The sequence below is a fragment of the Verrucosispora sp. FIM060022 genome, from assembly GCF_003977705.1.
GTDB lineage: Bacteria > Actinomycetota > Actinomycetes > Mycobacteriales > Micromonosporaceae > Micromonospora > Micromonospora gifhornensis.
This window is the reverse complement of record NZ_RQIV01000008.1, coordinates 1-57089: the sequence shown is the minus strand read 5'-3', so window position 1 is coordinate 57089 and position 57089 is coordinate 1. Positions and strand designations below refer to the sequence as shown.

The 57089-nt window shown below is 71.6% G+C and carries 56 protein-coding genes, 1 rRNA gene and 1 riboswitch (1 of these 58 running past the window's edge); of the genes, 41 read left to right on the top strand and 16 right to left on the bottom strand.

Going from position 1 to position 57089, the window contains the following annotated elements:
• The 4 genes in view from EG812_RS20845 to EG812_RS20830 are tightly spaced (at most 59 nt apart) and all read left to right on the top strand, a layout consistent with a single transcriptional unit that may run on beyond the window.
• Positions 1-1222, top strand: partial view of a cytochrome P450 gene (locus tag EG812_RS20845; protein WP_013732788.1) — the 3' portion only. It extends 47 nt beyond the left edge of the window; the window shows 1222 of its 1269 coding nt (coding positions 48-1269); the start codon falls outside the window, past its left edge; it ends in the stop codon at positions 1220-1222.
• A 43-nt stretch (positions 1223-1265) separates the two neighbouring features.
• Positions 1266-1826 carry a peptide deformylase gene (def, locus tag EG812_RS20840; RefSeq protein ID WP_013732789.1) on the top strand — a complete coding sequence of 187 codons (561 nt, stop codon included), beginning with the start codon at positions 1266-1268 and terminating at the stop codon, positions 1824-1826.
• Between the two features lie 5 nt (positions 1827-1831).
• A complete protein-coding gene (fmt, locus tag EG812_RS20835; RefSeq protein ID WP_013732790.1) occupies positions 1832-2758 on the top strand; it encodes a methionyl-tRNA formyltransferase in 927 nt (308 codons plus the stop codon).
• Positions 2759-2817: 59 nt separating this feature from the next.
• On the top strand, positions 2818-4170 hold the full coding sequence (locus EG812_RS20830) for an RsmB/NOP family class I SAM-dependent RNA methyltransferase (protein WP_126712532.1): 1353 nt from the start codon (positions 2818-2820) through the stop codon (positions 4168-4170).
• A 21-nt stretch (positions 4171-4191) separates the two neighbouring features.
• Here the strand turns inward: EG812_RS20830 and EG812_RS20825 are convergent, their stop codons facing one another.
• Together EG812_RS20825 and EG812_RS20820 are read right to left on the bottom strand one after the other, a co-directional pair.
• Entirely contained in the window at positions 4192-5076 is an 885-nt protein-coding gene (locus EG812_RS20825) for a septum formation family protein (RefSeq protein WP_102658447.1), read from the bottom strand.
• Between the two features lie 73 nt (positions 5077-5149).
• Positions 5150-6037, bottom strand: coding sequence for a septum formation family protein (locus tag EG812_RS20820; RefSeq protein ID WP_013732793.1), 888 nt, complete (start codon positions 6035-6037; stop codon positions 5150-5152).
• Between the two features lie 249 nt (positions 6038-6286).
• Between EG812_RS20820 and rpe the strand changes: the two genes are divergently transcribed.
• The 6 genes from rpe (at position 6287) to ribH (ending at position 11913) form a co-directional block, all read left to right on the top strand.
• Positions 6287-6967 (top strand): ribulose-phosphate 3-epimerase, encoded by a 681-nt coding sequence (gene rpe, locus EG812_RS20815; RefSeq protein WP_013732794.1) that lies wholly within the window; start codon positions 6287-6289, stop codon positions 6965-6967.
• A 1-nt stretch (position 6968) separates the two neighbouring features.
• Complete coding sequence (locus EG812_RS20810) at positions 6969-7949, top strand: GGDEF domain-containing response regulator (protein ID WP_013732795.1); 981 nt, start codon at positions 6969-6971, stop codon at positions 7947-7949.
• 58 nt (positions 7950-8007) lie between these two features.
• A riboswitch (FMN riboswitch) is annotated at positions 8008-8180 on the top strand.
• A gap of 140 nt (positions 8181-8320) precedes the next feature.
• Positions 8321-9382, top strand: coding sequence for a bifunctional diaminohydroxyphosphoribosylaminopyrimidine deaminase/5-amino-6-(5-phosphoribosylamino)uracil reductase RibD (gene ribD, locus EG812_RS20805; protein WP_126712531.1), 1062 nt, complete (start codon positions 8321-8323; stop codon positions 9380-9382).
• 2 nt (positions 9383-9384) lie between these two features.
• A complete protein-coding gene (locus EG812_RS20800) occupies positions 9385-10014 on the top strand; it encodes a riboflavin synthase (RefSeq protein WP_013732797.1) in 630 nt (209 codons plus the stop codon).
• A gap of 112 nt (positions 10015-10126) precedes the next feature.
• Positions 10127-11407, top strand: coding sequence for a bifunctional 3,4-dihydroxy-2-butanone-4-phosphate synthase/GTP cyclohydrolase II (locus EG812_RS20795; protein ID WP_126712530.1), 1281 nt, complete (start codon positions 10127-10129; stop codon positions 11405-11407).
• A 5-nt stretch (positions 11408-11412) separates the two neighbouring features.
• A complete protein-coding gene (ribH, locus tag EG812_RS20790; RefSeq protein ID WP_043720344.1) occupies positions 11413-11913 on the top strand; it encodes a 6,7-dimethyl-8-ribityllumazine synthase in 501 nt (166 codons plus the stop codon).
• Positions 11914-11977: 64 nt separating this feature from the next.
• Here the strand turns inward: ribH and EG812_RS20785 are convergent, their stop codons facing one another.
• From EG812_RS20785 to EG812_RS20770, 4 genes are all read right to left on the bottom strand, one after another.
• Positions 11978-13969 carry an acyl-CoA dehydrogenase family protein gene (locus EG812_RS20785; protein WP_126712529.1) on the bottom strand — a complete coding sequence of 664 codons (1992 nt, stop codon included), beginning with the start codon at positions 13967-13969 and terminating at the stop codon, positions 11978-11980.
• 132 nt (positions 13970-14101) lie between these two features.
• A complete protein-coding gene (locus EG812_RS20780; RefSeq protein ID WP_126712528.1) occupies positions 14102-14845 on the bottom strand; it encodes an amino acid ABC transporter ATP-binding protein in 744 nt (247 codons plus the stop codon).
• A gap of 2 nt (positions 14846-14847) precedes the next feature.
• Complete coding sequence (locus EG812_RS20775) at positions 14848-15693, bottom strand: amino acid ABC transporter permease (protein WP_126712527.1); 846 nt, start codon at positions 15691-15693, stop codon at positions 14848-14850.
• Positions 15690-16556: an ABC transporter substrate-binding protein gene (locus tag EG812_RS20770; protein ID WP_013732804.1), complete on the bottom strand. Its 867-nt coding sequence runs from the start codon at positions 16554-16556 to the stop codon at positions 15690-15692. Before EG812_RS20770 ends, EG812_RS20775 begins: the two co-directional genes overlap by 4 nt.
• Positions 16557-16696: 140 nt before the next feature.
• On the opposite strand from EG812_RS20770, the gene EG812_RS20765 reads away from it, so the two are divergent.
• The 9 genes from EG812_RS20765 to pheT all read left to right on the top strand — a co-directional run bounded on the left by EG812_RS20765 (position 16697) and on the right by pheT (position 24922).
• Positions 16697-16960, top strand: coding sequence for a phosphoribosyl-ATP diphosphatase (locus tag EG812_RS20765; RefSeq protein WP_013732805.1), 264 nt, complete (start codon positions 16697-16699; stop codon positions 16958-16960).
• Positions 16961-17004: 44 nt separating this feature from the next.
• Entirely contained in the window at positions 17005-17850 is an 846-nt protein-coding gene (hisG, locus tag EG812_RS20760) for an ATP phosphoribosyltransferase (RefSeq protein ID WP_126712526.1), read from the top strand.
• A gap of 140 nt (positions 17851-17990) precedes the next feature.
• The gene (locus EG812_RS20755; protein WP_013732807.1) at positions 17991-18464 is read left to right on the top strand and encodes a PH domain-containing protein; all 474 of its coding nucleotides are present in this window, start codon (positions 17991-17993) and stop codon (positions 18462-18464) included.
• Between the two features lie 382 nt (positions 18465-18846).
• Complete coding sequence (gene infC, locus EG812_RS20750; protein WP_013732808.1) at positions 18847-19509, top strand: translation initiation factor IF-3; 663 nt, start codon at positions 18847-18849, stop codon at positions 19507-19509.
• A gap of 20 nt (positions 19510-19529) precedes the next feature.
• Positions 19530-19724 (top strand): 50S ribosomal protein L35, encoded by a 195-nt coding sequence (gene rpmI, locus EG812_RS20745; RefSeq protein ID WP_013732809.1) that lies wholly within the window; start codon positions 19530-19532, stop codon positions 19722-19724.
• Positions 19725-19756: 32 nt separating this feature from the next.
• Positions 19757-20149 (top strand): 50S ribosomal protein L20, encoded by a 393-nt coding sequence (gene rplT / locus EG812_RS20740; RefSeq protein WP_013732810.1) that lies wholly within the window; start codon positions 19757-19759, stop codon positions 20147-20149.
• A 69-nt stretch (positions 20150-20218) separates the two neighbouring features.
• Positions 20219-21016: a TrmH family RNA methyltransferase gene (locus tag EG812_RS20735; RefSeq protein WP_126712525.1), complete on the top strand. Its 798-nt coding sequence runs from the start codon at positions 20219-20221 to the stop codon at positions 21014-21016.
• A gap of 223 nt (positions 21017-21239) precedes the next feature.
• Positions 21240-22307 carry a phenylalanine--tRNA ligase subunit alpha gene (pheS, locus tag EG812_RS20730; RefSeq protein WP_013732812.1) on the top strand — a complete coding sequence of 356 codons (1068 nt, stop codon included), beginning with the start codon at positions 21240-21242 and terminating at the stop codon, positions 22305-22307.
• A gap of 38 nt (positions 22308-22345) precedes the next feature.
• Positions 22346-24922: a phenylalanine--tRNA ligase subunit beta gene (gene pheT / locus EG812_RS20725; RefSeq protein WP_126712524.1), complete on the top strand. Its 2577-nt coding sequence runs from the start codon at positions 22346-22348 to the stop codon at positions 24920-24922.
• A gap of 52 nt (positions 24923-24974) precedes the next feature.
• Here the strand turns inward: pheT and EG812_RS20720 are convergent, their stop codons facing one another.
• A complete protein-coding gene (locus EG812_RS20720) occupies positions 24975-25685 on the bottom strand; it encodes a Crp/Fnr family transcriptional regulator (RefSeq protein WP_043723704.1) in 711 nt (236 codons plus the stop codon).
• Positions 25686-25986: 301 nt separating this feature from the next.
• Here EG812_RS20720 and EG812_RS20715 point away from each other — a divergent pair, with 301 nt between their 5' ends.
• The 13 genes from EG812_RS20715 (at position 25987) to argH (ending at position 40666) form a co-directional block, all read left to right on the top strand.
• On the top strand, positions 25987-26853 hold the full coding sequence (locus tag EG812_RS20715) for a hypothetical protein (protein ID WP_126712523.1): 867 nt from the start codon (positions 25987-25989) through the stop codon (positions 26851-26853).
• The gene (locus EG812_RS20710; RefSeq protein ID WP_126712522.1) at positions 26850-29186 is read left to right on the top strand and encodes a hypothetical protein; all 2337 of its coding nucleotides are present in this window, start codon (positions 26850-26852) and stop codon (positions 29184-29186) included. Before EG812_RS20715 ends, EG812_RS20710 begins: the two co-directional genes overlap by 4 nt.
• Positions 29186-30004 carry a hypothetical protein gene (locus tag EG812_RS20705; protein WP_126712521.1) on the top strand — a complete coding sequence of 273 codons (819 nt, stop codon included), beginning with the start codon at positions 29186-29188 and terminating at the stop codon, positions 30002-30004. The genes EG812_RS20710 and EG812_RS20705 overlap by 1 nt, the downstream gene beginning before the upstream one ends.
• Before the next feature lie 182 nt (positions 30005-30186).
• Entirely contained in the window at positions 30187-31389 is a 1203-nt protein-coding gene (locus tag EG812_RS20700; RefSeq protein ID WP_126712520.1) for a nucleotide sugar dehydrogenase, read from the top strand.
• Complete coding sequence (locus tag EG812_RS20695; protein ID WP_013732819.1) at positions 31386-32165, top strand: glycosyltransferase family 2 protein; 780 nt, start codon at positions 31386-31388, stop codon at positions 32163-32165. The genes EG812_RS20700 and EG812_RS20695 overlap by 4 nt, the downstream gene beginning before the upstream one ends.
• Before the next feature lie 8 nt (positions 32166-32173).
• A complete protein-coding gene (locus EG812_RS20690; protein ID WP_126712519.1) occupies positions 32174-33199 on the top strand; it encodes an NAD-dependent epimerase/dehydratase family protein in 1026 nt (341 codons plus the stop codon).
• Positions 33200-33346: 147 nt separating this feature from the next.
• Positions 33347-34348, top strand: coding sequence for an N-acetyl-gamma-glutamyl-phosphate reductase (gene argC / locus EG812_RS20685; protein WP_126712518.1), 1002 nt, complete (start codon positions 33347-33349; stop codon positions 34346-34348).
• Positions 34345-35517: a bifunctional glutamate N-acetyltransferase/amino-acid acetyltransferase ArgJ gene (gene argJ, locus EG812_RS20680; protein WP_126712517.1), complete on the top strand. Its 1173-nt coding sequence runs from the start codon at positions 34345-34347 to the stop codon at positions 35515-35517. The genes argC and argJ overlap by 4 nt, the downstream gene beginning before the upstream one ends.
• Before the next feature lie 2 nt (positions 35518-35519).
• A complete protein-coding gene (argB, locus tag EG812_RS20675) occupies positions 35520-36455 on the top strand; it encodes an acetylglutamate kinase (protein WP_126712613.1) in 936 nt (311 codons plus the stop codon).
• Positions 36452-37717 carry an acetylornithine transaminase gene (locus tag EG812_RS20670; RefSeq protein WP_126712516.1) on the top strand — a complete coding sequence of 422 codons (1266 nt, stop codon included), beginning with the start codon at positions 36452-36454 and terminating at the stop codon, positions 37715-37717. The genes argB and EG812_RS20670 overlap by 4 nt, the downstream gene beginning before the upstream one ends.
• Positions 37714-38634, top strand: coding sequence for an ornithine carbamoyltransferase (gene argF, locus EG812_RS20665; protein WP_126712515.1), 921 nt, complete (start codon positions 37714-37716; stop codon positions 38632-38634). Before EG812_RS20670 ends, argF begins: the two co-directional genes overlap by 4 nt.
• A 6-nt stretch (positions 38635-38640) precedes the next feature.
• Positions 38641-39156: an arginine repressor gene (locus tag EG812_RS20660; protein ID WP_013732826.1), complete on the top strand. Its 516-nt coding sequence runs from the start codon at positions 38641-38643 to the stop codon at positions 39154-39156.
• A gap of 46 nt (positions 39157-39202) precedes the next feature.
• Positions 39203-40666 (top strand): argininosuccinate lyase, encoded by a 1464-nt coding sequence (gene argH / locus EG812_RS20655; protein WP_126712612.1) that lies wholly within the window; start codon positions 39203-39205, stop codon positions 40664-40666.
• Between the two features lie 121 nt (positions 40667-40787).
• On the opposite strand, the gene EG812_RS20650 is transcribed toward argH, so the two are convergent.
• The gene (locus EG812_RS20650; protein ID WP_126712514.1) at positions 40788-41204 is read right to left on the bottom strand and encodes a DNA-binding protein; all 417 of its coding nucleotides are present in this window, start codon (positions 41202-41204) and stop codon (positions 40788-40790) included.
• 76 nt (positions 41205-41280) lie between these two features.
• Positions 41281-41994 (bottom strand): alpha/beta fold hydrolase, encoded by a 714-nt coding sequence (locus EG812_RS20645; protein WP_126712513.1) that lies wholly within the window; start codon positions 41992-41994, stop codon positions 41281-41283.
• A gap of 181 nt (positions 41995-42175) precedes the next feature.
• Between EG812_RS20645 and EG812_RS20640 the strand changes: the two genes are divergently transcribed.
• The 4 genes from EG812_RS20640 to EG812_RS20625 all read left to right on the top strand — a co-directional run bounded on the left by EG812_RS20640 (position 42176) and on the right by EG812_RS20625 (position 45159).
• On the top strand, positions 42176-42793 hold the full coding sequence (locus EG812_RS20640; RefSeq protein WP_126712512.1) for a DNA-3-methyladenine glycosylase: 618 nt from the start codon (positions 42176-42178) through the stop codon (positions 42791-42793).
• 90 nt (positions 42794-42883) lie between these two features.
• Positions 42884-43252, top strand: coding sequence for a DUF805 domain-containing protein (locus EG812_RS20635; protein WP_126712511.1), 369 nt, complete (start codon positions 42884-42886; stop codon positions 43250-43252).
• A 171-nt stretch (positions 43253-43423) separates the two neighbouring features.
• Positions 43424-44539 (top strand): LLM class flavin-dependent oxidoreductase, encoded by a 1116-nt coding sequence (locus EG812_RS20630; RefSeq protein ID WP_013732832.1) that lies wholly within the window; start codon positions 43424-43426, stop codon positions 44537-44539.
• Positions 44536-45159, top strand: coding sequence for an FMN reductase (locus tag EG812_RS20625; RefSeq protein ID WP_126712510.1), 624 nt, complete (start codon positions 44536-44538; stop codon positions 45157-45159). Before EG812_RS20630 ends, EG812_RS20625 begins: the two co-directional genes overlap by 4 nt.
• Positions 45160-45222: 63 nt before the next feature.
• Here the strand turns inward: EG812_RS20625 and EG812_RS20620 are convergent, their stop codons facing one another.
• From EG812_RS20620 to EG812_RS20610, 3 genes are all read right to left on the bottom strand, one after another.
• A complete protein-coding gene (locus EG812_RS20620) occupies positions 45223-46062 on the bottom strand; it encodes a universal stress protein (protein ID WP_126712509.1) in 840 nt (279 codons plus the stop codon).
• 160 nt (positions 46063-46222) lie between these two features.
• Positions 46223-47116 carry a universal stress protein gene (locus EG812_RS20615; protein ID WP_126712508.1) on the bottom strand — a complete coding sequence of 298 codons (894 nt, stop codon included), beginning with the start codon at positions 47114-47116 and terminating at the stop codon, positions 46223-46225.
• 19 nt (positions 47117-47135) lie between these two features.
• Complete coding sequence (locus tag EG812_RS20610) at positions 47136-49727, bottom strand: cation-translocating P-type ATPase (RefSeq protein WP_126712507.1); 2592 nt, start codon at positions 49725-49727, stop codon at positions 47136-47138.
• A gap of 179 nt (positions 49728-49906) precedes the next feature.
• Here EG812_RS20610 and EG812_RS20605 point away from each other — a divergent pair, with 179 nt between their 5' ends.
• From EG812_RS20605 to EG812_RS20595, 3 genes are all read left to right on the top strand, one after another.
• A complete protein-coding gene (locus EG812_RS20605; protein ID WP_126712506.1) occupies positions 49907-50386 on the top strand; it encodes a GNAT family N-acetyltransferase in 480 nt (159 codons plus the stop codon).
• A 72-nt stretch (positions 50387-50458) separates the two neighbouring features.
• On the top strand, positions 50459-51076 hold the full coding sequence (locus tag EG812_RS20600; RefSeq protein WP_126712505.1) for a hypothetical protein: 618 nt from the start codon (positions 50459-50461) through the stop codon (positions 51074-51076).
• 102 nt (positions 51077-51178) lie between these two features.
• Entirely contained in the window at positions 51179-52573 is a 1395-nt protein-coding gene (locus tag EG812_RS20595; RefSeq protein WP_126712504.1) for a hemolysin family protein, read from the top strand.
• On the opposite strand, the gene EG812_RS20590 is transcribed toward EG812_RS20595, so the two are convergent.
• From EG812_RS20590 to EG812_RS20575, 4 genes are all read right to left on the bottom strand, one after another.
• The gene (locus tag EG812_RS20590; RefSeq protein WP_013732840.1) at positions 52521-52829 is read right to left on the bottom strand and encodes a PRC-barrel domain-containing protein; all 309 of its coding nucleotides are present in this window, start codon (positions 52827-52829) and stop codon (positions 52521-52523) included. The genes EG812_RS20595 and EG812_RS20590 overlap by 53 nt on opposite strands.
• Entirely contained in the window at positions 52816-53196 is a 381-nt protein-coding gene (locus EG812_RS20585) for a hypothetical protein (protein WP_126712503.1), read from the bottom strand. Before EG812_RS20585 ends, EG812_RS20590 begins: the two co-directional genes overlap by 14 nt.
• The gene (locus EG812_RS20580; RefSeq protein ID WP_013732842.1) at positions 53193-54419 is read right to left on the bottom strand and encodes an NRAMP family divalent metal transporter; all 1227 of its coding nucleotides are present in this window, start codon (positions 54417-54419) and stop codon (positions 53193-53195) included. The genes EG812_RS20585 and EG812_RS20580 overlap by 4 nt, the downstream gene beginning before the upstream one ends.
• A gap of 129 nt (positions 54420-54548) precedes the next feature.
• Positions 54549-54941, bottom strand: a complete 393-nt coding sequence (locus tag EG812_RS20575; RefSeq protein WP_013732843.1) for a PaaI family thioesterase — start codon at positions 54939-54941, stop codon at positions 54549-54551.
• Positions 54942-55038: 97 nt separating this feature from the next.
• On the opposite strand from EG812_RS20575, the gene tyrS reads away from it, so the two are divergent.
• A complete protein-coding gene (tyrS, locus tag EG812_RS20570; RefSeq protein WP_126712611.1) occupies positions 55039-56340 on the top strand; it encodes a tyrosine--tRNA ligase in 1302 nt (433 codons plus the stop codon).
• Between the two features lie 645 nt (positions 56341-56985).
• Positions 56986-57089 (top strand): 16S ribosomal RNA (locus EG812_RS20565); the annotation flags it as partial.

Sequence of the window (57089 nt, the reverse complement as noted above, 5' to 3'; positions counted from 1 at the left end):
CCTCGACCCCTATCCGGCGTACGAGCGGCTGCGTGCCCACGGGCCGGTGGTCCAGACCGGTCCGGGCGTGTACGCGGTCACCGGCTATCCCGAGGTCGACGAACTCCTGCGGGACCCCCGGATGCGGGTCTCCGACGACAAGTGGCGCGACATGATGCTGCCGCAGTGGCGCGACAGCCCGGCCCTGTCCACGATCGCCCGGTCGATGCTGGAGACCAACCCGCCGGATCACAGCCGGATGCGCCGACTCGCCGCCGGGGCCTTCACCCCACGCCGGATCGCGGCCATGCGGGACGTGGTGGCCGCCCAGGCCGACGAGTTGATCGAGGCGATGGCGTCGGCCGGCCGTGGCGGCCGACCCGTCGACTTCATGGCCGACTTCGCCTATCCGCTGCCGGTGGCGGTGATCTGCGCGCTGCTCGGGGTACCCGCCGCCGACCGTCCGCTGTTCCGGCGGTGGGCGGCCGATCTGACCGGCGTCCTGGAACCCGAGATCACCTGGGACGAACTGGTGGTCGCCGACGCGGGTGCCACCGAGCTGGTCGGCTACTTCACCGAGCTGGTGGCGGCGCGTCGACGCAGGCCGGCCGACGACCTGACCACCGCTCTGGTGCAGGCGCACGACGCCGGTGACCGGCTCACCGGCGACGAGCTGCTGGCCAACCTCGTGGTTCTGCTCGTCGCGGGCTTCGAGACCACCACCAATTTGCTGGGCAACGGTCTGGCGGTGCTGCTGGCCCATCGCGGCGCCGCCGACGTGCTGCGACGCCACCCGGAGCACGCCCCGGCGTACGTCGACGAACTGCTCCGCTACGACTCGCCCGTGCAACTGACCAGCCGTACCAGCAGCGAGACGCTGCGCGCCGGTGGGGTGGAGCTGCCGGCCGGCAGTTGGGTGCTGCTGCTGCTCGGGGCGGCCAACCGCGATGCCCGGCGCTACCCCGACCCGGCCCGCTTCGACCCGTGGCGGGCGCTGCTGAGCCCGTTGTCCTTCGGGGCCGGCCCGCACTACTGTCTGGGGGCCGGGTTGGCCCGGTTGGAGGGGCAGGTTGCCTTCACCCGGCTGCTGCGCCGGCTGCCCGCGCTGGCGTTGTCGGGTACGCCCCGGCGCCGGTCGCGGCTGACCCTGCGCGGGTACGAGACGCTGCCGGTCACCGTGGGTGAGCTGGCCCCGGTCGCCGATCATGGTGCGCCGGTCGGGGCGACCCCGGACACTCCGTAGACTGGTACGGCACCACCGCCCGCCCGTTAAGGAGTCAACCCGCGTGACCGTCCAGCCCATCCGTCTGTTCGGCGATCCGGTGCTGCGCACGCCGGCCGATCCGGTTGTCGATTTCGACGTGGAGCTGCGCAAGCTCATCGCCGACCTGACCGACACCATGCGTGACAGCGCCGGGGCGGGGCTCGCCGCGCCACAGCTCGGTGTGGGCCTGCGGGTGTTCACCTTCGACGTCGATGACGTGGTGGGTCACCTGGTGAACCCGGTGCTGGAGTTTCCCGACGCCGAGGAGCAGGACGGCCCGGAGGGCTGCCTGTCCATCCCCGGGATGTACTTCGACACCAAGCGCCGGCAGAACGTGATCGCCAAGGGCTTCAACGGCTACGGCGACCCGCTGCAGATCGTCGGCACCGGCCTGATGGCCCGCTGCGTGCAGCACGAGACCGACCACCTCGACGGTGTGCTGTTCATCGACCGGCTGGACCCGGCCGGTCGCAAGGAGGCGATGAAGGCGATCCGCCAGGCCGAGTGGTACGACGACGGCGCCCCGCCCACGGTCAAGGTGAGCCCGCACGCCGCCGGCAGCCCCTTCGGTCTGGGGCGGTGACCGGGATGCGTGTGATCTTCGCCGGAACCCCGGCCGTGGCCGTACCCGCCCTCGCCGCCGTCGCCGAGTCCCGGCACGAGCTGATCGCCGTGGTGACCCGCCCCGACGCGCCGGCCGGTCGCGGCCGTGGCCTGGTTCGTTCCCCCGTGGGTGCCTGGGCCGACGAGCACGGCGTCGAGGTGCTCACCCCGGCCCGTCCGCGTGAGCCGGAGTTCCTGGAGCGGCTGCGCGACCTCGCCCCGGACTGCGTGCCGGTGGTGGCCTACGGCGCGCTGGTGCCGCCGGCCGCGCTGGAGATTCCCCGACTGGGCTGGGTGAACCTGCACTTTTCGCTGCTGCCCGCCTGGCGCGGTGCCGCACCCGTGCAGCACGCGGTGCTGCACGGCGACGAACTCACCGGTGCCAGCGTCTTCCAGTTGGAGGAAGGGCTGGACACCGGTCCGGTCTACGGCACGCTGACCGACGAGATCCGGCCCGCTGACACCTCCGGTGACCTGCTGGAGCGCCTGGCGCAGTCCGGCGCCGGGCTGCTGGTGGCGGTGCTGGACGCGTTGGCCGACGGCACCGCCCGCGCCGAGCCGCAGCCCGCCGACGGGGTGACCCTGGCACCGAAGCTGACCGTGGAGGATGCTCGGGTCCGCTGGTCCGACCCCGCCTTCGCGGTCGACCGTCGGATCCGTGCCTGCACCCCCGCGCCCGGGCCGTGGACGACGTTCCGGGGCGAGCGGGTGAAGTTGGGACCGGTCGTCGCGGCACCGGACGCCGACGCCCTCAAGCCCGGGGAGCTGAAGGTGGAGAAGTCGCGGGTGCTGGTCGGCACGGCCACCGTCCCGGTTCGCCTCGGCGAGGTGCGGGCGGCAGGCAAGCGGGCCATGCCGGCGACCGACTGGGCGCGCGGCGTTCGGGTCAGTGCTGGGGAGGAACTGGCGTGAGGGACACCGCGCCCCGCGGGGGAACGGACCGTCGGGGCGCACGCCCTGCGCGTCCGACGGTGGACCGCCCCCGGTACGCCGCGTACCAGGCCGTGGCCGCGGTCAACCGGGACGACGCGTACGCCAATCTGGTGCTGCCGTCGATCCTGCGCGAGGAGGGGCTGTTCGGGCGCGATGCCGCCTTCGCCACCGAGCTGACCTACGGCACGCTGCGGCACTCCGGCACCCTCGACGCGATTCTCACCTCGGCCGCCGGTCGGGACGTGCAGCGCATCGACCCGCCGGTCCGCGACGCGCTGCGCATCGGCGCGTACCAGCTGCTGCACACCCGGGTGCCGGCGCACGCGGCGGTCTCCTCGACCGTCGACCTGGTCCGGATGGTCGGTCAGGGCGCCACCGGTTTCGCCAACGCGGTGCTGCGCGAGGTCGCCGCGTGTGACCTGGACACGTGGGTGTCCCGCCTCGCCCCGTCGATGGAGACCGACCCGATCGGTCACCTGGCTCTCGCCCACAGTCATCCACAGTGGATCGTCCGGGCGTTCTCCGAGGCGCTCGACGGCGACCTCGGCGAGACCACCCGGCTGCTGATCGAGGACAACGAACGCCCACCGGTGCACCTGTGCGCCCGCCCGGGTCTCGCCGACCCGGTCGAGCTCGCCGACGCCTCCGGTGGCGCGCCCGGCGCCTTCTCGCCGTACGCCGTCTATCTCGGTGGCGGTGCACCCGGCGACGTGGCGGCGGTGGCCGACGGGCGCGCCCACGTCCAGGACGAGGGTTCCCAGCTCGTCGCCAACGCTCTGGCGGTGGCGCCGATCGACGGCCCGGACGGCCGCTGGCTCGACCTGTGCGCCGGGCCGGGCGGCAAGGCGGGGCTGCTCGGCGCGCTCGCCGCGCAACGCGACGCGCGAGTGACCGCGGTGGAGGTGGCCGAGCATCGGGCGCGCCTGGTCGAGGGTGCCACCCGTGGCCTGCCGGTGACCGTGTTGCACACCGACGGGCGGCTGGTCGGTGCCGAGCCGAAGCTGCCCGAGGGGCACTTCGACCGGGTGCTGGTCGACGCCCCGTGCACCGGTCTGGGTTCGCTGCGTCGCCGTCCGGAGTCGCGGTGGCGGCGTCAGCCCTCGGACCTGCCGGCGTTGACCCGGTTGCAGCGCGAGTTGCTCACCGCAGGGCTCCGTGCGGTCCGCCCGGGTGGCGTGGTGGCCTACGTGACCTGTTCCCCGCACACCGTGGAAACTCATGTGACGGTCACCGAGGCGGCCCGCCGATCCGGCGCCTCGGTGGACTTCGTCGACGCCCGGCCGTTGTTGCCGGCGGGCATGCCGGGGCTGGGGGACGGGCCGACGGTGCAGCTGTGGCCGCATCGGCACGGCACCGACGCGATGTTCCTCGCCGTGCTGCGCCGCAGCTGAGGCCGAGCCCGGCCGGTCGCCTCAGGTGATCGGCAGGGCTCGGCTGCCGGCGCCCTTCATCGAACGGGTGAGGACGCGCTCGCCGCTCCACAGGAAGCACTGCACGCCCCGGTTGCCGCTGTGCCACCCGGTCTCGCTGGGGTGGTAGAAGATGGTGCCGACGCGGTACTGGACGTTGTCGTCGTCCGGCACCTTGGCGAACTTCGCGACCAGGCTGCGGCAGTTGCGATGGGTCCGCTCGGCGTTGTCCAGGAAAGCCCGATAGCTGCTGTTCGGCGCCTTCCAGACGCCGACGAACTCGGCCCGGTGCCGCGCCGTGCACTTCACGGCGACCATCTCGGTGACCTCGTCGTCGCTGGTCTTGGCGTCGAAGCAACCATGCCGCAGCGGCGACGGCCCGGCCAGGGCCCCGGACAGGCTGGCTGTGCGTTCTACCGGGATCGGGGCGTCCAGGCCACGGTCTTCGGTCACGTCGCAGCGGAACCAGCGTGCTCCGCCGGTCCATGCCGCCGGTGCGGGGAAGACGACGCTCATCCCGATCCGGCCGCTCCGCCAGTCGGCCCCCAGGGCCGTACGCACCTCACGGTCGCACTCGGCGAAGGCGGTACGCATCGGGTCGCTGTCGTATCCCGGTGGCGTCGGTGTGTCGGCCGAGGGCAGCGTACCGACGTGCAGGGTCTCGGCCCGGTGCGGCTGATCGCAGTCCACCGGGGCGTACGCGCGGACATAGCCGATCGCCTCCGGCTGGGCGTGACACGTCGGCGACTCAGGGGTGAACACGGCGGGCGCGGCCATCGGTGCCCAGTCGTCGCTGAGGTCGCCGTCGATCCCGGCCGGCTTCGTGCAGCCGGCCAGCGCCAGCGTCACCACCGTGCCCAGCGCGATTCCGGTCAGCCATCGTCGCATCCCCGTCGGCCCTCCCGCCGTCCGCGCTCGCCCCGCCCGCCGGCTCGCGCAGCGGCAGCATACGGCACGGTGATCAGGTCACGGGGAGTCCCTGCGGGCCGACCCCCCGCATCGAACCGGTGAGCTTGCGATCATCGCTCCACAACAGACAGCGCACCCCCCGGTCGCCCTCCTCCCACTCGCGCTGCGACGGCGGGTAGAAGATCGAGCCGGCGCGGTAGGGCAGGTCGGAGTTGTTGGGTACGTCCGCGTACTCGGCGATCAGCGACATGCAACGGCGGTGTGCCTGGCCGGCCGAGTTGGTGAACTCCTCCCAGGTCATGTCCTGCTCGGTGTACACCCCGACGAACTCGGCGCCGTGCGGTTCGGTGCACAGCACCGGCGCCATGTAGTTCAGGCTGTTGCCGATGAGCTTGGGGTCGAAGCAGCGGTGCACCAGCGGTGAGTCGCCGATCAGCGCCCCGCGCAGGCTGCCGGTGCGGTTGACCGGCCGGGTGTTGTCGATGCTGTCGGTCTCACTCAGGTCGCAGCGGAACCAGCGCGCGCCGCCGTTCCAGGCCGACACCGACGGCAGGGCGATGTTCAGGGTCAGGCGGGCGACGTGCCAGTCGCCGCCGAGCACCAGCCGGGCCCGCTGGTCGCACTCGGCCCGCGCGGTGCGCAGCGCCGCGGAACCGGGCTCGGGTCGAGGACCGTTGGCCGCCCGTCCGGTGAACGCGCCGACGTGCACCGCCTCGGCCAGATGGTTGCGCGCGCAGTCGACCGTCTCGTAGGTGCTCGCCTGCACGATCGCGGTGACCCGCGGCAGGCAGGCGTCGGTGGCCGGGACGAACATCGTCGGCACGCGCAGCGCGGGCCAGTCGTCGGTGAGGTCGCCGTCCGTCGCGCCCTGCCGTACACAGCCACTCAGTGCAATCGCAGCCGCGCTCGCCAACGCCAGCGCTGCGAACCACCGTCGCATCGTCCGCCCTTTCCGGGAGTCGGTGCCCGGCTGTCGGCTCCCGTGCCAACCGGCCTGCACGTTACCGTCACCGTCCCGGATGGAGTGTCGCCGCGATTTCCCCGTCTGGCCAGTCGGGACCACCTGCACACCGTGCCATCGCCTCCGGCGGGTGCCATTCTGCACCATTGGTCACCTCTGGGTCACGCGGTGTCCGTCAGATGGTGCCGTGCTGCCGGTGGTCGGTGGCCGCCTTCGTACACTGGCCGCGTGACCGTACCGCCGCTGATCGTCGCGCCGAGCATCCTCGCCGCTGATTTCGCCCGCCTCGCCGAAGAGGTCCGTGCCGTCGAGAACGCCGCGGACTGGTTGCACGTCGATGTGATGGACAACCACTTCGTGCCGAACCTGACCATCGGGTTGCCGGTCGTGCAGAGCCTGCGCGCCGCCACCGAACTCCCCTTCGACGTCCACCTGATGATCGAGGATCCGCAGCGGTGGGCGCCCGGCTACGCCGACGCCGGCGCCTACAACGTCACCTTCCACGCCGAGGCGTGTGACGATCCGGTGGCGCTGGCCAAGGACCTGCGTGCCGCCGGCGCCAAGGCGGGGCTGGCGATCGACCGGGACACCCCGATCGAGCCGTACCTGGACCTGCTGCCGAACTTCGACACGCTGCTGGTGATGACCATCAAGGCCGGGTTCGGTGGTCAGCGGTTCATCCCGCAGCTGCTGGACAAGGTCCGCGCCGTCCGCCGGCACCGGGACGCCGGCCATCTGGAACTGCGCATCGAGGTCGACGGGGGGATCGCCGCCGACACCATCGAGCAGGCCGCGGCGGCCGGTGCCGACGCGTTCGTCGCGGGCACCGCGGTCTACGGCGCCGACGATCCGGCCGAGGCGGTACGCCGGCTGCGGCAGTTGGCGGAGCGCGCGGCCGACGGGCAGTGAGGTGGAGGCCGCCGGTGACCGCAGGGACGTGATCCTCGTCGTCGACGACGACGAGGACATCGCCCGTTTCGTCGAGTTCAACCTGCGGCTGCACGGTTTCGACGTCATGCTGGCCAGCGACGGTCAGGAGGCGTTGGAGCTGATCGAACGTCAGCGTCCGGATCTCGCCGTGGTGGACCTGATGATGCCTCGCATCGACGGTCTGGAGCTGACCCGGCGGCTGCGGGCCGACCCGATGACCGCGGTCCTGCCGGTGATCATGTTGACCGCCAAGGGGATGACCCAGGACAAGGTCAACGGGCTCAGCGCGGGCGCGGACGACTATCTGGTCAAGCCCTTCGACACACTGGAACTGCTGGCCCGGGTCACCTCGACGTTGCGCCGCAACAAGGAGTTCCGCGAGGTCTCCCCGCTGACCGGGCTGCCGGGCAACAGCCGCATCCGCCGGGAGATCGCCGACCGGGTCCGCAGCGGCACCGACTACGCGGTCGGGTACATCGACATCGACCGGTTCAAGAGCGTCAACGACCGGTACGGGTTCGTCCGCGGCGACGACTTCATCGCCGCGTTGGCCCGGACCCTGCACCAGGCGGTGGTCTCGGTGGCGCCGCCGCCGGCCTTCCTCGGTCACGTCGGCGGTGACGACTTCGTGTTCGTCTGTACCCCGGATCAGGTTCTGGCGTTGACGTCCCGAGTTTCCGCAGATTTCGAGAAGGCGGCGGACGCGCTGTACGACCCCACGGACCGCGAACGGGGGTATGTGGAGCTGAAGGACCGGCGCGGAAACATGCGAAAAGCGGCTTTGGTGACGCTGTCCATCGGGGTCTGCGTTTCCGACGCCGACAAGCGTCTGACCAGCCCACTTGAGGCGATGACCATCGCCTCGGAGATGAAGAGCGTGGCCAAGAGCCAGCCCGGTTCGTACGTGGCGGTGGATCGTCGGCGCGGCGTCTCCGATCCGAATCAGCGTCATGTGAAGTAGCTCGCCGCTCTGGCCAAACCACCCACTCGCCGTGTAAGACTTTCCCTCAGTACCCACCACGCGCTGGCGGGACTCGGTGTAATTCCGAACCGGCGGTGATCCACGGTCCGACCGTGGTAAGCCCGCGACCCGGGAGCGGTTCGTCCGCCCGGTGGACCTGGTGAGAATCCGGGGCCGACGGTTGGGTGCGGCCCGTCCGCGCCCAGACAGTCCGGATGGGAGACAGCGCGCGGATCGGAAGGGGTCGGTGCTCGCCGTGTCGTGGCGTGCGCACCCTCCCTGCCGGGGCGGCTGTGCCGTTCCCGGATTCCGCCCGCATGCCTGTCGCCTCCCCGCCCGCGCCCGGACAGCGAGAGGGCAGGGGCCAGGCGATGGCGAGCGTCTCCGTGGACGAGGCGATGCGTCGCGCGATCGAACTCGCGGCGCGCGGGCTCGGCACGACCAGTCCCAATCCGGTGGTCGGGTGTGTGCTGCTCGACGCCGACGGCGAGGTGGTCGGCGAGGGCTTCCACGCGTACGCCGGTGGGCCGCATGCCGAGATCGTCGCGCTGGCCCAGGCCGGGCACCGGGCGAAGGGCGGCACCGCGGTGGTCACCCTGGAGCCCTGCGATCACACCGGGCGTACCGGCCCGTGCAGCGACGCCCTGGTGCAGGCGCAGGTGGCGCGCGTGGTGATCGCGGTGCCGGACCCCACCCCGGTGGCCGCCGGGGGTGCGGCGACGCTGCGGGCCGCCGGCATCCGGGTCGACCTGGGGGTACGCGCCACCGAAGCGGAGAACGGCAACGTCGCCTGGCTGACCGCGATGCGCCGGGGCTGGCCGTACGTGATCTGGAAGTACGCGGCGACGCTTGACGGCCGCTCCGCGGCGGCCGACGGCACCAGCATGTGGATCACGTCCGAGGCGGCCCGGATGGACGTGCACGCGCTGCGCGCGACAGTCGACGCGGTGATCGTCGGGGTGGGCACGGTCCTCGCCGACGACCCTCGACTGACCGTGCGCAACCTGCGTGACGGCAGCCTGGCCATCCGGCAACCGTTGCGTGTGGTGGTCGACTCGGCCGGGCGTACCCCGCTCGACGCCCAGATTCGCGATGCCGCCGCCCGCACCTGGATCGCCACCGCGGCCGAGGTGGGCGCCGGCCCGGACGGCGGGGTGGACCTGTACGCGCTGCTGGCCGCCCTGCACGCCAAGGGAGTACGGGCCGTGCTGCTGGAGGGCGGGCCGAAGCTGGCCGGGGCGTTCCTCGCCGCCGGCCTGGTCGACCGGGTGGTCGGCTACCTCGCCCCCCGGCTGCTCGGCGCGGGCCCGGCGGCCCTGGTCGACGCCGGTGTGACCACCATCGCCGAGGCCATCGACCTGGAGATCACCGACGTTACGCAGATCGGTCCCGATCTACGTATCACCGCGCTGCCCCGCAAGAGGGAGGGCTAGGCATGTTCACCGGCATCGTCGAGGAGTTGGGTGAGGTCGTCGGGGTGACCCCGACGGCGCAGGACTCCGTCCTGGTCGCGGTCCGTGGCCCGCTGGTCACCTCCGACGCCCGGCACGGCGACTCGATCGCGGTCAACGGCGTCTGCCTGACCGTCGTCGACGTCGACGGCGGGGTGTTCACCGCCGACGTGATGGGCGAGACGCTGCGCCGCTCGGCGCTGGGCACGTTGCGTGCCGGGGACCCGGTCAACCTGGAGCGCGCCGCCGCGCTGGGCAGCCGCCTCGGTGGGCACCTGGTGCAGGGGCACGTCGACGGCGTCGGTGAGGTGCTCGCGCGGGAACCCGCGCCGCGGTGGGAGACCGTCCGGTTCCGGCTGCCGGTGGCGCTGTCGCGGTACGTGGTGGAGAAGGGCTCGATCACCATCGACGGGGTCTCGCTGACCGTGGCCGAGGTCGGCGACGACTGGTTCAGCGTCGGCCTGATCCCGACCACCCTGGCACTGACCACCCTCGGCACCCGAGCCGTCGGCGACCCGGTCAACCTGGAGATGGACGTGCTGGCCAAGTACGTCGAGCGGCTGCTCGGCGCCCGCCCGGCCGACGCGCCCGTGCCCGGCCCGGTGGCGTCGTGACCGGCGCGTGCGGCCGGTCGCTCACCGCCGAGGTCAGCCGGTGGCGCACCGCGCGGACCACCACCACCGCGACGTCCGTCCCGATTCCATCCACCTACGCGGAGGCCGTCGCATGACCGAGCACAGCGAGCCGGGACCCTTCACCGACATCGAACAGGCGCTCGCGGAGATCGCCGCCGGCCGGCCGGTCGTCGTGGTCGACGACCCCGACCGGGAGAACGAGGGCGATCTGATCTTCGCCGCCGAACTGGCCACCCCGGAACTGCTGGCGTTCACCGTGCGGCACACCTCGGGCTTCATCTGCGTACCGCTCACCGAAGCCGAGTGCGAGCGGCTCGACCTGCCGCCCATGCACCACACCAACCAGGACCGCCGGCAGACGGCGTACACGGTGACGGTGGACGCCCGGGAGGGGGTGAGCACCGGCATCTCGGCGGCCGACCGGGCGCACACCATCCGGCTGCTCGCCGACCCGTCGACCGGGCCCGCCGACCTGGCCCGGCCCGGGCACGTGGTGCCGCTGCGGGCCCGCCCGGGCGGGGTGCTGCGGCGGGCCGGACACACCGAGGCGGCCGTCGACCTGGCCCGGCTGGCCGGTCTGCGACCCGCCGGGGTGCTCTGCGAACTGGTCAACGACGACGGCAGCATGATGCGCCTGCCGGACCTGGAGAAGTTCTGCGCCGAGCATTCGCTGGCCCTGATCACCATCGCCGACCTGATCGCGTACCGGCGTCGTATCGAGAAGCAGGTCGAACTGGTCGCCGACGCCCGGATGCCCACCGAGCACGGGGTGTTCCGGGCGCTGGGCTACCGCAGCGAGACCGACTCGGCCGAGCATGTGGCCCTGGTGATGGGGGACATCGGTGACGGCCGGGACGTGCTGGTCCGGGTGCACTCCGAGTGCCTGACCGGAGATGCCTTCGCCTCGGTGCGCTGCGACTGCGGTCCCCAGCTCAACGCCGCCCTGGACCGGGTGGCGAAGGAGGGGCGGGGCGTGGTGCTCTACGTACGCGGCCACGAGGGGCGGGGCATCGGGCTGCTGCACAAGCTTCAGGCGTACCAGTTGCAGGACCAGGGCCGCGACACGGTCGACGCGAACCTCGACCTCGGTCTGCCCGCCGACGCGCGGGACTACGGCACCGGCGCGCAGATCCTCTACGACATCGGGGTGCGCTCGATGCGGCTGCTCACCAACAACCCCGCCAAGCGGGCCGGGTTGGAGGGCTACGGGCTCACCGTCACCGGCCGGGAGAGCCTGCCGGTGCGCACCCACCCGGAGAACGTGCGCTACCTGCGGACCAAGCGGGACCGGATGGGGCACCTGCTCGACGTGGACGAGACCGCCGAGGCCCCGATGGGTCGTCCGGTGGCCGGCAACGAGATCGGAGCGTAGGACAGATGGCAGGTTTCGGTGAGCCGGGGACGACCCCGGTCGACGCGTCGGGAATGACCGTGGGCGTGGTCGCCGCACGCTGGCACGGTGAGCTGACCGACCACATGCTCGACCGGGCGGTGGCCGCCGCGCAGGCGTGCGGGGCGCAGGCCGTGGTGGCCCGGGTGGCCGGCTCGGTGGAACTGCCGGTGGTGGCCCAGGCCCTGGCCCGCCGCTGCGACGTGGTGGTCGCCCTCGGCGTGGTGGTACGCGGCGCCACCGCCCACTTCGACTACGTCTGCCGGTCGGTGACCGACGGGCTGACCCGGGTCGCGCTCGACGAGGGCAAGCCGGTGGCGCACGGGGTGCTCACCGTCGACACCCTCGACCAGGCCCGCGACCGGGCCGGGCTGCCCGGCTCCGCGGAGGACAAGGGCTGGTCCGCCACCGTCGCCGCGCTGGACGCCGCCCTGGCCATCCGTGGCGTCAGCACCGGCGGCAACCAGCGCGTCGGCTTCGGCGTCTGAGGGCGTACGCCACCCCGACGCCGACCGCCACCCCGGCGGGTCCCGCCGCCGACCGGCGGTCCGGTTACGCCGGGACGGTCTGCGGGTCACCGGCGGCGTCGTGGGCGGCCATGGCCTCCTGCCGGTCGGCCTCCTCGCGCAGGATGGCGCAGTGCAGCCACGACTGCGGGATGCCGAACCCGTCCACCAGCGTGCCCATCTGCGGGCGTAGCTCCTTGAGCAGGTTGTTCACCACGGCGGTGATCACTTTGGCGCGGGCCGGGGTGAGCCGGCCGTGCTCCAGGAACCAGCCCTTGTGGGCCTCGATGACGCTGAGCGCGTACAGGTCGCAGACCCGGGACAGCAGCGCCTTGACCGCCGGATCCGAGGTGGCCTCGATACCGGCGACGAACGCCTCCAGGGTGACCCGGTCGACGTGCGCGGCGGCGACGGCCAGGACGTGGTCCTGCACGTCGTTGAAGATGTCGAAGGGCCGGTCCTTCTTGGTGCTGGCGCCGTTGCGCAGCCGCCGGACCGCACCGTCGAGCAGGTGTCGTTCACGGTCCTCGAAGGCCTTCAGCTGCCAGCCGCGGTCGGTGACCGCGACCTCCTCGTCGCGGCCGGGCACGGCGCTGACCAGCCGTTCGATGAGCGACCGTGCGGCGGTACGCTCCAACACCATCTCGCGGACCTGTTCGGCGACGAACGAGGCCCGCCCCCAGCCGTCCAGCGAACCGAACTCGTCCCGGTAGCCGGTGAGCAGCCCCTTGGCCACCAGCTGCAACAGCACCGTGTTGTCGCCCTCGAAGGTGGTGAAGACGTCGGTGTCGGCCTTCAGGCCGGGCAGCCGGTTCTCGGCCAGGTAGCCGGCCCCGCCGCACGCCTCGCGGCACATCTGGATGGTGCGGGTGGCGTGCCAGGTCTGCGCGGCCTTCAGACCGGCGGCCCGCGACTCCAGCTCCCGCTGCCGATGCTCGTCGACCGGGCCGTCGCCGCCCTGCACCTGGTCGATCGCGGCGACCAGCTCGGCCTGGGCGAAGTGCAGGGCGTACGTGGTGGCCAGCGCGGGCAGCAGCTTGCGCTGGTGGGCCAGGTAGTCGTTGAGCAGCACCTCGCGTTCGGCGTCGGGGCTGCTGAACTGGCGGCGGATGTCGCCGTAGCGCACCGCGACGGTCAGCGCCACCTTGGTGGCCGCCGCCGCGGCGCCACCCACGCTCGCCCGCCCCCGGACCAGGGTGCCGAGCATGGTGAAGAAGCGTCGGGAGTCGTTGGAGATCGGGCTGGAGTAGGTGCCGTCGGCGGCCACCTGGCCGTACCGGTCCAGCAGCATGTCCCGGGGCACGGTGACGTGGTCGAAGCTGAGCCGCCCGTTGTCCACGCCGAGCAGGCCGGCCTTGGGCCCGGCGTCGCCGATGGTCACCCCGGGCATCGGGTTGCCCTGCGCGTCGCGGATCGGGACCAGCCAGGCGTGTACGCCGTGCCGCTGCCCGTTGGTGATCAGCTGGGCGAAGACGACAGCCATCCGGCCGTCGCGGGCCGCGTTGCCGATGTAGTCCTTGCGGGCCGCCTGATGCGGAGTGTGCAGGTCGAAGGTCTGCGTGGCCGGGTCGTACGTGCAGGTGGTGCGCAGCTGCTGCACGTCCGAGCCGTGCCCGGTCTCGGTCATCGCGAAGCAGCCGAGGATGTCACCGGCGACGATGTCGCGCAGGTAGGCGTCGTGGTGCCGCCGGGTGCCCAGCGACAGCACGGCGCCGCCGAACAGGCCCCACTGCACGCCCGCCTTGACCATCAGGGACAGGTCGACCTGGGCCAGCATCTCGGTGGCCACGATCGAGGCGCCGATGTCGGACCGGCCGCCGTACTCGGCGGGGAAGGCCGCGGGCATGCCCATCGTGACCGGCAGCCGGGGCAGCAGCCCGGTGATCCGCTCCCGTGCCTGGTCGCCGGTTTCCCCGTACACCGGCAGGAAGCTGTCGTCGAGTTCGGTGCGGTGGGCCTCGCGGACCTCGGCCCACGGTCCGTCCAGCACCTCTTGCAGGCGGGCGACGTCGACGGGTACGGACGGCTGACTGGACATGGCTGCTACCTCTGGCGACATCGTCATGGGTGCGTTTTGTACCCAATCGAGCTTACCGACCCACCACATTGTGGCCTCGATCATGGCGTAATCGGTGCCGGTAACCGCTCATCCCGCCCTCGACCGGGTCGGTCAGAGGCGGCGGGCCTCGATGATGCGGGCCAGGAACTGGCGGGTACGCGGGTGGACGGGATCGGCGAGCACCTGGCTGGGCGGGCCGGACTCGATGACCCGGCCGGCGTCGAGGAAGCAGACCTGGTCGGCCACGTCGCGGGCGAAGCCCATCTCGTGGGTGGCCAGGATCATCGTCATGCCCTCGGTCTTGAGGTCGCGGATCATCGTCAGCACCTCACCGACCAGCTCCGGGTCCAGTGCCGAGGTGACCTCGTCGAGCAGCAGCAGCCGGGGCGAGTTGGCAAGCGCCCGCACGATCGCCACCCGCTGCTGCTGGCCGCCGGAGAGCCGGTCCGGGTACGCGTCGGCCTTCGCCCCCAACCCCACCCGCTCCAGCAGCTCCCGGGCCCGGGCCTCCGCCTCGGCCCGCGCCCGACGGTGCACCCGGCGGGGTGCGAGGGTGATGTTGTCCAGCACGCTCAGGTGCGGGAAGAGGTTGTACGACTGGAACACCATGCCGATGCGGCGGCGTACCTTGTCGGGGTCGACGCCGGGGGCGGTGATGTCCTCGCCGTCCAGCTCGATCGTCCCGTCGTGCAGGTCCTCCAGCAGGTTGATGCAGCGCAGCAGGGTCGACTTGCCCGACCCGGAGGACCCGATCAGGGCCACCACCTGGTGTTCGGTCACGGTCAGGTCGAGGCCGTCGAGGACCACCTGGTCGCCGAAGACCTTGCGCAGCCCGCGGCACCGCAACACGTCCATGCTCAGCCTCCGGACTGGCGTCGGGCCGCCCGCAGGGTGACCCGGTCGGTGACGGCGATCAGCGGAATGGCCAGCAGCACGAAGAGCACCCCGGCCACGATGTACGGCGTGTAGTTGAAGCTCTGCGCGGTGGCGATCTGCGCGGCCCGGACCGCGTCGATCGGGCCGGCCAGGGAGACCAGGCCGACGTCCTTCTGCAACGCCACCACGTCGTTGAGCAGCGGCGGCGCCACCCGCCGGACGGCCTGCGGCAGCACCACGTGCCGCATGGTCTGCCGGTAGGTCAGGCCCAGCGACCGGGCCGCCGCGAGCTGGCTGGGATGCACCGACTCGATGCCGGCGCGGAACACCTCGGCCAGGTATCCGCTGTAGGTGAGCACCAGCGCGAGCCCGCCCAGCACCAGCACCGGCGGCATGCCCTGCAACCGCAGGCCCGGCACGCCGAGGGTGAGCAGGTAGAGCACGATGATCAGCGGCAGGCCCCGGAAGGCGTACGTGTAGCTGGTGGCCAGCGCCCGGATCGGGAAGAAGACCGGCCCGCGCAGGGTACGCAGGATCGCGATCACCAGCCCGAGCAGCAACGCGCCGATGGCGCAGCAGACCAGCAACCGCAGGTTGAGCCAGAGCCCGGTCAGCACCGCCGGCAGCGCGTCCCGGGCGATCTGCGGGTCGAAGAACGAGGCGCGTACGCGGTCCCAGCCGGGCGCCCCGGTCACCGCGAACGCCAGCAGCGTGCCGACCGCCGCCGTGGAGGCGGCGGCGATCAGCACGCTCAGTACGGTCTGCCTGCGGCGGTACTCCTCTCGGGCCCGCTGGGCGGGGGAGGGGACGTACGAGGTAGTGCTCACGTGAGTTCAGGGGCTCCCGCGACCTGGGCCAGCCACTGCTGCTCCAACTGCTTCAACACGCCGTCGGCGGTGAGCTGCCCGACCGCGTTGCTGACGCAACCGGTCAGCGGGGAGTCCTTGTCCAGCAGCAGCCCGAACGCCTCCGGCGTGCCCACCTGCGGCAACTGGCCGACGATCACCGCGTCGTCGATCTCCGCGGCGGTGATGTAGAAGGCGGTGGGCAGGTCGACGACCAGGCCGTCGAGCTGACCGTTCTGCAGGGCCTTCTTGGCGTCGTCGTTGCTGTTGTAGACCTGCGGCTTCGTCGTCGGCTTCACCACGTCGGTGATCGCCTGGTAGCTGGTCGTACCGACCTGGGCGCCGAGCTTGGCCTCGCGCAGGTCCGCCAGGCTGGTCTTACCGGCGATCTTGGACGACTTCAGGGCGATGACGGTCTGCCGCACCAGGTAATAGGGCGCGGTGAAGTCGACGGCCTTCTTGCGCTCCTCGGTGATCGAGAACTGGTTGATGTCGAAGTCGAAGGACTTCGGTCCGGGGGCGATCGCCGAGTCGAACTTGACCCGGGTCCAGACGACCTCGTCGCGGGTGTAGCCGAGCTTCTCCGCCACCGCGTAGGCCACCGCGGACTCGTAGCCCTGGCCGTTCTCGGGCTTGTCGTCGACGAACCACGGCTGGTAGGCCGGCTGGTCGGTGGCGATGGTGAGCTTGCCGGGGGTCTGGGTGGGCAGGTTCTCCTTCGCGCACGAGGCGGCGTCGGAGGTCGAGGGCGGGGGAGCGGGCTCGTTCTGCGGCGCGCAGGCGGTGACGGCGAAAAGGACCGCGCCGGCCGTGGCTAGCGTACGGATGCGTGGGGTGCTGACCATGGCCGACAGCGTACGACCACCATCGGCGGCTGCCGTAGAGCTGTCCCACCATGGTGGTAGGGAATACAGGGTCCCGCTCACCGGTCACCACCGGACCCGGTGCATGCCACGACCCGGGGCAACTGGGAGAATCCGGTTCCGTGAAGACGTTCGAGGAGTTGTTCGCCGAGCTGCAGGCCAAGGCCGCCGCCGGCACCCCCGGCTCGGGCACGGTCGCCGCGCTGGAGAAGGGGGTGCACTTCATCGGCAAGAAGGTGGTCGAGGAGGCCGCCGAGTCGTGGATGGCCGCCGAGCACGAGGGGCCCGAACGCACCGCCGAGGAGATCTCCCAGCTGCTCTACCAGGTGCAGGTGTTGATGCTCGCCAGCGGACTGGAGCTCAAGGACGTCTACCGACATCTCTGAGTGCCCGCCGTCGACTCTTGACCCGATCGAAGGAGCACTCCGTCATGCTGCGTGTCGCCGTACCCAACAAGGGCGCCCTGGCCTCCTCGGCCGCCGAGATGCTGCGCGAGGCGGGCTACCGCCAGCGCACCGACCCGAAGGACCTGGTCTGCCGGGACGAGGCAAACGACATCGAATTCTTCTACCTGCGACCGAAGGACATCGCCACCTACGTCGGCTCCGGTGACCTGGACGTCGGGATCACCGGCCGGGACCTGCTGATCGACTCCGGCGCGCCGGCCGAGGAGGTCGTCGACCTGAACTTCGGCCGGGCCACGTTCCGGTTCGCCGCTCGCCCCGACGACGTCCACGACGTCCAGGAGCTGGGTGGGCACCGTATCGCCACCGCGTACCCGGGGTTGGTCGAGCGTCACCTCGCCGAGTTGGGCGTCAAGGCCGAGGTGATCCGCCTCGACGGCGCGGTGGAGAACGCCATCCGCCTGGGCGTGGCCGACGTGGTCGCCGACGTGGTCGAGACCGGCGCCACGCTGCGCCAGGCCGGCCTGGTGGTCTTCGGCGAGCCGCTGCTGCGCTCCTCGGCGGTGCTGGTCCGCCGGGCCGGCGCGACCGCGCACCCGCAGGCGGAGCAGTTGCTGCGCCGGCTGCACGGGGTGCTGGTGGCCCGCCGGTACGTCATGCTCGCCTACGACGTGCCGGCCGGCCTGCTGGACCGGGCCAGCTCGCTGACCCCGGGCATCGAGTCACCGACCGTCTCGCCGCTGCACCGTGAGGGCTGGGTGGCGGTGCAGGCCATGGTGCTCCGCGACGACGTGCACCGGATCATGGACGAGCTCTACGAGCTCGGGGCCCGGGCGATCCTGGTCACCAACATCCACGCCTGCCGGTTGTGACCGGTGCGGCGGACGGTGTCGCTGCGTGTGGCACCGTCCGCCGGGCCGGGGGCGGATGGCAGACTGGTGCCATGAGTCAGCGGGACGCAGCTCAGCGGGGCGCAGCGCAGCCGGGTGCCGACACGGCCGACCGTGGGCCGGTGACCGGCGGCGAGCCGGTGCGGCTGCGGCCCCGGCGCATCCGGGTGGTCTGCTGGGTGTCGGCGGTCGTGGTGGTGGTGTTGTTCGCGGTGATCGCCACCACGCTGACCGGGCCGACCGGCAACGGTTACGGCACCTTCCAGCGCGGCGACCAGTTCGCCATGATCGGGCTCGGCGTGCTCTTCGCCCTCGGTGCCCTGCTGTTCACCCGTCCCCGGGTGGAGGCGGACGCGCGGGGGGTGCGGGTCCGCAACATCATCGGCTCGTACGAGCTGCCCTGGGAGGTCGTCCGGGGGATCCGGTTCGACCGCGGCGCGCCGTGGGCCGCCCTGGAGTTGTACGACGACGATCTGCTGCCGGTGGTGGCGCTGCAGGCCGCCGACAAGCAGCATGCGGTCGACGGGGTGCGTGCCCTGCGCCGGCTGCACCAGGCGCACCTGGCCGCCCTTGCCGAGCGCACCCCCGGCCCCTGACCTGCCTGCCGCCCGGCGGCGGACAGCGTCGGCACCACCGGTCCGTGTGACAGCGCAGGCGACACGGTGGGTCGGTTTGAGGCCTCGGTGACCGGGGTGTAGTGTGGTCAAGTCGACCAGGCTGTCCGTGTGAGCGGGCGGCCACGAAAGTGGGGCGCCTGCTCCCACCCGAGTTCGCCAACTGCGGCGGCCGGGTCCGGTCACCGGTTCCGGGCACGTCCCGGCTCCGGATGCGCGATCCTGTGATCGTGCCGACCGGTCGAGCGGGCCCTGGCATGCGCCGGGGCCTTCTGCTTTCCGCGCCGGTTCCCGACGGGAGCCGCACGGGTCGGCCACCGATGAAGAACCGACTCGAGGAGGCCCCATCAGCGTCGAACCACGCGTGAACGAGCAGATCCGGGCACGTGAGGTCCGACTGGTCGGCCCCGAGGGTGAGCAGGTGGGCATCGTCCCGCTGGAGCGCGCCCTTCAGCTGGCCGCGGACGTCGATCTGGACCTGGTCGAGGTTGCGCCGATGGCGCGCCCGCCGGTGTGCAAGCTCATGGACTTCGGCAAGTTCAAGTACGAGAGCGCACTGAAGGCGCGCGAAGCGCGGCGTAACCAGCAGCAGACCGTCATCAAGGAGATGAAGCTCCGACCGAAGATCGATCCGCACGACTACGAGACCAAGAAGGGTCACGTGGTGCGGTTCCTCAAGGCCGGAGACAAGGTCAAGGTGACGATCATGTTCCGCGGTCGCGAGCAGAGTCGCCCGGAGCTGGGTTACCGGCTCCTGCGTCGGCTCGAGTCGGAGATCACGGAACTGGGATATGTCGAGTCCGCTCCTAAGCAGGACGGCCGAAACATGATCATGGTTCTCGCTCCGCACCGGGCCGTGAAGGCCTCCGCGGTCGCCGCCACGGCGTCGCGTGGCGGACCTCGGGAGCGGACCGCGGAGGATTCCGCGGCGGCTACCGAGCCCGCAGCGGCTACCGAGTCCGTGACGGCCGGTGAGAGCGCAGCAGCCGGTGAGACCGGCGGGACCGCTGACACCAGCGGCCAGTAACAGGGGAGAAGACGTTCCACATGCCGAAGATGAAGAGCCACACGGGGACGGGTAAGCGGGTCCGCGTAACCGGCAAGGGCAAGATCATGAAGCAGCAGGCCGGTCTGCGCCACAACCTGGAGAAGAAGCCCTCCACCCGTACCCGGCGGCTGACGGGCGTGGTCGAGGCCGCCAAGTCCGACGTCAAGCGCCTCAAGAAGCTGCTCGGCCGCTGACGCGCGCCACCTGAGCCCAAGAAGGAGTTGAGATGGCACGCGTCAAGCGGGCTGTGAACGCCCAGAAGAAGCGCCGTACCCTGCTGGAGACCGCGAGTGGTTACCGCGGTCAGCGCTCCCGGCTGTACCGCAAGGCCAAGGAGCAGGTGCTGCACTCGATGCAGTACGCCTACCGGGACCGTCGTGACCGCAAGGGCGACTTCCGGCAGTTGTGGATCCAGCGGATCAACGCGGGTGCCCGCGCCAACGGCATGACCTACAACCGGCTGATCCAGGGCCTGCGCCTGGCCGGCATCGAGGTCGACCGCAAGATCCTGGCCGACATGGCCGTCAACGACGCCGCCGCCTTCGCGGCGATCGTCGAGCTGGCCCGGGCCGCGGTGCAGGCCGAGGGCACCGGCGGCGCGGCGGCCCAGGCCGCCTGATCCCCGCACAACGCAGCGAGGCGTCCCTCGACAACGGGGGGCGCCTCGCGCGTGTGTGGTGAGGACACCATGCCCTTCACGCCGCGTACACCCCGGGTGGTCGCCGCCCGCCGGTTGCAACGCCGCCGCGACCGCGAGGCCACCGGCCGGTTCCTCGCCGAGGGACCGCAGGCGGTCCGCGAGGCCCTGGCCCGCTCCCGGACGGTGCTCGAACTGTTCGGTACGCCCACCGCGCTCGACCGCCACGCCGACCTGGCGGCAGCCGCCGCCGGCGCCGACGTACCCGTCTCCGAGGTGACCGACGAGGCGCTCGCGGCGCTCGCCGAGACCGTCGCCCCGCAGGGCCTGGTCGCCGTCTGCCAGCACCTCGACGTGCCGCTGGCGACCGCGCTGTCCCGCGGTCCGCGGCTGGTCGCGGTGCTCGCGGGCATCCGGGACCCGGGCAACGCCGGCACCGTGTTGCGGACCGCCGACGCGGCCGGTGCCGCGGCGGTGGTCTTCGCCGGGGAGGCGGTCGACCCGTACAACGGCAAGTGCGTCCGGTCTTCGGCGGGCAGCCTGTTCCACGTCGACGTGGTACGCGAACGCGACCCGGCGGCGGTGGTCGACGCCGCCCGCGCCGCCGGTCTGGTGGTGCTCGCCGCGACCGGCTACGGCGAAGCGGATCTCGACGACCTGGCCGACGCCGGCCGACTCGCCGCCCCCACCGCCTGGCTGTTCGGGTCCGAGGCGCACGGCCTGCCCGACGAGCTGATCGCCGCCGCCGACGCCCGGGTCCGGGTCCCGCTGCACGGGCGGGCCGAGAGCCTCAACCTGGCTGCGGCCGCGGCGGTCTGCCTGTACGCTTCGGCGAGAGCCCAGCGCTGACATGAGATCACGCGCAGGAACATGTGCAGAGCACGAGGAGAGCGGCCGGTGATGGTGGACGCACCACGGCGTACGTTTAGCCAGCCCGCCGGTGTCGGCGGGCGGCGAGCCTGACCTGCTCTCCGCACCACTCCCACCGGCGGGCTGCGGCGCAGCCGCGCGTCCGTAGACTCGCTTCGCCGCCTGTGAGGGCCGGCGCCGCCGTGAGGAGTGCCCGTACGCCATGACCTACCGCAACGATCCGTACGACCCGAAGCAGGTCGCCCTGCTCGACCCGGCCGCCCTGGCCGAGGCCGTGACCGAGGCCGAGAAGGCGTTCGCCGCCGCCGGTGACCCCGACGCGCTGGCCGCGGTCCGCCCGGCGCACCTCGGCGACCGGGCCCCGGTCTCGCTGGCCCGTCGGGAGATCGGCGCGCTGCCGCCCGCCGCCAAGGCCGACGCCGGCAAGCGGGTCAACGAGGCCCGTCGCAGCATCGAGCAGGCCTACGCCGCCCGGTCCGAGGTGCTCGACCGCGAGCAGGCGCAGCGGGTCCTGGTCGCCGAGCGCGTCGATGTGACGCTGCCCTACGACCGGCGCCCGCGTGGCTCCCGGCACCCGGTCAGCGTGCTGATGGAACAGATCAGCGACCTGTTCATCGGGATGGGCTACGAGGTGGCCGAGGGCCCCGAGGTCGAGTTGGAGTGGACCAACTTCGACGCGCTCAACATTCCCGTCGACCACCCGGCCCGGGGCCTGATGGACACCTTCCACATCGCACCCGAGCAGTCCGGGCTGGTGCTGCGTACCCACACCTCACCGGTGCAGGCGCGCACGATGCTGACCCGCCAGCCGCCGATCTACGTGGTGGTGCCCGGCCGGGTCTACCGCACCGACGAGTTGGACGCCACCCACTCGCCGGTGTTCCACCAGGTCGAGGGCCTGGTGGTGGACAAGGGCATCACCATGGCCCACCTGCGCGGCACGCTCGACCACTTCGCCCGCGCCATGTTCGGCGAGGGCGCGAAGACCCGGTTCCGGCCGCACTACTTCCCGTTCACCGAGCCGTCGGCGGAGTTCGACGTGTGGTTCCCGGAGCACCGCAAGGGCCCACAGTGGGTCGAGTGGGGTGGCTGCGGCATGGTCAACCCGCGGGTGCTGCGCGCCTGCGGCATCGACCCGGAGGTCTACTCCGGGTTCGCCTTCGGCATGGGCATCGACCGCACCGTGATGTTCCGACACGGGGTGGGCGACATGCGGGACATGGTCGAGGGCGACGTCCGGTTCACCCGGGCGTTCGGCCACGGGGCGTAGTGCGGGCGCGCGAGTAACGGAGACGGTGGTAACGAGTCATGCGAGTTTCTGTCAGTTGGTTGCGGGAGTACGTCGACCTGCCGGACCTGCCCGCCGCCGACCTGGAGCGGGCCCTGGTCGACCTCGGCATCGAGGTCGAGTCCATCGTGGACCTGTCGACCACGGTCACCGGGCAGTTGGTGGTCGGTGAGGTCCTGGAGATCGAGGAGTTGACCGGCTTCAAGAAGCCGATCCGGTTCTGCCGGGTGAACGTGGGCGCCGCCAACGGCACCGGTGAACCGCAGGAGATCGTCTGCGGGGCGCGCAACTTCGCCCCCGGCGACCGGGTCGTGGTGATCCTGCCCGGCGGGGTGCTGCCGGGCGGCTTCGCCATCGGGGCCCGCAAGACGTACGGGCGCAACTCCCACGGCATGATCTGCTCCGCCAAGGAGCTGGGTCTGGGCGACGACCACTCCGGCATCCTGGTGCTGCCTGAACACGTCGCCGCCAAGCCCGGCGACGACGCCCGTCCCGTGGTCGGGCTCGACGACATCGTCGTCGAGGTGGAGATCACCCCGGACCGGGGCTACCAGATGTCCCTGCGCGGGCTCGCCCGCGAACTGGCGCACGCTCTCGGCGTCGGTTTCCAGGACCCGGGTCGGGTGCCGGCCACGCCGGGCACCGCCCAACCGGCGTACCCGGTCGAGGTACGCGACCCGGTCGGCTGTGACCGGTTCGCGGCCCGGATGGTGCGCGGCGTCGACCCGACGGCGCAGACCCCGCAGTGGATGCAGCGGCGGCTCACCGTCGCCGGCATCCGCAGCATCTCGCTGCCCGTCGACATCACCAACTACGTGATGCTCGAACTCGGGCAGCCGATGCACGCCTTCGACGCCGACCGTCTCGCCGGCCCGCTGGTGGTCCGTCGGGCGGTACCGGGGGAGAAGCTGACCACGCTCGACGGGGTGACCCGCGCCCTCGCCCCGGAAGACATGGTCATCTGCGACGCCGGCCTGTCCAACCCGGTCGCGGGCGACGGTGACGGGGTGCCGATCTCGCTCGCCGCCGTGATGGGTGGCGAGACCAGTGAGGTGCTGCCCAGCACCGTCAACGTGCTGTTCGAGGCCGCGCACTGGGACCCGGCGATGGTGGGGCGTACCGCGCGTCGGCACAAGCTGTTCAGTGAGGCGGCGAAGCGGTGGGAGCGGGGCGTCGACCCGGCCCTGCCGCTGGTCGCCCTGGACCGGGCGGTCGCCCTGCTCACCGAGCACGCGGGCGGCACCGCCGGCGACGAGGTGCTGGACATCGACCACGTCGTGGCGCGTACCCCGGTGACGCTGCCGGTCGACCTGCCCAGCCGGCGAGTGGGTGTGGCGTATCCGCCGGCACGGGTGGTCGCCCTGCTGGAACAGGTCGGCTGCACCGTGGCGCGGGGTACCGACCGGCTCGCCGAGGATCCGGGCGAGGTGGGTGTCGCCGCAGGTGACGCCGACGTCCTCAGCGTCACCCCGCCGACCTGGCGGCCCGACCTGACCGACCCGGCCGACCTGGTGGAGGAGGTGGTCCGCCTGGACGGGTACGACAAGGTGCCGTCGCTGCTGCCCACCGCACCGCCCGGCCGGGGGCTGACCTGGCAGCAGCGGCGTAACCGGGCGGTGTCCCGGGCGCTGGCCGAGCGTGGCTACGTCGAGGTGCTGGCGCACCCGTTCGTCGCCACCGACCTCGCCGACCAGTTCGCCCTGCCCGCCGACGACCCGCGTCGCCAGGCGGTACGGGTGGCCAACCCGCTCTCCGACGAGGAGCCGCTGCTGCGGACCACGCTGCTCGGCCCGCTGCTCGGCATCGTCCGCCGCAACCTCGGTCGTGGCCTGCGGGACCTGGCGCTCTACGAGATCGGTGTGGTCTTCCAGCCGCGCCCGGGCGCCGGCAGCCCGCCGGCCATGGGGGTGGACCGGCGACCCACCGACGCCGAGTTCGCCGCCGCCGACGCGGTGGTCCCGCACCAGCCCCGGCACGTCGCCGTCGTGCTGACCGGCGACATCGAGCCGGCCGGCTGGTGGGGTGCCGGGCGACCGGCCACCTGGGCGGACGCCGTGGAGGCGGGCCGTGACGTCCTCGCCGCCGCCGGCATCCCGGCCGACCGGATCGAGGTACGGGCCGCCGAGTACGCCCCCTGGCACCCCGGCCGCTGCGCGCAGCTGCTGGTCGACGGGACGGTCGTCGGTCACGCCGGGGAACTGCACCCGGCGGTGCTGGCCACACTGGAGCTGCCTCGGCGTACCAGTGCCATGGAACTGGACCTGGACGCGTTGCCGGCGGCGCCGGTGCTGCCCGCGCCCGGAGTCTCCGGCTTCCCGCCGGCCCTGATCGACGTGGCATTGGTGGTCGACGAGGCGGTCCCCGCCCAGGACGTCCAGCAGGCCCTCACCGAGGGCGCCGGTGAACTGCTGGAGGCGGTGCGCCTGTTCGACGTGTACGCCTCGGAGCAGCTCGGTGCCGGCCGCAAGTCGCTGGCCTACAAGCTCACCTTCCGGGCACCCGACCGCACCCTCACCGTCGAGGAGGCCGTGGCCGCCCGCGACGCCGCGGTGGCCCGCGCCACCGAACGCGTCGGCGCCACTCTCCGCGGCGCCTGAGATGTAAGGAAGGGCCCCTTCTTAACGCCTCGTGCATAGGAAGGGGCCCTTCTTAACATTCGTCGGCTTGGAGTTGCCCGACCTGTTGAAGGCCGGGCAGATTCCGGACGGTCATCCGGCGGTAGTCGGTGTCGACCAGCCCGTCGGTGCGCAGCTCCCGGAGGATCTTCTGGACCGAGGTCTCGGAGGCGCCGCAGATGGAGGCCAGTTCCGGTTGGGTGAGTCGGACGTCGATGACGACGCCGTCGGGTGTCTGGCGGCCGTGGGTACGTGACAGTTCGGCGATCACCCGGGCGACCCTTATCTTGACCGGGTACGAGGAGAAGTCGATCCGTCGGCGGTTCGACCAGCGCAACCGGTCGGAGACCATGGCGGCGAGTTCGAGCGCAGCGTCCGGATTGGTTCTGAGGAACGCGCGGAACCGCTCCGAGGGGATCACGCTGTAGCGGGCGGCGCTGCAGGTGGTGACAGTCGCGGAGCGTGGCCGGTCGTTGAGTGCCGACATCTCGCCGACCAGGTCACCGCCGACCCGCAGGGACAACAGCGCCGTGCGGCCGTCGGGCAGGGCGGCGGTGACCTTCGTCAGGCCCTCTTCGATCAGCACCAGGTGTGATTGCTGCTGTCCTTCGTGGATCAGGATCTGACCGGCCGGCACCTGGCGACGTACGCCGAGCTCCAACAGGGCGGAGCGTACGGGTGGGCCGAGCCGTTGCAGAAATGTGCCGTAGGGCCACTGCGAGTTCTGGGTAGGTTCGCGCCGCATCCAGGCTCCCACTCCGCTCAAGCGACGACAGCGTCCGCAGCGTAACCGTCCGGCCGCGATACGTCTCACCCGTCGTGCCAGCACCACACCGAGCAGGTAGGCGAGCAACAGCCCGAGTGTGAGGTGCAGATCCAGGCCCAGCTCCAACAGTACGTCGATCGGGACGCTCCACATGCCACAAGTGCACCCTGGACAGTCGCCCAAAATACCCGTGTCGTGCGGGATGACTGCTGACGGACATTGCCACTGAAGCCGTACTTCTACGGGGTCTCTGGACGTCGCCGCCAGTTGGATGTCGCTCGTGCCCGGCCTCACGGACCGGGGTGAGGAGGGTGACGAGATGCAACATCCGGAGCGGCGGTTGTTGGTCTGCGTGGACATGGAGCGCTACAGCCGGCGCGGCAACGTCCAGCAGTACGAAGCGCAGCAGGACTTCCATCGGCTGCTGCGTGAGGCAGCCGACGGGGTGGGCATGGATCGTGTCGGCTGGGCGACGCAGCAGGCGGGAGACGGCGAACTGGCCGTCCTGCCCCGCGAGATTCCCGAGGCGAGGGTGATCGGACGGTTCCTGCCGGAACTGAACCGGCGACTGCGGCAGTACAACGCCAGCCGTCTCCCGGTGGCCCGTATCCGGCTACGTGTGGCGGTACATCAGGGCATGGTGCACCTGGACGGGGCCAACGGTTTTCCCGGCCAGGCGGTCGTCATGGTCAGTCGGCTCTGCGACGCGACACCGGTGCGCCGAGCGTTGGCGGCCTTCCCGGACGCCGGAGTTGCCCTGGTGGTCTCCTCCGACATCTACCGGGACGTGGTGACCGAGTACCCGGAGGAGATTCGGCCGGACCGGTTCCGGCGCATCGAGGTGGTCCAGCCAGAGAAGGGGTTCTCTGAGCCGGCGTGGCTCTGTGTTCTCGACGAGGATGTAACCTCCTGGCGGGACGAGGCGTCGCCCGGCCAGCAGCCGTCGTCGCTGGACGAGGCGGTGAAACCGGGCGAGGCGGCGCAGCCGAGCGGGGAGAGCGGAACCGGGCGCGGTGGTGAGCCGCCGACCGGTGGCATCCGTACCGGCAACATCCGGGTCAACGGCCAGAACGCCGTGGGACCGGGTGCGATGGCGATCGGATCCATCGGTCGTGACGCCATCCTGCGCCCGGACGTGGACCGATGAACGACCGATATCCGGAGCCGGTGGCCGGGGACCCGCCGGGGCGCACCGACCCTGCCACGTTCGGCGAGGCGGGCGGATCCCGGCCGGGCCAGTCCGAAGCAGGGGCGGCCGAAGTCGGACCAGATGCCGGCGGCGATTCGGGTCCGGGACGTCCCGGTGATCCGGCCAGTGGTGCCGCTGACGGATCGGCACCGGACACGGACGCCGACCCAGCTCCGAACGACGAGTCGGACGACGACGATGAGGAGGACCGTGAGGATGCGCTCGACTCCGGTGATGTGCTGCGCCGGCTGGCCGGTCTGTTCGGTGACGCGGGGATCGATGCCGGCAACATGTACGTCCGGGGCCAGAACGCGACCGGGCACGGTGCCCTCGCCATCGGTACGGTCAACGTCACTGCGGCGTCCGACTCGGTGGACGGCCGTCGGGTCTGGTCGGAGACGCTCAGTGAGACGACGGTGCTGGACCTGGTGCGGGGTTACGCGCCGGCCGGCAGCGATCAGCAACTCGATCACCATCTGAAGCAGCGCCATCTGGTGTGCCTGTCCGGACCGTCGGGCAGCGGAAGACTCACCTCAGCGCTGGTCGCCTCGGCTCGCCGACACGGTGTCGGCGGGGTGAACATCCTCGGGGTCGAGCAGCTCACCGATGTGTTCCGGACGAAGCTGGGTCAGCGCCGGGGCAGCGGCTACGTGCTGCGGCTGACCGATGAGATGGTCGGTGCGCTGGACGGCTACACCCTGATGGGGCTCGCCGAGCGGGCTGCGGCCAATGCCATGACACTGCTGCTGGTCGGCGATTTCTCCCGGCGTGTCCAGGACCTCGCCGGGCACGTCGTCGAGCACCGTCCGGCACCTGCGGCCGAGGTGTTCCGGGCCGCACTACGGCGGGAGTTGGCCGGGCGCTGTGTGGGCTTCTGCGCCGGCCACTGTGTCGGCGAGTGCGTGGATCAGTACGTCGACGAGGAATGCCTCCGGCATCAACTGCTCTCGGTGTACCTGGCCGGAGCACCTCGGCCCCGCGAGGTGGTCCCCGTCGTGGCGGCGCTCGCGCAGACGGTGCCGCGCGCCAGGGCACTGACGGACCGGCTGGCGCAACTGCTGCCCCGACAGCTTCGTGAGCGTGCCTCCCAGATCCTCGACGTGCCGGCCGACGCCGGTGCCTCGGTGGGCTGGTCCGCTGAGCAGGTACGGGCCTTCCGGCTGGCCTGCGTGGTTCTCGCCGGACTGTCGACGGTCGAGATCCGCCTCGCGGCTGAACGCTTGGTGTCCGGCCCGGAAGGGCTACAGTCGGCCACGGTACGTCTGCGCGGCGTCACCCTCGACGAGGTGCTCGGACCGATGCTGCGCGGCGCCATCGTGATACCGGACGAGGACTGGGCGACCGGCGGCATCCGGATGCAGTTCTCGGCCGGCACCGAGCAGCTGCGGTCCGCTGTCCTGGATGTGGCCTGGACCGACTGGTGGACGCCCCGGGCGCTGCTCGGCTGGTTCGCGGACATGGTGCGGGCCGAGCAGCCGGACGTACGACAGGCGGCAGCCGCCGCCATCGGATGGTCGGCCGGGCGGGACGTGCAGACGGCCCTGGACACTGTGCGCGACCTTGCCCGGGAGCGGCGAGCGAGCGTACGGCAGGCGGCCGCGATCGTTCTTGTCGCGATTGCGATGCAGCCTCGGTTGCGGCAGCGGGTCAGCGTCGAGTTGGACCGCTGGGCCGCCGGGCCGGCGGCACATCTGCGCGACACCGTCGCCCGCGCCCACGAACTGGGGCTGGCCCGGCTGTGGCCGGACGCCGCCCTGGTGCAGCTTCGGCTGGTCGCCTCCGGGCGGATGCAACGCTGGCACAACTCGGTCGTGCGTGGCTTGGTCGAGGTCTACCAGGGCGGACACGGGGCTGCTCTGGTGACGTCTCTGGCGCAGTGGGCCAGATCGACCGACCCGGAAGACCGAGAGGTGCGGCTGCACGCCGCGCGAGCGTTGCGGATCCTGGCCGAACGGTGGGCACGACCACCTCGGGAACACTGGCCGGAGCTGCTGGATCTGGCGCGTAGCGAGATCGTCTCTGCCCACGACCTGGCAACTCTCTGGGCGACAGCGCTGAGCCTGCCCGAGACGGCGTACCGATCCTGGCGGACGCTCGGCTTCTGGCTCAGCCGGGCGGACGGTCAGGCCGAGGTGTCCGCGCACGTGCTGGCGCTGCTGCGGCTGGTGTTGGCCGGACGGCCTCCGCTGCGTCGTCGGCTCCATCACCAGCTGCGTCACGTCTGGCGCCCGGTCATGCCCGGGTGCGCCCTGCTCAACGACGTCGAAACTCTGACCTTTGAGGATGCCTGATGACCACTGGACCTTCCGGGACGTCTCACGTGCGGCAGGGTGTGCCGCCGCGGCCTCGCCGCTGGTGGCACGCGATCTTTCCGCCCGCCCCGGTTCCCGCCCCCGCACTGCCGCCCCCGGCACCTACCCGGGTCACCTTTCGGCAGGACGTGCCACAACCCCTGCTGGTGCCGGCGAAGGGCGACGCATTCGACTTCAACCTGCACGTCGTCTACCTGTGGACCGCGACCAACATGACCTTCGACGGGCTGCGGCTGCGGGCCGAGGCGCTGTTGCCCTGGGCGATGGGGATCGTCCGTGAGCGTGCTGTGGACCTGGCTCGCGAGCATGAGCCGCACCGTTCCCACGACCTCGAACGGGCGCTGAACGATCTGCTGATGCACCAGCGTTGGCCGCAGGAAGCGCACCTGCCCCAGTTCACGGTGCGGCTCCGGGTCAGCCCGGACGAGCGGGTGCGGGAATGGCTGCGTCCGTACTGGGAACAGCGGATCGCGCTGGAGTGTGAGCACGAACTGGAGAAGATCCGTACCCGGCAGGCCGACGATCTGACCCGTCGGTGGGCGGCGGTGTTGCAGAACCTCCAGGACGAACCAGTCACCGCGTACGCCGCCAGACTGACCGGCGCGGAGTTCGCCGAGGTGTTCCAGCGCTACGTCACGGAACGCCGCGACATCGTTCCGAAGCTTGTGGAGTTGCTGCGGGAGGCCGTCAAGGGACACGGCGATCTCGGTCTCGGCCCGTCCGAGTACACCCAGGCATGGGACATCGCGCTGCGCACCTACGAGCGGCAGCAGGGGCTTACCCGACAGTCGATGTGACAACTCGGGTCGTCGACTCTTCCCCCTGATCGGGCGGGGGAGGAGTCGGCGGCGGGCGGCATCGGCCGAAAGGTCACGACGGTTGGATTATTTGGTTACCCACGAGTCACCTCTGAGGGGTTAGCCTGCTGTGACCCCGATGACCCTGGGATCACACCCGCCACCCCCACGGGAGCCCCCTCATGCCCGATGAGCCACCCGCCTCGGTCGACGTCTGCATAGTCGGTGGTTGCGGCCGGGTGGGCCTGCCACTGGGCATCGCGTTCGCCGCCCGCGGGCTCTCCGTCGTGCTGTACGACATCAACGCCGACGCCGTCGCCACGGTCAACTCGGCGACCCTGCCGTTCGCCGAGGCCGGGGCGGCCGAGCCCCTCGCGGAGGCGGTGGCCGCCGGGCGGCTGCGGGCCACCACCGACCCGGCCGCTGTCGGCACCTCCGAGCATCTGGTGGTGGTGGTCGGCACCCCGGTCGACGAGCATCTGAACCCGGACCTGGGGGCCGTGCCGCGGGCGTTGGAACGCTGTGCGGAGCATCTGCGCGACGGGCAGTTGGTGGTGCTGCGCAGCACCGTCTACCCCGGAGTGACCGCGTTGACCGAGAAGTTGCTGGTCGGCCGGGGAGTGCAGGCGGATGTCGCCTTCTGCCCGGAGCGCATCGCCGAGGGGCACGCGATGACCGAGCTGTTCACGCTGCCGCAGATCGTGGCGGCGCGTACCCCGCAGTCGCTGGCCCGGGCGGAGAAGCTGTTCCGGCACCTGACCGACCGGATCGTCACGCTGACGCCGGAGGAGGCGGAGCTGGCGAAGCTGTTCACCAACACCTGGCGGTACATCAAGTTCGCCACCGCCAACCAGTTCTGGATGATGGCCAACGACTTCGGGCTCGACTTCGCCCGGATCCGGCACGCCGTGGCGTACGAGTACCCCCGCGCCGCCGACCTGCCGATGCCCGGGTTCGCGGCCGGGCCGTGCCTGTTCAAGGACACCATGCAGTTGGCCGCGTTCAACCGGAACAACTTCGTGCTCGGCCATTCGGCGATGCTGATCAATGAGGGTCTGCCGTTGTACCTGGTCTCGCGGCTGGAGGACCGGTTCGACCTGGCCAGCTCGACGGTGGGCATCCTCGGCATGGCGTTCAAGGGTGGCAGCGACGATCCCCGGGAGAGTCTGGCGTACAAGCTGCGCAAGATCCTGGCGTTGAAGACCCGGGAGACGCTCTGCACCGACCCGTACGTCATCGACGAGCGTTTCGTCGACCTGGACGAGGTGCTGCGCCGGGCCGATCTGCTGGTCATCGCCGCCCCGCACGAGCAGTACGCCCGCCTGGACACCGACAAACCGGTGATCGACATGTGGGGTCTGACCGGGCAGGGGGTGCGGGTGTGATCCCCCGGGTCTCGGTGATCGTGCCGGTCTACAACGAGGGCGCGGCGATCGTGCGCTGTCTGGAGCGGATGCTGCGGGAGATGCTGCTGCCGGCCGAGGTGCTCATCGTGCACGACATGCCGGAGGACACCACGGTTCCGTACGTCGTGCAGGCGGCCCGTACCGACCCGCGGGTGCGGGCGGTGCTCAACACGTACGGGCGGGGGCCGGCCAACGCGATCCGGTTCGGCATCGACGTGGCGCGGGCCCCGGTCGTGGTGGTGACGATGGCCGACGGCTGTGACGATCCTCGGCAGATCGACGAGTTGGCCCGGCTGGTGGACCGGGGCGTGGTGGTCGCCGCCGCTTCCCGGTACATGCCCGGCGGTCAGCAGGTGGGTGGGCCGAGGCTGAAGCGGTTGATGTCCCGTTGGGCGGGGCGCAGCCTCTACACCCTGGCGCGGGTGGGCACCCGGGACGCGACCAACAGCTTCAAGGCGTACGACACGGCCTTCGTCCGGGAGGTGGGCATCGAGTCGCGGACCGGTTTCGAGATCGGGCTGGAGTTGACCGCCAAGGCGACCCGGTTGCGGCTGCCGGTGGCCGAGATCCCGACGATCTGGCTGGATCGGCCGCTCGGGGAGTCCCACTTCGACCTGGGCCGGTTCCTCCCCGGGTACCTGCGCTGGTATCTGTTCGCCTACGGTCGACGGCTGAGCCGGGAGAAGCTGGCCGCCCGGACCCGACCGGCGGCGGTGCAGAGCGTCGAGTCCACCGAGTACGAGAAGACCGCATAGGAGCGCACGTGGCGAAGGTCCTGGTAACTGGTTCGGCCGGCTTCATCGGCGGCTACCTGGTCGCGGAGCTGTTGGACCGGGGCCACGAGGTCGTCGGGGTGGACAACTTCTCCAAGTACGGCCCGGTCAGCCACAGCTACGACACCCATCCGCGGTTCCGGTTCGTCGAGGGCGACGCCCGCGACACCGACCTGCTGACCGAGCTGCTGGACGGTTGTGACCACCTGGTCGCCGGGGCGGCGATGATCGGCGGGATCTCCTACTTCCACGCGTACGCCTATGACCTGCTCGCCACCAACGAGCGGATCATGGCGGCGACCTGCGACGCGGCGCTGCGGGCGCACCGCGAGGGCACGCTGCGCAAGGTCACCTACCTCTCCTCCTCGATGGTGTACGAGTCGACGGAGCACTGGCCGAGCCGGGAGGGCGACGAGCGGCGCATCCCGCCACCCCTGTCGTCGTACGGCTTCCAGAAGTTGGCGGTGGAGTACTACGCCCGCGCTGCCTGGGAGCAGTACCAGTTGCCGTACACGATCGTGCGGCCGTTCAACTGTGTGGGTGTGGGGGAGGGGCGGGCGCTGGGTCAGGCCGAGGTGCTCTCCGGCAACGTGAAGCTGGCGATGTCGCACGTGGTGCCCGACCTGGTGCAGAAGATCGTCAAGGGGCAGGATCCGCTGCACATCCTGGGCGAGGGCGATCAGGTGCGGCACTACACCTACGGTGGTGACCTAGCCCGGGGCATCGCGACGGCGATCGAGCATCCGGCGGCCCACAACGAGGACTTCAACCTCTCCACTGCCCGGTCGACCACGGTGCTGGAGTTGGCCGAGTTGATCTGGCACAAGATCAAGGGTGCGGAGGTGCCGTTCCGGTACGTCAGCGACGAACCGTTCCGCTACGACGTCCGCAAGCGGGTGCCGGACACGACCAAGGCCGCCGAGGTGCTCGGCTTCACCGCCACGACCTCGCTCGACACGATGCTCGACGAGGTCATCCCCTGGGTCACCGACGCCGTGCACGCCGGCCGGCTGTAGGTGCAAGGAAGGGCCCCCTGTTAACGCCTCCGGTAGAGCAGGGGCCCCTTCTTAACACAGCAAGTATTCTCATACGGTCGACTGCATGAACTTGCAGCGCCAGTCTCGCTGCTGCTAACCTCCCTGCATAGTCATACGGAGGTAGGCATGGGAATCCGGGTCGCGGTCGCCGGTGCGAGTGGCTACGCGGGCGGTGAGTTGCTCCGCCTGCTCGCCGGGCATCCTGAGTTCGACCTGGTCACCGCCACCGCGCACAGTCAGGCGGGGCAGCGCGTCGACAGCGTGCACCCGCAGCTGGTCGGGCTGGACCACACCTTCGCCGAGACCGTACCGGAGACGCTCGCCGAGGCCGACCTGGTCTTCCTCGCGCTGCCGCACGGCCAGTCGGCCGCCCTCGCCGCGCAGCTGCCCACCGGCGTCCGGGTGGTGGACCTCGGCGCGGACCACCGCCTCACCGACGGTGACGCCTGGGCCCGCTACTACGGCGGCCCGCACGCCGGCGCGTGGACCTACGGCCTGCCGGAACTGCCCGGGCAGGCCGAGCGGATCGCCGCCGCCACCCGGGTCGCCAACACCGGCTGCTACGCCGCGACGATCACCCTGGCGCTCGCGCCGCTGATCGCCGCCGGTGTCGCCGACCCCGCCGACGTGGTGGTCGTCGCCGCCTCCGGCACCTCCGGGGCCGGCCGGGCCGCCAAGACCCACCTGCTGGCCAGCGAGGTGATGGGCGACCTGTCGCCCTACAAGGTCGGCGCCCACCAGCACGTACCGGAGATCAAGCAGGCCACCGGCGCGACCGGCCTGTCTTTCACCCCGGTGCTCGCGCCGATGCCACGCGGCATCCTGGCCACCGTGACCGCCCGGCCGACCGGCTCGGCGGACCCCCGGGCCGTGCTGGCCCAGGCGTACGCGGACAGCCCCTTCGTGCACCTGCTGCCCGAGGGCCGCTGGCCGCACACCGCCGCCACCCTGGGCAGCAACTCCTGCCACCTGCAGGCCACCGTCGACGTCGACTCCGGCCGACTGATCGTGGTCGCTGCGCTGGACAACCTCGGCAAGGGCGCCGCCGGTCAGGCGGTGCAGAACGCCAACCTGATGTTCGGCCTGCCCGAGACCACGGGCCTGTCCCCGTTGGGAGTCACGCCATGACCGTCACCACACCTGCCGGGTTCCGGGCGGCCGGGGTCGCGGCCGGCCTCAAGAGCAGCGGCGCACCGGATGTCGCGGTGGTCGTCAACGACGGCCCGGACATCGGGGTCGCCGGTGTCTTCACCAGCAACCGGGTCAAGGCCGCACCGGTGGCATGGAGCGAGCAGGTGCTGCACGGCGGGCTGGTCCGGGCGGTGGTGCTCAACTCCGGCGGAGCGAACGCCTGCACCGGCCCGGCCGGCTTCCAGGACACCCACGCCACCGCCGAGCACGCCGCCGCCGCACTGACCGCGCAGCACCCCGACCAGCCGATCGGCGCGGGTGAGGTGGCGATCTGCTCGACCGGCCTGATCGGCGAGCGGCTGCCGATGGACAAGCTCCTGCCGGGGGTCAGCGCCGCCATCGGCGGTCTGACGGTCGACGGCGGGGACGCCGCCGCCGAGGCGATCATGACCACGGACACCCGGCCGAAGACCACGGTGATCTCCGGTGCCGGCTGGACCGTCGGCGGCATGGCCAAGGGCGCCGGCATGCTCGCCCCGGCGATGGCCACCATGCTCTGCGTGCTGACCACCGACGCGGTCGCCGACCCGCAGACGCTCGACGCCGCGTTGCGCGCCGCCACCCGGGTCACCTTCGACCGGATCGACTCCGACGGCTGCATGTCCACAAACGACACCGTTTTGCTGCTGGCCAGCGGCGCCTCCGGGGTCACGCCGAGCGCTGCGGAGTTGGCCGCGGCGGTCACCGCCGCCTGCCACGACCTGGCCCAACAGTTGATCGCCGACGCCGAGGGCGCCACCAAGCAGATCGCCATCGAGGTCGTCGGTGCGGCCGACGAGGACGACGCGGTTGAGGTGGGCCGGTCGGTGGCCCGCAACAACCTGGTGAAGACCGCGCTGTTCGGCAACGACCCGAACTGGGGTCGGATCCTCGCCGCCGTCGGCACCACCGCCGCCGAGTTCGAGCCGGACGCCGTCGACGTGGCCGTCAACGGGATCTGGGTCTGCCGGGGCGGTGCCGCCGCCGAGGACCGCTCGAAGGTCGACCTGACCGGCCGGGACGTCACCATCCGCATCGACCTGCACGCCGGCGTCACCGAGGCGACGGTGTGGACCAACGACCTGTCCCACGCGTACGTGCACGAGAACTCGGCCTACTCCACATGAGCATGAACCTGAACTCGGACCTGACCCGCGCCCAGGCCAAAGCGGCCACCCTGATCGAGGCGCTGCCCTGGCTGGAGCGGTTCTCCGGCGCCACCGTCGTGGTCAAGTACGGCGGCAACGCCATGATCGACCCGGAGTTGCAGCGGGCCTTCGCCGCCGACATGGTGTTCCTGCGCCACGTCGGTCTCAAGCCGGTCGTGGTGCACGGCGGCGGCCCGCAGATCTCGGCGATGCTCGGGCGCCTCGGCATCGACAGCGAGTTCCGGGGCGGCCTGCGGGTGACCACGCCCGAGGCGATGGACGTGGTCCGGATGGTGCTTGTCGGCCAGGTCGGGCGGGAACTGGTCGGGCTGATCAACTCCCACGGCCCGCTCGCGGTCGGGCTCTCCGGTGAGGACGCCGGCCTGTTCACCGCGGTACGCCGCCCCGCGTACGTCGACGGGGAGCCGGTCGACGTCGGGCAGGTCGGCGACGTCGAGTCGGTGAACGCCTCCGCGGTGACGGACCTGATCGCGGCCGGCCGCATCCCGGTGATCTCCACCGTGGCGCCGGACGCCGACGGGGTGCTGCACAACCTCAACGCCGACACCGCCGCCGCCGCGCTCGCGATCGCGTTGCAGGCCCGCAAGCTGGTCGTGCTCACCGACGTACCCGGCCTCTACGCCAACTGGCCGGACACCTCCAGCCTGATCAGCGAGATCACCACCGACGAGCTGGCGAAGCTGCTGCCGTCGCTGGAGTCGGGCATGGTGCCCAAGATGGAGGCCTGCCTGCGGGCGGTCAGCGGCGGCGTGCCGGCCGCGCACGTGGTGGACGGCCGGGTGGCCCACTCCACGCTGCTGGAAGTATTCACCTCGGAAGGTTTCGGAACCATGGTCGTGAGCGCGCCCAGCGAGGTTGCCGGCCCCGCGAACCAGGAAGGCTCGGTGGCGTCATGACCGCCCTCAGCGACCGGTGGCGTCAGTCCATGATGGACAACTACGGCACCCCACCGCTGGCCCTCGTCTCCGGCTCCGGCGCCGTCGTGGTCGACGAGACCGGCCGGGAGTACGTCGACCTGCTCGGCGGCATCGCCGTCAACTCCCTCGGGCAGGCCCACCCGGCAGTGGTGGCCGCCGTGTCCAAGCAGGTCGCCACCCTCGGGCACGTGTCGAACCTGTTCATCTCCGAGCCTCCGGTGGCCCTGGCCGAGTTGCTGCTGGCCCTCGCCGGCCGGCCCGGCCGGGTCTTCTTCGCCAACTCCGGCGCGGAGGCCAACGAGGCGGCGTTCAAACTGTCCCGGCGCACCGGCCGCACCCACGTGGTGGCCACCGTGGGTGGTTTCCACGGGCGCACCATGGGAGCCCTGGCCCTGACCGGCCAGCCCGCCAAGGCCGACCCGTTCCGCCCGCTGCCCGGCGAGGTCACCCACGTCCCGTACGGCGACGTGGCCGCACTGGAGGTGGCCGTCACCGACGCCACCGCCATGGTGATCCTGGAACCGATCCAGGGCGAGAACGGCGTCGTCGTCCCACCCGCCGGCTACCTCGCCGCCGCCCGGCGGATCACCGCCCGGCACGGCGCGCTGCTGGTGCTCGACGAGGTGCAGACCGGCATCGGGCGTACCGGGCACTGGTTCGCCCACCAGGCCGAGGGCGTCGAACCGGACGTGGTGACCCTGGCCAAGGGGCTCGGCGGTGGGCTGCCCATCGGCGCCACCCTCGCCTTCGGCCCGGCCGCCGACCTGCTGGTCCCCGGCTCGCACGGCACCACCTTCGGCGGTAACCCGGTCAGCTGCGCCGCCGCCCTCGCGGTGATCTCCACCATCGCCCACGAAGGGCTGCTCGACCACGTCAAGCGGGTCGGTGAACGGATCCGCCGGGGCATCGACGCGCTCGGGCACCCACTGGTCGCCGGGGTCCGGGGCGCCGGGTTGCTGCTCGGCGTGACGCTGACCGCGCCGGTGGCCCCTGCCGCCGCCGAGGCGCTGCGTACGGCCGGTTTCCTGGTCAACCCGGTGCAGCCGGACGTGCTCCGGCTCGCCCCGCCGCTGATCCTCACCGCCGCGCAGGTCGACGCCTTCCTGGCCGCCCTGCCCACCGCGCTGACCGCCGCCGCGTCGGTGGCCCCGGGCGCCACCGACCAGCACCCGCGCGGACCGATCGCCGTACACACCACGCCGACCGACGTGGATCCGACCCCGACGGAGGCCCCCGCATGACCCGGCACTTCCTGCGCGACGACGACCTCACCCCGGCCGAGCAGTCCGCCGTGCTCGACCTGGCGGCCCGGATGAAGGCCGACCGTTTCGCGCACACCCCGCTGGCCGGGCCCCGGGCGGTGGCCGTGCTGTTCGACAAGCAGAGCCTGCGTACCCGGATCTCCTTCGACGTCGGTATCGCCGAACTCGGCGGCCACCCCCTGGTGGTGGACACCCAGGTCACGCACTTCGGTCGGGGTGAGGCCCTCAGCGACGCCGGCCGGGTGCTGTCGCGGTACGTGGCCGCGATCGTGCTGCGCACCCACGGCGACGACCGGATCGCCGAGGTGGCCGCCGGTGCGTCCGTGCCGGTGGTCAACGCGCTGACCGACGGCTTCCACCCCTGCCAACTGCTGGCCGACCTGCTCACGGTGCGGGAGTGGTGCGGCGGCACCGTCGGGCGGACGCTGACCTACGTCGGCGACGCGGCGAACAACATGGCCCACTCGTACCTGCTGGCCGGGGTGACCGCCGGCATGCACGTGCGGATCGCCGGACCGGACGGCTTCCAGCCCGCCGCCGAGGTGGTGGCCCGTGCCGAGGAGATCGCCGCCGACACCGGCGGGTCGGCGCAGGTGTTCACCGACCCGGTGGCCGCCGTCCGCGACGCCGACGTGATCGCCACCGACACCTGGACCTCGATGGGGCAGGAGAGCGACGGCCTGGACCGGATCACCCCGTTCCTGCCCTACCAGGTCAACAAGACGCTGCTCGGGCACGCGGCGCCGGAGGCGATCGTGCTGCACTGCCTGCCCGCGCACCGCGGCGAGGAGATCACCGACGAGGTGCTCGACGGCCCGCAGAGCGCGGTGTTCGACCAGGCGGAGAACCGGTTGCACGCCCAGAAGGCGCTGCTGGCCTTCCTCCTGGCAGGGTAGGAGCCCATGACGACACCGCTGACCCGTGCCGCCCGGCACGCCCGCATCGTCGAGCTGATCCGTGACAAGGCGATCCGGTCGCAGACCGAACTCGCCGAACTGCTCGGCGACGAGGGCGTCCAGGTCACCCAGGCCACCCTCTCCCGGGATCTGAAGGAACTCGGCGCCGTCACCGCCCGCGGCGGCGACGGACGCGCCGTGTACGTGATCCCGGAGGACGGGCACCGCCCGTTGCGCGACGCGGAGGCGGCCCCGGCCCGGCTGGTACGGCTGCTGCGCGAGTTGCTCAACGAGGTCGACTCCAGCGGCAACATCGCCGTGCTGCGTACCCCACCGGGGGCCGCCCAGTACCTGGCCAGCGCGTTGGACCGGGCTGGTCTGCCGGAGGTCGTCGGCACCATCGCCGGCGACGACACCATCCTCGTCGTGGCCCGCGAGAGCGACGGCGGCGCCGCGCTCGGCGAACGGCTCGCCGGCTGGGCCCGCCGCGACGAGAACGTCGACGGGAGTGTCACACCATGAACGCTCGGTACGCCCGGTTGGATGAGGTGCCATCGTGACCACCAGAATGGACGGGGTGGACGACAAGACCCTGACCGAGAACAGCACCGCAGCCAACCGGACGAGCCTGTGGGGTGGCCGGTTCGCCGGCGGCCCGTCGGAGGCGCTCGCCCGGTTGTCGGTGAGCGTCCAGTTCGACTGGCGACTGGCCCCGTACGACATTGCCGGTTCCCGGGCCCACGCCCGGGTGCTGGCCGGTGCCGGGCTGCTCGACCCGGAGGAACTGGGCCGCATCCTCGCCGCCCTGGACGACCTGGAAGCCGCCTGCGCCTCGGGTGCCTTCCGGCCGACCGTCGACGACGAGGACGTGCACACCGCGCTGGAACGCGGTCTGCTGGAGCGTCTCGGCAGCCTCGGCGGCAAGCTGCGCGCCGGGCGGTCCCGCAACGACCAGGTCGCCACCGACCTGCGGCTCTACCTGCGTGACCATGCCCGGGGCGTGGCCTCGCGGCTGGTCGAGCTGGCCGAGGCGCTTGTCGAGCAGGCCGAGCGGCACGTCGACACCGCCGCGCCGGGCATGACCCACCTGCAGCACGCCCAGCCGGTCACCTTCGGCCACTGGCTGCTGGCGCACGTCCAGCCGCTGCTGCGGGACCTGGAGCGGCTGCGCGACTGGGACCACCGCGCCGCGGTCAGCCCGCTCGGTGCCGGCGCGTTGGCCGGTTCGGGCCTGCCGCTGGACCCGGTGGCGGTCTCCAAGGAGCTGGGCTTCCGCACGTCCTTCGCCAACTCGATGGACGCGGTCGCCGACCGGGACTTCGTCGCCGAGTTCCTCTTCATCACCGCGATGATCGGCGTGCACCTGTCCCGCCTCGGTGAGGAAGTGGTGCTCTGGACGTCGCAGGAGTTCGGCTGGGTCGAACTGGACGACGCCTTCGCCACCGGCTCGTCGATCATGCCGCAGAAGAAGAACGCGGACATCGCCGAGCTGGCCCGGGGCAAGTCCGGCCGGCTCGTCGGTGGGCTGGTCGCCGTACTGACCATGCTCAAGGGCCTGCCGATGACCTACGACCGGGACATGCAGGAGGACAAGGAGCCGGCCTTCGACGCGGTCGACACCCTGGAACTGCTGCTGCCGGCCCTCGCCGGGATGATCTCCACCATGACGGTACGCGTCGACCGCCTGGTCGCCGCCGCACCAGTGGGCTTCTCGCTGGCCACCGAGGTGGCCGACTGGCTGGTCCGCAAGGGCGTGCCGTTCCGCGACGCCCACGAGATCACCGGCAAGCTGGTGGCGCTGTGCGCCGCCCGGGACTGCGCCCTCGATGAGGTCTCCGACGACGACCTGGCCACCGTCAGCGAACACCTCGACCCGTCCGTACGCGACGTGCTGTCGGTCCGCTCGGCCCTGGCCGCCCGGATCACCCCCGGCTCCACCGGCCCCGGCCCGGTCGCCGACCAACTCGCCGCCGCCGCCGACCACCTCGCCACCTGGCGCGAGTGGGCCGCCGAAACCGTCGTCCCCCGCTGAGCCCTCCGCTCCCACGTGCGGTGCCTGCAACTTCGGGGAAGATGCTGCCTCCCGGTCCATCGAGACCGCATCTTCCCCGAACCTGCTGCCGACGTATCGACGAGGGGCGGTCGTGGTTGGTTCAGGGGGCGGGTTGGGGTGGCGGGGTGCGGGCGGTGAGGCGGTCGTAGCGTTGCTTGGCAGCCTGGGCGCTGCCGAGGCCGAGGCCCTGGCCGATGGCCTGCCAGGTGAGGCCTCGGCTGCGGGCGAGGTGGAACAGGCCCGCCTCCATGGTGTCGATCTCCGCGCGCAGGTGCGGGAAAAGGGTCAGCGCGGCGAGCAGATCCGCCTCGTCCACCGGCTCCTCGCCCGGTTCCGGCTGGGCTGCCCCGGCAGCCAGCGCCAGGAGCACGGCGATCGCCTCGTACGGGTCGGCAGCGTACGGGTTGGTGTGCCGCCGCCGCTGCTGTTCGCTGGCGGCGTGCCGTTCGGTGAGTCGTTGCAGTGCGGCATAGCTGCGGTGCGCCCGATCCTCGGACGTGGTGCTGGAGTCGGCCATGCGCCAACTCCAGCACTTCAACGAAGTGTTGTCAACACCTCGTTGATGGACGGCCCCGCTGCGTCACCCCGCCAGATCAGCTGGAGCCCCGGACCGCCTCGATGATGGTCTCCGCGACCTCACCCGGTCGGGCCACCGCCATCGCATGCGATCCGCCCTCGATCTCGCGCTGGCCCCGCGGGTTGGCCCGTTCCGCCATGAACCGGTGCGCGGCGACCGGAATGTTCATGTCGGCGTCGCCGAACACGAACCAGCTGGGCAGCGACCGCCAGGCGGGGTCGCCGACGAGCGCGTCGTTGAGGGCCTGCTCGGTGGCCGGCCGCTGGGTCCGGGCCATCAGTGAGGCGACGTCGGCGGGCGCGTCTGCGGCGAACTGCTTGTGGTAGGCGTCCTGGGCGATCGCCACCTCGTTGCCGCCGGTCGACACCGGATACTGGACAAGCGTGCCGGCGAGGGTGCTGCCGGGGAATTGCCCGGACAACGACAGCGCCGACTCGCCGGTTTCCGGCGCGAACGAGTTGACGTAGACGAGGGCGCGCACCGACGGGTTGTCGGCCGCCGCCTGCGTGGTCACCATGCCGCCGTACGAATGCCCGACGAGCACGACCGGGCCATCCACCCACCGCATCACGTCCTGCAGGTACGCGGCGTCACCGGGAAGGCTCCGCAGTGGGTTGGCGAGCGCGACCACGTTGTAACCGGCACCCAGCCGGTCGATCACACCGTTCCAGCTTGCCGACTCGGCGAACGCTCCGTGCACGAGAATGATGGTGGGCTGCTGATCGGACATGCGCACGCTCCCTCACTCCGAGACCTGTTCACCGCCGGCAGCGCCGGTACCCGCGATTACCCGTCATGTAGGAGCGAAACCCCTGGTCAACTGCGGCAGGGTCCGCACTTCGACCGGAGGCACCCGCACCGAGCGTGGGGGCGTGGTTGCCGGTCAGGGCGGGACCGGGTTACCTGGACGGGTGGACCATCCCTGGCTGAGCGCCCCCGCCGCCGACATCGCGAAGACCGCGCGGTCGCTGCTCGGCTGGGAGGTGACGGCCAACGGTGTGCGGATCAGGTTGACCGAGGTCGAGGCGTACGCGGGCACTGGCGAGGATCCGGCCTCGCACGCCCATCGTGGGCCGACGCCCCGTACGACTGTCATGTTCGGTCCGGCGGGCTACGCCTATACGTACTTCGTCTTCGGTATGCACTGGTGTTTGAATCTCGTCTGCGGCGCGGAGGGGGAGGCGGCGGCGGTGTTGCTGCGCGCGGGCGAGGTGGTCGAGGGGCGGGGTCTGGCCCGCGAGCGGCGCGGCGGGGTGCCCGACCGGGACCTGGCCCGTGGGCCGGCCCGGCTGGTGATGGCGCTGGGGGTGACGGCGGCGGCCAACGGCACCAGCATGCTGGACGGGACCGGGCCGCTGCTGCTGACTCCGCCGACCCGGCCGGTCGCGCCGTCGGCCGTCTCCGCCGGCCCGCGTGTCGGTGTGGCCGCCGCCCACGACGTGCCCTGGCGCTTCTGGATCACCGGCGACCCGACCGTCAGCCCTTACCGCCGCCATGTCCCACGGCGGCGTCCGGCGTCGATCCGCTGACGCTCTCGTGGCCGGTCATGGGCCACTGCTGCGTGACACGACGACCTACCCTGCTGGCATCAGCATCGCTCTTGATGAATGGAGCTTGTCGTGTCGTTCCCCGATGCCATTCGTTCCGCTTTCTCCCAGTACGCCACGTTCCGAGGGCGGGCCCGTCGCTCCGAGTACTGGTGGTTCTCCCTGTTCCTTCTCCTGGTCGGGATTGTGGCTTCGGTCCTCGACAGCGCGTTGGGTGTCGACTTCGAGGGGTCGGGCGGGCCGGTTTCCCTGCTCGTCAATCTGGCGGTACTGCTGCCGTCACTGGCAGTCGCCGTCCGACGGCTGCACGACATCGACCGCACCGGCTGGTGGCTCCTGCTGGCCTTGATCCCGATCGTCGGGTGGATCGTGCTGCTGGTGTTCGCCCTTCAGAACGGGACGCCCGGTCCGAACCGCTTCGGCCCCAGCCCGAAGTCGTAGCCGCTCCCATCCGCTCTGAATGCAGGTCGACGATCCTCCGCGCAACCGGTTGGAAGCGGCCTGCCGGGGGAGACGAGGGCAGCCCGACTCGCGGAATAGTTGACTCGTCAAATATGTTGTCGGGGGCACCGGGGACACCTGTCCCCGGTCGGACGACACGAGGAGCGCATCATGCAGTTCGGAGTCTTCACCGTCGGTGACGTCACCGTCGACCCGACCAACGGGCGGGAGCCGACCGAGCGTGAGCGCATCAAGGCGATGGTCACCATCGCGCTCAAGGCCGAGGAGGTCGGCCTCGACGTCTTCGCCACCGGCGAACACCACAACCCGCCGTTCGTGCCCTCGTCGCCCACCACCATGCTGGGATACATCGCCGCCCGTACCGAGCGGCTGCTGCTGTCCACCGCGACCACGCTGATCACCACCAACGACCCGGTGAAGATCGCCGAGGACTACGCGATGTTGCAGCACCTGGCCGACGGTCGGGTCGACCTGATGATGGGTCGCGGCAACACCGGCCCGGTGTACCCCTGGTTCGGGCAGGACATCCGTAACGGCATCCCCCTCGCGATCGAGAACTACGACCTGCTGCGCCGGCTCTGGCGTGAGGACGTTGTCGACTGGCGGGGCAAGTTCCGTACCCCGTTGCAGTCGTTCACCTCGACGCCGCGTCCGCTCGACGGGGTGCCGCCGTTCGTGTGGCACGGCTCGATCCGCAGCCCGGAGATCGCCGAGCAGGCCGCCTACTACGGGGACGGTTTCTTCGCCAACCACATCTTCTGGCCGGCCGAGCACACCAAGCGGATGGTGGGCCTGTACCGGCAGCGTTTCGCGCACTACGGGCACGGCTCCGCCGACCAGGCCATCGTCGGCCTCGGCGGCCAGGTGTTCATGCGGCGTAACTCCCAGGACGCGGTACGCGAGTTCCGCCCCTACTTCGACAACGCCCCGGTCTACGGGCACGGTCCGTCGTTGGAGGAGTTCACCGCGCAGACCCCGCTGACCGTGGGCAGCCCGCAGCAGGTCATCGACCGGACCCTCGGGTTCCGTGACTACGTCGGCGACTACCAGCGGCAGCTGTTCCTCATGGACCACGCCGGACTGCCGCTGAAGACGGTGCTGGAGCAGCTCGACCTGCTCGGCGAGGAGGTCGTACCGGTGCTGCGCAAGGAGTTCGAGTCGCTGCGTCCGGCGCACGTGCCGCTGGCGCCCACGCACGCCTCGCTGCGCGCCGCCGCCGAGCAGGCCGCCACCGACCAGAGCGCCGGCGCGGAGGCCGGACGGTGACCGTGCGTACCCTCGCCGTGGTCTCGGCCGGGCTCAGCCAGCCGTCGTCCACCCGGCTGCTCGCCGACCAGCTCGCCGCCGCCACCCGCGACGAGCTGGTCGGCCACGGCGAACAGGTCACGCTGCACCCGATCGAGCTGCGCGAGCACGCCCACGACATCGTCAACCACCTGCTCACCGGCTTCCCGTCGGAGCCGCTGCGGCAGGTGCTGGACCAGGTCACCGGCGCGGACGGGCTGATCGCCGTGACACCGATCTTCAACGCCTCGTACAGCGGGCTGTTCAAGTCGTTCTTCGACCTGGTCGACGCCGACGCCGTCGGTGGCCGGCCGGTGCTGATCGGCGCCACCGGCGGCACCGCCCGGCATTCGCTGGCCCTGGACCACGCGATCCGGCCGATGTTCACCTACCTGCGGGCGGTGGTGCTGCCGACCGCCGTCTTCGCCGCCCCCGAGGACTGGTCGGGCGGTACCGCGCAGGGCGCGTTGCGGACCCGGATCGCGCGGGCCGCCGCCGAACTGGCCGGGCAGGTGCACCGCAGCGCCCCGTCGTCCGGTCCGGTCGACCCGTTCGCGTTGACCACCGACTTCGAACAGTTGCTGCGCGGCGGGGACACCTGACCCGGCGCGCAAGGTGTACGGCGTCGCCCCGCACCACCCGGTGTGGTGCGGGGCGACGAGATGTCAGATGGCGTGCTCGGCAGCGTGCGGGTGGGCGACGAGCACCGGGCAGCGGGAGTGGTGCACCAGCGCCTGGCTGACCGAGCCGAGTAGCAGGCCGGCGAAACCGCCCCGGCCCCGGGACCCGACCACCACCAGCGCCGCCTGTTCGGAGGCCTCGATCAGCGCCTCGTCGGGCTTGCGGCCGGTGATCACCCGCTCCTCGACGGTCAGGCCGGGGTGGCTGCCCCGGGTGGCCGCGGCGGCAGTGGCCAGCAGGTGTTCGCCGTCGACGTCCCGTTCACCGGAGACGTGCACCAGCAGCAGCGTGCCACCGCGTCGGACGGCCTCCTCGGCGGCGTGGCCGACGGCGAGTTCCGCCGACTCGGAGCCGTCCACCCCCACCAGCACCGGCCCGTCGGTCGGCAGCGGCCGGTCCGGGGGCCGCACCACCAGCACCGGGCAGTGTCCGTGCGCGGCGACCTGGGTGCCGACCGAGCCGAGCAGCAGGCCGGCGAAGCCGCCCAGGCCCCGGCTGCCCACCACGACCAACTCGGCCCGACGTGACTCCTCGACCAGGGTCGCGCCGGGTCCACCGGCCACCTGCCGCACCTCGACGGTGAGCGACGGCCACCGGTCGACAAGTTCGGCGGCGGTCTGTTCGAGCATCTTCCGACCGTCCTCCGAGGGCGCCGGCAGACCCATCTCGTACGGGTTGATCGGCACCCCGTAGCCGAGCGGATGCAGGTAGCCGTGCACCAGGTGCAGCGGACGGGACCGCCACACCGCCTCCTGGGCCGCGTGCTCCGCGGCGACCAGGCTCGGCGGTGAGCCGTCCACCCCCACCACGACAGGTCGGTTCATGATGCCTCCAGACGTCGTCACGCCATTGTCGAACGTCGCCGGCCGGTAGACCGGCCCCCGACACACCTGATGCGGGGCCGGTCCACCGGCGGCCGGGCGGGCCGATGGGCCCGCCACCCGTGGTGAGGTGGCGCCGGGGGAGCGGCGCGACCCCACCGGATCACGAACCGTCGACGGTACGCGGCTCGCGGACCACCACCACCGCAGTGTCCGCGTGGTGCAGGACCGCGTGGCTGACCGAGCCGAGCAGCAGCCCGGCCAGCGCCCCGCGTCCCCGCGCACCGACGACCACCAACTGGGCGTCGCGGGACTGCTCCACCAGTGCCCGGGCGGGGGAGCCACGGACCAGCAGTTGCCGCACCGGCACCTTCGGGTACCGCGGCGACCACCTGGCCACGGCGTCGGCGAGGACCTTCTCCTCCTGCTCCCGGAAGGCGTCCAGGTCGTAGACCAGCGGCAGGATGTCGCCCGGACCGGCCGGCGCCGGGTAGAGCCAGGAGTGCACGGCCACCAGTTCGGTGTCGCGCCGGGCGGCCTCCTCGAACGCGAAACCGATCGCCTCATCGGAGGCGGGGGAGCCGTCGACGCCGACCACCACCGGCCCGTCCGCGCGCTGCTCACCCCGGACCACCAGCACCGGGCAGGCGGCCCGGGCGCTGAGCTGCACGGCCACCGAGCCGAGCAGCAGCCCGGCGAAGCCGCCCAGGCCCCGGCTGCCGAGCACCAGCAGCGCGGCGTTGTCGGCCTCGGCGAGCATGACCGCCGGTGCCGCGCCGTGCACCACCGCGCCGGTGACCGACACCTCCGGGGCGACCTTGGTGGCTTCGGCCACCGCCTCGGCCACGAACTGCTCGGCCTGGTTGCGCAGGCCGGCGTCGGCCGGCGCGCCCGGCGCGGGACCCAGCGGCACCCGCATCAACGGCCAGATGAACGCGTGCACGACCCGCAGCGGTCGCTGCCGGTACGCGGCCTCCCGGGCGGCGGCCCGCACCGCGTGCAGGGCAGTCTCGGAACCGTCCACACCCACCACGACGGGGGCGTTGTTGCTGCTCATCGAGTCCTCCTTCGGCTCACTACCAGCCTGACCCATCAGGGGAGGTCAGGTTCACCGACCCCGCCTTCCGGCGACGAATCATCATCGTCAGCCGGAGCAGCAGGCCGGGCAGGACGCTCACCGCGGCGCAGGCGAGCAGTTCCACCGCACCCAGCGCTTCGGTGCCGAGCAGGTCCCGCAGTGGTGCCACCAGCACCCCGGCGACCTGCAACAACGCGGAGATCGCCACCGCCAGCGGCAGCGCCGGGTTGCCCCGCCGCCCGTCGGGCGGGCGCGGTGCGCGGACCGCCAACGCCACCCCGAGCTGGGCCAGACCCAGCACCACGAAGACCACCGACTGCCAGGGCCGGTCCCAGTGGGCGGCCAGCACACCCGCGCCGAGAGTCACCGCAGAGATCAACGCGCCGGCGATGAGGATGTGCCGGCCCAGGCCCGCCCCGAGCACGGACTCCTGCGGCGAGCGCGGCACCCGGCGCAGCGTCCCCGGTTCCGCCGGTTCCGCGCCCAGGGCGACACCCGGCAGCCCGTGGGTGAGCAGGTTGATCCAGAGGATCTGCGCCGGCAGCAGCGGCACGGCCAGCCCGAACAGCGGACCCAGCAGCATCACCACGATCTCGGCCACCCCGCCGGAGAGGGCGTAGCGCAGGAACCGCCGGATGTTGTCGTAGATCCGCCGCCCCTCGCCGATGGCGGTCGCCACGGTCGACAGGTCGTCGTCGACAAGCACCAGGTCGGCCGCCTGCCGGGCCACCTCGGTGCCGCCGCCCATGGCCACACCGATGTCGGCGCGGCGCAGCGCCGGCGCGTCGTTGACCCCGTCGCCGGTCATCGCCACCACATGCCCGCGGGCCTGCATCGCGGCAATGATGTCGAGCTTCTGCTCCGGGCGGGTACGGGCGAACACCCGCGCCGCCGGGTCGGCTTCGGCGGGGTCACCGTCGTCGCCGCGTACCACCGGGTCGCCGGTGTCCCAGACACCGAGCTGACCGGCGATGGCCGCCGCGGTCGCCGGATGGTCGCCGGTGACCAGCACCAGCCGCACCCCGGCCTCGGTGAAGCTGCCGGCGATCTCCGGCGCACCGGCGCGCAGCGGATCGCCGACACCGACCAGGCCCACCGCTCGCAGCCCGACCGGGTGGGCGGGGTCGACCGGCGGGGTGTCCACAAGCGCCGCCGCCAGGGCGAGCACCCGCAGGCCCGCGCCCGCCATCTCCTGTGCCGCGGCGGCCAGCTCGGCCAGTTCCTCGGCGTCGGCGTCGACAAGCGGCGCGGCCAGCACGCTCTCCGGCGCACCCTTGCAGACCACCAGATACCTGTTGTCGCAGCAGCGGTGCACCGTGGTCATCCGGCGCAGTTCCTGGTCGAAGGGGTGCTCGGCGACGCGCGGCCATGCGCGGCGGGTGGCCTGCGGGTCGAGGCCGCACCGGGCCGCGAAGGCCAGCAGGGCCCCTTCCAGGGGGTCACCGACGGCACCCCAGTCGGGCCGCTTGTCGTCCGGCGGGGTCAGCGTCGCGTCGTTGCACAGCAGCCCGGCCCGGGCCAGCTGACGCAGCTCGTCGGTGACCGCGATCCGCTGGCCGTCGCGGTGGATCGCGCCGTGCGGGGCGTACCCGGTGCCGGTGATGTCGAAGCCGGCGCCGTCGGCGGTGCGGGCGTGCTGCACGGCCATCCGTCCCTCGGTGAGGGTGCCGGTCTTGTCCGAGGCGATCACGGTGACCGAACCGAGGGTCTCCACCGCGTGCAGCCGGCGGGGGATGGCCCGGGCCTGCGCCATGCGCCGTGCGCCGAGCGCGAGCGCGAGGGTGACCACCGCGGGCAGCGACTCCGGGACCGCGGCCACCACCAGGCTCACCGCGGTGACGGCCATGTCCACCAGCGGCCGCCCGCCGAGCACACCGACGACGAAGACCAGCCCGGACAGCAGTACGGCGACCAGGCCGAGGACCCGGCCGAGCGCTGAGAGACGCCGCTGCAGCGGGGTGGGACCCGGTCGGGTGGTGGCCGCCAGGGTGGCGATCCGGCCCAGCGCGCTCGCCGCGCCGGTGCGTACCACCGTGCCGGTGGCCCGGCCCACGGTGACCACGGTGCCGGCGCTGGCCTCCTCGCCGACGTCGCGGGCCACCGGCAGCGACTCGCCGGTGAGCGCCGACTCGTCCAGGCGCAGCCGGCTGGCCTCGTCGAGCAGCAGGTCGGCGGGGACCACGTCGCCGGCTTCGACGCGCACCAGGTCGCCCCGGACCAGGTCGGCGGCGGGCAGCACCAGGTCCCGGCCGTCGCGCACCACCCGGGCGGTCGGTGCGGCCAACTGGTCGAGCGCGGCGATCGCCCGCTCGGCGCGTACCTCCTGCACCACGCCGATGAGGGTGTTCACCGCGACGACGAGCAGGATCACCGCCGTGTCGGGGTAGTCCCGCAGCACCGTGGTGACCACGGCGGCGGCCAGCAGCAGGGCGACCAGCGGGTCGGTGAGCTGCCGCAGGACGCGGACGGTCAGGTGCCGGCGGGGTGGCGCCTCGGCGGCGTTCGGCCCGTCCAGGCGCAGCCGTTCGGCGGCCTCGGCGGAACTGAGTCCGTTGACGGCTACCGGCCGGGTGACGATGTCAGTGCTCACGATGCACCCCTGCCCACGCCCTCGTACCCCTCACCGCTGCACCCCTGCCCCGAGGCCGTGCCCCGACGGCTGCCCTGCACCACCAGCGTGGCGTGCCACCGCCGGTGTCCGGCAGAGTCGACGGCCCGCTCGGCACGGGACCAACGGCCCTGCCGTCGCGCGGCGTATCGTCGTCGGCGATGAGCGACGACTTACGGCTGCGTGCCGTCGCCGAGGACGACCTGCCGGAGTTCTACGCCCACCAACTCGACCCCGAGGCCAGCCGGATGGCTGCCTTCGGCGCCGCCGACCCGGCCGACACGCGGGCGTTCGCCGCGCACTGGATGCGCATCCTGACCGACCCGCAGAATCTCGCCTGGACCGTGACCGTCGACGACGCGGTGGTCGGGCACGTGCTGGCCTTTCCCGCCGAGGGCCGCACCGAGGTCAGCTACTGGATCGACCCGGCCCGGTGGGGTCGCGGGTACGCCACCCGCGCGCTGGCCGCCCTGCTGCGCGAGGTGACCCGCCGCCCGTTGTACGCGCGCACCGCGACCGACAACATCGGCTCGCTGACCGTGCTGCGCCGCTGCGGGTTCGTTGTCCGGTCCACCGAACGGGCGTACGCCCCCGGTCGGGGCGAGGAGATCGACGAGTACCTGCTGGAGTTGCCGGCCTGACCCCCCCGCCGGGTTGATCGGCCCGACCCCCGCCAGGCGGCGGCCCGGGCTGGGCGGCACTACCCTCGCGGAGTGAACTGGCTGGAACTCGTCGGCTGGGCCGGCTCCGCGCTGCTGGTCTGGTCGCTGCTGCAGACGCGCATCCTGCGGCTACGGGCGGTCAACCTGATCGGCTGCCTGGTGCTCATCGGCTACAACGGCGCACTGCGGGTGTGGCCCATGGTGGGGCTCAACATCGTCCTGGCAGTGATCAACATCTGGTATCTGCGGCGGCTGCTCGCCACCCGGCACGACGAGCAGACCTACCAGGTGGTCGAGGTGGGCGCCGACGACGCGTTCCTGGCGCACACGCTGCGGGTGCACGCCGCCGACATCGCCCGGTTCAACCCGGGCTTCCACCCCGATCGGGTGACCGGCCGTTCGGCCTTCCTGGTGGTACGCGCCGACGAGGTCGTCGGCGTGGTGCTCGCCCACGACGCCGGAGACGGCGTGGCCCAGGTCGACCTGGACTACGTCACCCCGGCCTTCCGGGACTTCACCCCGGGCGAGTTCGTCTACCGACGCAGCAGCCTGTTCACCGACCGGGGATTCCGTCGGGTGATCAGCCCGCCGGGCATGCGCGCCCCCTACTACCAGCGCATCGGATTCCGTCCGCACGGCCAGTCGTACGTGCTCGACCTGCCCGGATGATGACGATGATTCACCGTCGCAGCCAATGGGCATAGGCACCGCTACGCCGGTGGGACTTCCACCGGCGGCGCCACCGGGCGCGGTCCAACGAGGGAGCCGGGCGTGCAGAGCTACTGGAGTCAGCTGGCCCTGGTCGCGGTCCTGATCGTCATCAACGCGATCTTCGCCGGTAGTGAGCTGGCTCTGGTGTCGCTGCGCGACAGCCAGATCCAACGGCTGGCCCGCAGCAGCCGAGCCGGGCAGGTGCTGGCCCGCCTGGCCCGCGACCCCAACCGGTTCCTGGCCACCATCCAGATCGGCATCACCCTGGCCGGCTTCCTCGCCTCGGCGGCGGCGGCCGTGTCACTGGCCCGGCCCCTGACCCCGTTGCTGGACGTGCTCGGTCGAGCCGCCGAACCGGTCGCCATCGTGCTGGTCACCCTGGTGCTGACCTTCGTCACCCTGGTCTTCGGGGAACTCGCCCCCAAACGGATCGCGATGCAGATCCCCGAGCGCTGGGCACTGCTCGTCGCCCGTCCGCTGGACCTGCTCGCCACGCTCACCCGCCCGGCGGTGTGGCTGCTGGGCGCCACCAGCGACCTGGTGGTCCGGATGGCGGGGCTGAACCCGGAGCCGGAACGCGACGAGATCAGCCCCGACGAACTACGGGACATCGTCGCCGGCCACCACGGCTTCACCAAGGAGCAGCAGACCATCATCGCCGGTGCCGTGGAGATCGCCGACCGCAAGCTGCGCGCCGTGCTGGTGCCCCGGCTGAGCGTCTTCTGCCTGGACACCGGCACCACCGCCGAGGCGGCCCGGCTGGTGCTGGCCGCCTCCGGGCACTCCCGCGCACCGGTGGTCCGCCACGGCGGCCTCGACGACACGGTCGGCGTCATCCACCTGCGGGACCTGGTCGGCGTCCGCGACGACCAGCCCGTCGACGAGTGCGTACGACCACCGATGCTGTTGCCGGACTCGGTGTCGGTGGTTGACGCGCTGCGCCAGTTCAAGGCGGAACGCCAGCACATGGCGCTGGTCGTGGACGAACGCGGCGCCGTCGACGGCATCGTCACCCTGGAGGACATTCTCGAGGAGATCGTCGGGGAGATCTACGACGAGACCGACCGGGACGTCCGCGAGGTGCGTACCGACGCCGACGGCGCGTTGGCGTTGCCCGGCACCTTCCCGGTGCACGACCTGCCGGACATCGGCGTGGAGCTGCCGGCCCGCCCGGCCGGCGACTACACCACGGTCGCCGGCCTGGTGCTCGCCGCCCTCGGGCGGATCCCCACCTCCGGCGAGCACCTCACCGTCGACGGTTGGCGGCTGGAGATCACCCAGGTCGACGAACGTGCCATCACCGGCGTACGGCTGTGCCGAGCCGAATCGGCAGCCGACGCGGAGTCGACCGCACCGGACGCGACCGAGCCGGAGGCGCAGGAGGCACCGGAGTCCGCTGCCGTCACCGGGTCGGGGGATCCTCGGGCAGACCTGGCACCGGCGGATCGAGCCTGAGCCGGTGCACCGGCACCTGAACGGTGCTGCGGCCGAGCAACCGGGCGGCGGCGCGGATCGCCCACGGCCCGGACGGATGGCGTTCCGGCCCGATCAACCGGCCGCTGAGCCGCCCGTACCAGTGCCGGGTGACCACCAGATCGGTCAACCGCAGCGGTCCGCCCGGCGTGCCGCGCACCACCAGATCCACTACCCGACCCAGCCGCCGGCCCTGCTCGTCGTACGCGGTGCGGCCGAGCAGCTCACCCGCCCGCACGGCCGGCTCCGGGAATCCTGCCGATCAGGTGGCGACGCAGCCACAACTCCACCGGCGAGGTGGGCAGGTCCTCGGCGCGTATCCGCAGCCACACCGCGCTGTCGATGCGTGCGACGAATCCGTACGGGATGCGCAGCGGCACCATCGGCCGGTCGGAGACGAACCGTTCCGCGGTCAACGCCAGCATCCGGCCGATGCGGCCACCGACCCGCAGCCCGAGCGCGCCCGGCCCGGTGAGCAGGGTTCGCAGGTACGGCGTCCCGTGGGCGTCCAGGGCGAACTCCACGTCGTCGACCTTGCCGATCAGCCGGCCGTCGACGTCGACGAGTTGGCGGTCGAGCAGATCATGGCTGATCTGGATCCTCACTGCCCCATTCTGGTCCCGATAGCCACTGGAATGGCGGCGATCGCCGCGGCCACGATGATCAGCAGCAGCACGGCCCCCAGCGCGTTGAGCCACCGCCCGTTGACCCGGTCGCCGAGATAGGTGCGGTCGTTGGCCACCACCAGGATCGGCAGGTAGGTGAGTGGCAACGCCACCGCGCTGATGATCAACATGTATTCGGTGAGCGTCACCGGATCGATCCTGGTGAGCAGCAGAAGTACCCCGAGCAGCACACTGACCAGCAACACGGTGTGGAACCGGGCCGCCTCACGCGGGCTGACCCGCTTGCCCCACTGCCAGCCGAAGTACTGCGCGGCGGCGTACGCGGCCGACAACCCGGTCTCCAACGCGGCGCCGAAGGTGACCGCGAAGAACGCCAGGGCCGCGATCGCCAGGCCGACCCCGCCGAAGGCCAGCACGATCGGATGGGCGACGTCGCCGAGGTCGGAGACCGTCAGGCCGGCGGGTCGCAGCACCACGGTCGCGGTGGCGATCAGCGACAGCGCCAGGAACCCGCCGATCGGGAAGCCGACAAGCACGCTGAACCGGGCGTCAGCCAGGTCGGCGGCGCTCCACCGCTCCTCCACCCCGCCGGAGGAGAAGAAGAACACCTCGTACGGGCTGACCGTCGAGGCGAACAGGGCCACCGCGACGAACCAGTACGCCCCCCACCCCTGCCCGCCGTCGTCGATGCTCACCGTGCCACGGCCGAGCGCCGCCCAGTCGGTCGGCAACCAGAACAGCGCCACGGCGAAGACCACCAACGTCAGGCCGGCCAGCCCGAACAGCCGTTCCATCACCGGGAAGCGCACCCGCCACAGCACCAGCCACACCGCCGCCCCGGCGACCGGCACCCAGAGCAGGTACGGCACCCCGCTGGCCAGTTGCAACGCCAGCGCCACACCGCCCAGTTCGGCGGCCAGGGTGATCACCGTGACCACATACGACGCCATCAGGTTGACAAGCGCCATGCGGGCCCCGAGCCGCTCCCGGACCAGGTCGAACACCGCCCGGCCGGTCACCGCCGCGATCCGTCCGGCCATCTCGGCGTACGCGCAGATCGCGATGACTCCGAGCAGCAGCACCCAGGAGTGGGCCATGCCGAAGCGGGCACCGGCCTGACCGGCGGCGACCAGGTCGCCGATGTCGACGAAGCCACCGACCGCGGAGAGGATGCCGAGCGTGGCGGCGAGCAGCTTCTTCACGTCGACGGCGTCGCGGGCTCGGTCATCGACGCGACAATATCGCCGCCAAGCCGCAAACTACCGCGAAACGGGCATAGGGCTGGGTCTGTTGCTCAACGACTTCCGGATCACACGGTGATCCGGCCGGGCTCAGCTGTCGGGGTAGAGGTTCTGCAGGCGGACCTGTCCCCGCGCGACCAGGCGATCCTTGGCGTCGGTGATCTCCACCTGCCACAACTGCTGACTGCGCCCCCGGTGCACCGGAGTGGCGATCGCGGTCAACTCCCCGTCGCCGACGGGCCGCAGGAAGTCCGTCTGGTTCGACACGCCGACCACCCGTCCGCGCTCACCCAACCAGAGGCCGGCACCCACGCTGGCCGCGGTCTCCACCACCGAGCAGTAGACCCCGCCATGCTGGATGCCGTACGGCTGCAGCAGCTCCGGGCGTACCCGCCAACGGACCGTCACCCGATCACCGCTGGCCTCGCCGTACTCCAAGCCGAGCAGGGCGAAGAACCCGGTCGAGAGCTCGGACATCTCCATGGCGGCCTCCTCGATCTTGGCAACGTCACCCTACCGAGGTGGCAGCGCTGCTAACCCGGTAGGGCCCAGAGGCGCTGATGGGGGAGAATCGGTGACCGTGACCGACAGCAACCTCCCGCCGGCCGGGCGGGACTCCTTCACCGACGACCTGCGGTGGCGTGGCCTGATCCAGGACTCCACCGACCCCGACGAGCTGCGCGCACTGCTCGACGGCCCGGCGGCCGTCTTCTATGTGGGCTTCGACCCGACCGCGCCCAGCCTGCACGTCGGCCATCTGATGCAGGTCGCCACGGCCCGTCGCCTGCAACTCGCCGGCCACCGTCCGCTGCTGTTGGTCGGTGGCGCGACCGGTCAGATCGGCGACCCGAAAGAGAGCGCCGAGCGCACCCTCAACCCGCCCGAGGTGGTCGCCGGCTGGGTGCAGCGCATCCGCGACCAGCTTGCGCCCTTCGTGTCGTACACCGGTGACAACGCAGCCCTGCTGGTCAACAACCTGGAGTGGACCGGCGAGATGTCGGTGGTCGAGTTCCTCCGGGACGTGGGCAAGCACTTCCCGGTGAACAAGATGCTGGCGCGGGAGGTGGTCCGGGCCCGGCTGGAGAGCGGCATCAGCTTCACCGAGTTCAGCTACCAGTTGCTCCAGGCCAACGACTTCTTCGAACTGCACCGCCGGCACGGCTGCCAACTCCAGTTCGGCGGCTCCGACCAGTGGGGCAACATCACCGCCGGCGTCGACTACGTCCGTCGCCGGGGCGCCGGCCCGGTGCAGGGCTTCACCACGCCGCTGGTCACCAAGTCCGACGGGTCGAAGTTCGGCAAGACCGAGGGCGGCGCGATCTGGCTCGACCCCGAGATGACCAGCCCGTACGCGTTCTACCAGTTCTGGATCAACGTCGACGATCGCGACGTCGGGCGCTACCTGCGCTACTTCAGCTTCCGCTCCCGCGAAGAGCTCGAAGCGCTGGAGAAGGAGACCGCGGAACGGCCGGCGTCCCGTGCCGCCCAGCGTGCCCTCGCCGAGGAACTCACCACCCTGGTGCACGGCGAGCGGGAGATGGCCCAGGTGGTGGCGGCCAGTCAGGCGCTGTTCGGTCGAGGCTCCCTGGCGGACCTGTCGGCGGCGACCCTGCGCGCCGCCCTCACCGAAGCCGGCCTGGTACGCCTCGACACACTGCCGGAGGCGGCCGCCCTGCTCAAGGAGTCCGGCCTGGTGCCCAGCATGAAGGAGGCCCGCCGGGTGATCGCCGAGGGTGGCGCCTACGTCAACAACATCCGGGTCACCGAGGCCGACGCGGTGATCGGGGCCGACGAGCTGCTGCACGGCCGCTACCTGGTGCTTCGTCGGGGCAAGCGGTCGTTCGCCGGTGTCGAACTGGACGTTCCCGCCGCGGTCGAATGAGCCGCTGTCGCGGAGTGTGACGCGCAACGCGTCCGGCGGATTTGACGATCAAACCGCCGGGCGCGTAACTTTCTCTCTGCCAGCGCGGACCGGACGAAACAGGTCGAAAGACCTGAAGGCCGAGCGCAGGTCAACCTTCCCGAGCGGGCGGCGTAGCCGCTTCGAGACGGGACCGGGTGGTGCCCCAGAGTCGCCGCGAGGCGGATTTGGTGAAGCGGAGCCGACCGGGTATGGTTGGCCGCTGGCAGGGGCCCAGGCGCGCTAGCGGGAAACCGCAGCGGCTGGCCTGCCGGAAACCACGAACGTAACGGCGTCAGCCGATTCGCTCATGGTGCCCGGAGAAAGGGTGGAAGTGTGACAAACCGGCGCAAGTCGATTTGACACGGCGGAAACCAGCGGGTAACGTAGTAAAAGTGCCCGGCGCGAGAGCGGCGGGTGTGAGAGTGGAACGGATGCCCCGGATGGTGGCCCTGGTGGGTTGCTTGATGGTGTGTGGTTGTTCTTTGAGAACTCAACAGGGTGCTTGATAAGCCAGTGCCAAGTAGTTTGATACCCCGGACTGGGTTGGGCCTTTGTGGTCTGGTCTGGTTGGGATTCCTTTGGCAACATTTTGTTTGTTGTCGGGATGGATTGTTCAACAGGTTTTTGTTGGAGAGTTTGATCCTGGCTCAGGACGAACGCTGGCGGCGTGCTTAACACATGCAAGTCGAGCGGAAAGGCCCTTCGGGGTACTCGAGCGGCGAACGGGT

Bases quoted from the DNA above. Each gene is read 5' to 3' on its own strand.
- fmt (WP_013732790.1), top strand. From the start codon at position 1,832: ATGCGTGTGATCTTCGCCGGAACCCCGGCCGTGGCCGTACCCGCCCTC.
- EG812_RS20825 (WP_102658447.1), bottom strand. From the start codon at position 5,076: ATGCGACGATGGCTGACCGGAATCGCGCTGGGCACGGTGGTGACGCTG.
- EG812_RS20820 (WP_013732793.1), bottom strand. From the start codon at position 6,037: ATGCGACGGTGGTTCGCAGCGCTGGCGTTGGCGAGCGCGGCTGCGATT.
- ribD (WP_126712531.1), top strand. From the start codon at position 8,321: ATGGCGAGCGTCTCCGTGGACGAGGCGATGCGTCGCGCGATCGAACTC.
- EG812_RS20800 (WP_013732797.1), top strand. From the start codon at position 9,385: ATGTTCACCGGCATCGTCGAGGAGTTGGGTGAGGTCGTCGGGGTGACC.
- EG812_RS20795 (WP_126712530.1), top strand. From the start codon at position 10,127: ATGACCGAGCACAGCGAGCCGGGACCCTTCACCGACATCGAACAGGCG.
- ribH (WP_043720344.1), top strand. From the start codon at position 11,413: ATGGCAGGTTTCGGTGAGCCGGGGACGACCCCGGTCGACGCGTCGGGA.
- EG812_RS20785 (WP_126712529.1), bottom strand. From the start codon at position 13,969: ATGTCCAGTCAGCCGTCCGTACCCGTCGACGTCGCCCGCCTGCAAGAG.
- EG812_RS20780 (WP_126712528.1), bottom strand. From the start codon at position 14,845: ATGGACGTGTTGCGGTGCCGCGGGCTGCGCAAGGTCTTCGGCGACCAG.
- EG812_RS20770 (WP_013732804.1), bottom strand. From the start codon at position 16,556: ATGGTCAGCACCCCACGCATCCGTACGCTAGCCACGGCCGGCGCGGTC.
- hisG (WP_126712526.1), top strand. From the start codon at position 17,005: ATGCTGCGTGTCGCCGTACCCAACAAGGGCGCCCTGGCCTCCTCGGCC.
- rpmI (WP_013732809.1), top strand. From the start codon at position 19,530: ATGCCGAAGATGAAGAGCCACACGGGGACGGGTAAGCGGGTCCGCGTA.
- rplT (WP_013732810.1), top strand. From the start codon at position 19,757: ATGGCACGCGTCAAGCGGGCTGTGAACGCCCAGAAGAAGCGCCGTACC.
- EG812_RS20735 (WP_126712525.1), top strand. From the start codon at position 20,219: ATGCCCTTCACGCCGCGTACACCCCGGGTGGTCGCCGCCCGCCGGTTG.
- pheS (WP_013732812.1), top strand. From the start codon at position 21,240: ATGACCTACCGCAACGATCCGTACGACCCGAAGCAGGTCGCCCTGCTC.
- pheT (WP_126712524.1), top strand. From the start codon at position 22,346: ATGCGAGTTTCTGTCAGTTGGTTGCGGGAGTACGTCGACCTGCCGGAC.
- EG812_RS20720 (WP_043723704.1), bottom strand. From the start codon at position 25,685: ATGCGGCGCGAACCTACCCAGAACTCGCAGTGGCCCTACGGCACATTT.
- EG812_RS20710 (WP_126712522.1), top strand. From the start codon at position 26,850: ATGAACGACCGATATCCGGAGCCGGTGGCCGGGGACCCGCCGGGGCGC.
- EG812_RS20705 (WP_126712521.1), top strand. From the start codon at position 29,186: ATGACCACTGGACCTTCCGGGACGTCTCACGTGCGGCAGGGTGTGCCG.
- EG812_RS20700 (WP_126712520.1), top strand. From the start codon at position 30,187: ATGCCCGATGAGCCACCCGCCTCGGTCGACGTCTGCATAGTCGGTGGT.
- argC (WP_126712518.1), top strand. From the start codon at position 33,347: ATGGGAATCCGGGTCGCGGTCGCCGGTGCGAGTGGCTACGCGGGCGGT.
- argJ (WP_126712517.1), top strand. From the start codon at position 34,345: ATGACCGTCACCACACCTGCCGGGTTCCGGGCGGCCGGGGTCGCGGCC.
- argB (WP_126712613.1), top strand. From the start codon at position 35,520: ATGAACCTGAACTCGGACCTGACCCGCGCCCAGGCCAAAGCGGCCACC.
- EG812_RS20670 (WP_126712516.1), top strand. From the start codon at position 36,452: ATGACCGCCCTCAGCGACCGGTGGCGTCAGTCCATGATGGACAACTAC.
- argF (WP_126712515.1), top strand. From the start codon at position 37,714: ATGACCCGGCACTTCCTGCGCGACGACGACCTCACCCCGGCCGAGCAG.
- EG812_RS20660 (WP_013732826.1), top strand. From the start codon at position 38,641: ATGACGACACCGCTGACCCGTGCCGCCCGGCACGCCCGCATCGTCGAG.
- argH (WP_126712612.1), top strand. From the start codon at position 39,203: ATGGACGGGGTGGACGACAAGACCCTGACCGAGAACAGCACCGCAGCC.
- EG812_RS20650 (WP_126712514.1), bottom strand. From the start codon at position 41,204: ATGGCCGACTCCAGCACCACGTCCGAGGATCGGGCGCACCGCAGCTAT.
- EG812_RS20645 (WP_126712513.1), bottom strand. From the start codon at position 41,994: ATGTCCGATCAGCAGCCCACCATCATTCTCGTGCACGGAGCGTTCGCC.
- EG812_RS20630 (WP_013732832.1), top strand. From the start codon at position 43,424: ATGCAGTTCGGAGTCTTCACCGTCGGTGACGTCACCGTCGACCCGACC.
- EG812_RS20620 (WP_126712509.1), bottom strand. From the start codon at position 46,062: ATGAACCGACCTGTCGTGGTGGGGGTGGACGGCTCACCGCCGAGCCTG.
- EG812_RS20615 (WP_126712508.1), bottom strand. From the start codon at position 47,116: ATGAGCAGCAACAACGCCCCCGTCGTGGTGGGTGTGGACGGTTCCGAG.
- EG812_RS20605 (WP_126712506.1), top strand. From the start codon at position 49,907: ATGAGCGACGACTTACGGCTGCGTGCCGTCGCCGAGGACGACCTGCCG.
- EG812_RS20575 (WP_013732843.1), bottom strand. From the start codon at position 54,941: ATGGAGATGTCCGAGCTCTCGACCGGGTTCTTCGCCCTGCTCGGCTTG.